Source organism: Pseudomonas entomophila (assembly GCF_029193575.1).
Taxonomy (GTDB): domain Bacteria; phylum Pseudomonadota; class Gammaproteobacteria; order Pseudomonadales; family Pseudomonadaceae; genus Aquipseudomonas; species Aquipseudomonas entomophila_G.
In genome coordinates this window covers 1-56383 of the sequence record NZ_JARGCS010000061.1, presented here as the reverse complement: position 1 = coordinate 56383, position 56383 = coordinate 1, and the positions used below count along the sequence as shown (strand labels likewise).

Genomic DNA, 56383 nt, shown 5'->3' with positions numbered 1-56383 from the left:
GGCGAATCAGGCGTCGTCACCGCGGATCGAGAAGTTGGCCATGTGCTCCAGGCCCTTGATCAGCGCCGAGTGGTCCCAGTTGCCGCCGCCCAGCGCCACGCAGGTGCTGAACACCTGCTGGGCGTTGGAGGTGTTCGGCAGGTTGATGCCCAGTTCCTTGGCCCCTTGCAGCGCCAGGTTCAAATCCTTCTGGTGCAGGTTGATGCGGAAGCCCGGGTCGAAGGTGCCCTTGATCATGCGCTCGGCATGCACTTCGAGGATCTTCGACGAGGCGAAGCCGCCCATCAGCGCCTCGCGCACCTTGGCCGGGTCGGCGCCGTTCTTGGCGGCGAACAGCAGCGCTTCGCCAACGGCCTGGATGTTCAGGGCGACGATGATCTGGTTGGCCACCTTGGCGGTCTGGCCGTCGCCGTTGCCGCCGACGCGGGTGATGTTCTTGCCCATGGACTGGAACAGCGGCAGGGCGCGCTCGAAGGCGTTCGGGCAGCCGCCGACCATGATGCTCAGGGTCGCGGCCTTGGCGCCGACTTCGCCGCCGGAGACCGGGGCGTCGAGGTAGGTGGCGCCGGTGGCCTTGATCTTCTCGGCAAAGGCCTTGGTGGCGGTGGGGGAGATCGAGCTCATGTCGATCACCACCTTGTTCGGGCCCACGCCTTCGGCGACGCCGTTGGCATCGAACAGGACGGCTTCGACCTGCGGGGTGTCGGGGACCATGACGATGATGAACTCGGCCTCCTGGGCAACCTCTTTAGGGGTGGCCAGGGCCACTGCGCCGGCGGCGATCAAGTCCGCCGGGGCGGCGTCGTGGTGGGTGGAAACGAAGATGCTGTGACCTGCCTTTTGCAGGTTCTGGGCCATGGGCTTGCCCATGATGCCGGTGCCGATGAAACCGATTTTAGCCATGAGAATGTGCCTCTCTTCTTATAGGGTGCGCGGACCCTGTGGGAGCGCCGCACCGCCGCTCCTACAGGGGCCGCGGTGTTCGTTAAATTGCGTTATGGGTCTTCAGCCAGCCGAGGCCCGCCTCGGTGGTGGTCTTGGGCTTGTACTCCGCGCCCACCCAGCCCTGGTAGCCGATGCGGTCCAGGTGCTCGAACAGGAAGCGGTAGTTGATCTCGCCCGTGCCCGGCTCGTGGCGGCCGGGGTTGTCGGCCAGCTGGATGTGGTTGATCCGCTCGAGGTTGGCTTCCAGGGTCCGCGCCAGGTCACCTTCCATGATTTGCATGTGGTAGATGTCGTACTGCAGGAACAGGTTGTCGCTGCCCACCTCGGCCTGGATCTCCAGCGCCTGTTTCGTGGTGTTCAGGTAGAAGCCTGGGATGTCGCGGGTATTGATCATTTCCATGACCAGGCGGATGCCCGCGCCCTTTAGCTTCTCTGCGGCGTAGCGCAGGTTGTCGACGAAGGTCTTGCGCACGGTGGCGCAATCCGGGCCCTGCGGGCGGATGCCGGCGAGGGCGTTGACCTGGGTGTTGCCCAGCACCTTGGCGTATTCGATGGCCTTGTCGACACCGGCGCGGAATTCCTCGACGCGGTCGGGGTGGCAGGTGATGCCGCGCTCACCCTTGGCCCAGTCGCCAGCGGGCAGGTTGAACAGCACCTGGGTCAGGCCGTGGGCGTCGAGCTGCTGCTTGATCTGGGCAGCGCTGTAGTCGTACGGGAAGAGGTATTCGACACCGCTGAAACCGGCGTCGGCGGCGGCCTTGAAGCGAGCGAGGAAGTCCTGCTCGGTGAACAGCATGGACAGGTTGGCGGCGAAGCGAGGCATGGGAGTCTCCTTGCATTGAATGCCCCCACGCACGCGGGGGCGTCAGGCGATCAGTCCAGCAGCGAGATGGCAGTCGGCGCGTCGTTGCCGACCAACGCCAGGTCTTCGAATTCGTTGACCGCGTTGATCTCGGTGCCCATGGAAATGTTGGTGACACGCTCGAGAATGACCTCGACCACCACCGGTACGCGGAACGCCTCGGCCATCTGCTGCGCCTTGAGCAGGGCAGGGGCGATGTCGCCGGGCTCGAACACCCGCAGCGCCTTGCAACCCAGGCCCTCGACCACGGCGACGTGGTCGACGCCGTAGTTGCCGGCTTCGGTGGCGTTGATGTTCTCGAACGCCAGTTGTACACAGTAATCCATGTCGAAGCCACGCTGCGCCTGGCGGATCAGGCCCAGGTAGGCGTTGTTCACCAGCACATGGACGTAGGGCAGGTTGAACTGCGCGCCCACCGCCAGCTCTTCGATCATGAACTGGAAGTCGTAGTCACCGGACAGCGCGACGACTTTGCGTTTCGGGTCGGCCTTGACCACGCCCAGCGCTGCCGGGATGGTCCAGCCCAGCGGGCCGGCCTGGCCGCAGTTGATCCAGTGGCGTGGCTTGTACACGTGCAGGAACTGCGCACCGGCGATCTGCGACAGGCCGATGGTGCTGACGTAGCAGGTGTCCTTGCCGAACACCTGGTTCATCTCTTCGTACACGCGCTGCGGCTTGACCGGCACGTTGTCGAAATGGGTCTTGCGCTGCAGGCTCGCCTTGCGCTGCTGGCAGTCTTCCAGCCAGGCCTTGCGGCACTTGAGCTTGCCGGCGGCCTGCCACTCGCGGGCGACTTCCAGGAACACCTCCAGGGCGGCGCCGGCGTCGGAGACGATGCCCAGGTCCGGGGTGAACACACGGCCGATCTGGGTCGGTTCGATGTCCACGTGCACGAACTTGCGGCCTTCGGTGTAGACCTCGACGGAGCCAGTGTGGCGGTTGGCCCAGCGGTTGCCGATGCCGAACACCAGGTCGGACTTGAGCAGGGTGGCGTTGCCATAGCGATGCGAGGTTTGCAGGCCGACCATGCCGACCATTTGCGGATGGTCGTCGGGGAGGGTGCCCCAGCCCATCAGGGTCGGGATCACCGGCACGCCGGTCAGTTCGGCGAATTCGACCAGCTTGTCGCTGGCGTCGGCGTTGATGATGCCGCCACCGGCCACCAGCAGCGGGCGCTCGGCGGCGTTGAGCAGGGCCAGGGCTTTTTCGGCCTGCACGCGGCTGGCCTGGGGCTTGTGCACCGGCAGCGGCGCGTAGGCGTCGATGTCGAACTCGATCTCGGCCATCTGCACGTCGAATGGCAGGTCGATCAGCACCGGGCCCGGGCGGCCGCTGCGCATTTCAAAGAAGGCCTTCTGGAAGGCGTAGGGCACCTGGCCCGGCTCCAGCACGGTGGTGGCCCACTTGGTCACTGGCTTGACGATGCTGGTGATGTCGACAGCCTGGAAGTCTTCCTTGTGCAGGCGGGCGCGCGGCGCTTGGCCGGTGATGCAGAGGATCGGGATGGAGTCGGCAGAGGCGCTGTACAGGCCGGTGACCATGTCGGTGCCGGCCGGGCCCGAGGTGCCGATGCACACGCCGATGTTGCCCGGGTTGGCGCGGGTATAGCCCTCGGCCATGTGCGAGGCGCCTTCGACGTGACGAGCGAGGACATGATCGATGCCACCGACTTTCTTCAGGGCCGAGTACAGCGGGTTGATGGCGGCCCCGGGAATGCCGAATGCAGTCTCTACACCTTCACGGCGCATGACCAGAACGGCTGCATCGATTGCTCTCATTTTGCTCATGATTTGTGCCTCATCGATTTTGTAATTGTATACAACTTGATTTTCGCCAGAGTGTATTCACGCTCTGCGGCTCAGGTCAATGCATTTCATCGGAGGAGATGGCTTTCGCTGTGAGCCCCTAGAAAAGGGCAGTCTGTCGGGTGGTGCGTAACTGAACAAAAATGTTGTATACAAAAAATAACTACGTTGTGTTCTATTGTTCTGTCGTTTTCAACCTGCCCTCAGGGCTTCTCACAACAAGAAGAGGACCTTTTCCATGAACGCATTGACCTTGAAAGTCGCTGTCAGCCTGGTGAACGCGGCGCTGGCGGCGGGGCGCAAGATCGACGCCGCGCCCTTGACCGTGGCGGTGCTCGATGCCGGCGGGCACCTGTTGGCCTTGCAGCGTGAGGATGGCGCCAGCCTGCTGCGGCCGCAGGTGGCCACGGGCAAGGCCTGGGGGGCTATCGCCCTGGGCAAGGGCTCGCGCCTGCTGGCGCTGGATGCGCAGCAGCGGCCGGCGTTCTTCGCGGCGTTGAACGGGTTGGGCGAGCGGCCGGTGGTGCCGGCGCCGGGTGGGGTGCTGGTGCGCGATCAGGATGGCAAGGTGCTGGGTGCGGTGGGGATCAGCGGGGATACGTCGGATATCGACGAGCAGTGCGCAATCAGCGCCATCGAGGCGCTTGGGTTGATGGCGGATGCTGGGGTGGCTGCCTGACGAGGGGTTTCAATACCGGCCTCGTCGCGGGCTTGCCCCGCGATGAGGCCCGCCCAAACTCAGGCCACTTCCGGCTCACACCCCTTGAGCACCAGGCGGATGATGGTCTCGGCCGCCGCGTCATAGTCACTTTCGGCCAGCTTGGCCTTGCCGGTGACCACCGCGATCTGCCAGTCGAAATCGGCGTAGGTCTGGGTCGCCGCCCAGATGCTGAACATCAGGTGGTGCGGGTCGACCGGGGCGATCAGCCCGCGGTCGATCCAGCGCTGGATGCACTCGATGTTGTGCCGCGCCTGCTCGTTCAACTGCTGCACCTGGTTGGACGAGAGGTGCGGGGCGCCGTGCATGATCTCGCTGGCGAACACCTTGGAGGCATGCGGCAGGTCGCGGGAAATGCGGATCTTCGAGCGGATGTAGCCGCTGAGCACGTCCTTGGGGTCGCCCTCGGCATTGAACGGCGTGGAGGCCTGCATGATCGGCGCGATGATGCTTTCCAGCACTTCGCGGTAGAGGTTTTCCTTCGACTTGAAGTAGTAGTAGACGTTGGGCTTGGGCAGGCCAGCCTTGGCGGCGATGTCGCTGGTCTTGGTGGCGGCGAAGCCCTTGTCGGCGAATTCCTCGCTGGCCGCGCGCAGGATCAGCTCCTTGTTGCGCTCGCGAATCGTGCTCATGGTCTGCGGATCTTCCTCGTGTCTGGTCGCTTGTGGAGCGATCGGGCATGGTAGCACCGGCCCGGACGGCGGCTCAAGGCGGCGACTTTGCGCTAGAATTCGACCCTCCAACCCACGGGAAACAGGCAAACATGGCAGGAAGCAGTCTACTGGTGCTGATCGACGATATCGCCACGGTGCTGGACGATGTCTCGGTGATGACCAAGGTCGCGGCGAAGAAGACCGCAGGGGTGCTGGGCGATGACCTGGCGCTGAACGCCCAGCAGGTCACCGGCGTGCGCGCCGAGCGGGAGATCCCGGTGGTGTGGGCGGTGGCCAAGGGCTCGTTCGTCAACAAACTGATCCTGGTGCCGGCGGCACTGTTGATCAGCGCGTTCATACCCTGGGCGGTGGTACCGCTGCTGATGCTGGGCGGCGCCTACCTGTGCTTCGAGGGCTTCGAGAAGCTGGCGCACAAGTTCCTGCACAGCCAGGAAGAGGACGCCGCCGAACACAGCGCGCGGGCCGAGGCGGTGGCCGACCCGGCCGTCGACCTGGTGGCTTATGAGAAGACCAAGATCAAGGGCGCGGTGCGCACCGACTTCATCCTGTCGGCGGAAATCATCGCCATCACCCTCGGCACCGTGGCCGATGCGCCACTGACCCAGCAGATCATCGTGCTGTCGGGCATCGCCATCGTCATGACCATCGGCGTGTATGGGCTGGTGGGGGGCATCGTCAAGCTCGATGACCTGGGCTTGTGGTTGACGAAGAAGGGCTCGGGGCTGGCGCGGGGGATCGGCAACGGCATCCTGCGGGCGGCGCCGTACATGATGAAGAGCCTGTCGGTGATCGGCACCGCGGCGATGTTCCTGGTCGGCGGCGGGATCCTGGTGCATGGCATCGAACCGTTGCATCACGCGATCGAAGCGTTCAGTGCCGGGCGCGGCGGTGCGCTGACCGGGGCGCTGCTCAATGGCCTGGCGGGTGTGGTGGCCGGGGCGGTGGTGCTGGCGGTGGTGGGCCTGGCCGGGAAGGTGTGGCGGGTGTTGCGGCCGGCGGCTTGATCGCTGGGGGGGGGCCGGGGCAGAACCCCGGATCGCGGGGCAAGCCCGCGCCTACAGGTATTGCGCTGAACCTGTAGGAGCGGGCCTGTCCCGCGATTGGGCTGCACAGCAGCCCCCGCCTCAACTCAGAAATGCACCTTGACCAGGAGGCTTGCGGTGTTCTGGTCGGTGGTGAACGCATCGCTGTCCTTGATGCCGTACTTGTTCTTCCAGTAGTCGTACTCGAAGCCCACGTACAACTGCTTCTCACCCAGGTGCAACGCCTTGCCCAGGTCGTACTTGACCTGTGGGTTGAAGTGCAGGTTGGCCTGGTAGGTGCCGCGACGGTTCTCGTCGTTGTCCACCACCCAGTCCATGAACCCATCGATCAGGATGTCGGACGAACCCACCGGGATGGTGTACGACCACACCGGGGTGATCTGCCAGACATTGTCACCTGGGCGGCTGCCGTCGGTGGTGCGCTGGTAGAAGTTCAACTGGAAGTAGTCGAAGCCAGGGATGTCCAGGTCGAAGCCTGGGCCGATCAGGTATGACTCGGTATCCCCCTCGCCGAACTCGTAGGTCATCGCCAGCAGCACGTCCTTGACCGGGCCGAAGGCCAGTTTCTGGTCGAAGATCTTGCCGAACGACAGGCGCGGGCTGATTTCGCCGTAGTAGGTGTTCGGACCGTTGTTGGCGTCCTTCTTGCCCTGGTAGAAGATCTTGTCGACGAAGATGAAGTTGTCGCCGTACTTCCACGCATCGGCGTGCTCGAAGGTCACGGTTTGCTGGATCTCGGGGTTGACCTTGAAGTTCTTGCCCCACAGGTAGGTCAGGCTGTTGTTCTGCCATTGCAGCAGGTCGCCGGCGAAGGTGGTGCCGCAGGCCAGCAGGCCGCCGGCGAGGATCAGGCTGTTGATGGTACGCATTGCTCAAGTCGCTCCCTTTGATTGGATCAGTCGTCAGCGCTCGTGGTGGCGCTTTTGTTGTCTTTAAAGTCAGCTTTTTTCGATTGGCCACAGCTGTTTGGCAAGAGCTGCGCCAACTTTTCCGGGTTGGTCACAACCATCCTGCTCGACGTCTTTCTGAACGGATGAAAAGGGTGTTTCAGGCTGCCAACACGTTGGCCAACCGCCCGTATTCATTGACTGAGCGGTCAGTAAACGCGGGCCGGATCCGTCCGGCCCTGATCGAGGGGGCGCGCAGATTACTCACTTGCGCGCCGGTCCTCAAGTGCTCCGTCCTGGAGCACCGTGCTGCAAAATTGGTCGTTCGGTCAGGTTTTCAGAAGTGCACTTTCACCAGGGCGCTGAACACGTTCTGGTTGCTCTGCACGTTGCCTCGGCTGTCGATGCCGTACTTGTCTTTCCAGTAGCTGTACTCGAAGCCCACGTACAGTTGCTTGGCCCCCAGGTTCAGGGCCTTGCCCAGGTCGTACTTGACCTGCGGGTTGAACTGCAGGTTGGCGTGGTAGGTGCCACGGCGGGTCTGGTCGTTGTCCACCACCCAGTCCATGTAGCCGTCGATGAGGACATCGGACTTGCCTGCCGGGAGGGTGTAGGAGAATGCCGGGGTGATCTGCCAGACGTTGTCACCGGGGCGGCTGCCTTCGGTGTTGCGCAGGTAGACGTTCAGGGTGAAGTAGTTGAAGCCGGGAACGTTCAGGTCGAAGCCAGGACCAATCAGGTAAGCCTCGTTGTCGCCCTCGCCGCGCTCGTAGGTCATCGCCAGCAGCACGTCCTTGATCGGGCCGAAGGCGAATGACTTGCCGGTGATCTTGCCCAGCGACAGGCGCGGGCTGAATTCGCCGTAGTAGGTGGTCACGCCTTTGCCCGGGTCGGCCTTGCCGTTGTAGAAGATCTTGTCGACGAACAGGAACGTGTCGCCGTACTTCCACTTGTTGGCGTGCTCGAAGGTGAGGGTCTGCTGGATGTCGGGGTTGACCTTGAAATCCTTGCCGTACAGGTAGGTCAGGCTTTCGCCGTGCCATTGCAGCCATTCGCCGGCAGTGGCGGGGAGGGTGGCCAGCAAGCTGCTGCCCAGCAGCAGGGTTGATGCGACGCGCTTCATGTTGTGATTCCCGGACTTATTGTTTTTGTTGGGTTTTTTCGGCGCGCAGGCGCCCCGAGCGGCCCATTCCGGCGGGCCGACGGCACAAGGGTGAAGGTGAGCAACAGGGCGGCAAGAGCGCCGCCCTTTGTGCCTCAGTGGCCGTGGCAGGCGGCGTTGTGCGCCGCGCGTTCCTTGCCGCCGAGGATGTTGAACAGCAGGTTCAGCACCAGGGCGCTGAGCGTGGCCATGGCGATGCCGCTATGGGTGATCGGCTCCATCCAGTGCGGCATCTGCGAGAAGAACTCCGGCTTGACCACCGGGATCAAGCCGAAACCGACGCTGACCGCCACCAGCAACTGGTTGCGACGGTCGGCGATGTCCGCTTCCTGGAGAATCTTGATCCCGGTGGCGGTGACCATGCCGAACATGGCGATGGACGCCCCGCCCAGCACTGCGGGCGGGATCGAGGCGATCAGGAAGGCCGCCTTGGGCAGCAGGCTGAGCAGGATCAGCAGCCCGCCGGCCACCACGGTGACGTAGCGGCAGCGTACCCCGGTCATCTGCACCAGGCCGATGTTCTGGGCGAACGAGGAGTGGGTGAAGGTGTTGAAGAAACCGGCGACGAACGAGGCGCCGGCATCGCACAGCAAGCCACGGCGCAGCATGCCCGGGGTGACCTCGCGGTCGGTGACCTTGCCCAGGGCCAGGAACATGCCGGTGGACTCGACGAAGATGATCACCACCACCAGGCACATGGAGAGGATCGGCGCCAGGCTGAAGGTCGGCATGCCGAAGTGCAGCGGGGTGACCACCTGCAACCATGGCGCCTCGCCCAGCCCCGAGAGGTCGACCATGCCGATGGCGCCGGCCAGGAGGTAGCCCAGGCCCATGCCCACCAGCACCGACACGTTGACCCAGAAGCCACGCATGAAACGGTTGATCAGCAGGATCACCGCCAGCACCAGGCCGGCGACCATCAGGTAGATCGGCGAGCCGAAGGTGCTGGCGTCCTGGCCGCCGCCGGCCCAGTTGACCGCGACTGGGAACAGCGACAGGCCGATGGAGGTGATCACCGTGCCGGTGACCAGCGGCGGGAAGAAGCGCACCACCTTGGACATGAACGGCGCGATCAGCATGCCGAAGAACCCGGCGGCGATGGTCGCGCCGAAGATCCCTTGCAGGCCCACGCCGGGCATGCCGGCCATGGCCACCATGCTGCCGACCGCGGCGAAGCTGGCGCCCATCATCACTGGCATGCGGATGCCCACCGGGCCGATGCCGAACGACTGGATGAGGGTGGCGACGCCGGCGACCAGCAGGTCGGCGTTGATCAGGAAGGCGACTTCTTCTCGGGACAACCCAGCGGCCTGGCCGATGATCAGCGGCACGGCGATAGCGCCGCCGTACATCAGCAGGACGTGTTGCAGGCCCACCAGGATCAGCTGGAACAAGGGCAGGGGCTGTCGTGGCGGCGCAACGGGGATGTACGCCTTGGGTGACTCGGACATGCAGCACCTCGAGTTTTGTTTTTATTCTCGGATCCAAGCGCGCGGCCTCGGGCGGCGGGCCCTTTGAATGAAGGGCCCGGGGTTCCCGCCTGGGGCGCACGCTCGATGCTTGCTTGTTGCGGTGTTTCCTTGGAGTCGAGGCCGGCCATGCCGGCCTCATCGCGGGGCAAGCCCGCTCCCACAGGGTGGGGTGCTGTCAGTTGACCGGGGCGCCCTTGGCGATCCAGTCACCGACCAGCTTGCGTTCCTCGACGGTCATCTGGGTGATGTTGCCCAACGGCATGATCTGGCTGGCGACGGCCTGCGCCTGGATGCGCGCGGCCTGGGCCTGGATCTGCTGCGGGGTGTCGAAGGTCACGCCGCCCGGGGCGGTGCTGAACAGCGGGCTGGTCGGCTTGGCCGAATGGCACACGGTGCAGCGTTCCTGGATGACGCTGTGGATCTTCTCGAAGTTGCCCGGGGCGGCCTGGGCCACTGCCTGTGCCTCGGCCGGGGCGGTTGGGGCTTCGACGGCCTTGGTGGCTTGCTCGGCACGTAGCTCGGCAGCGGTCTTGCCACCCACGGCGCTGGCCGGCAGCGGCTGGTACTCGACCTTCGCGGCGGCCTGCTCGGGGGCGGTTGGCAGCGGCTTCGGGCCGGTCACGTAGGCCAGGCAGATCATCGCCAGGGCGCCGACGGGCAGGGCCCAGGCGTACTTGTTGCTGTCGTGGCGGGTGTTGAAGTAGTGACGGATCAGCACCGCGGCCACCGCGATCCCGGCCAGGATCAGCCAGTTGTACTGGCTGCCGTAGGTGCTCGGGAAGTGGTTGCTGATCATGATGAACAGCACCGGCAGGGTGAAGTAGTTGTTGTGGCGCGAACGCAGCAGGCCCTTGGCCGGCAGCACCGGGTCGGGGGTTTCGTTCTTCTCGATCGCCGCCACCAGCTGGCGCTGGGCCGGCATGATGATGCGGAACACGTTGCCGACCATGATGGTGCCGATGATCGCGCCGGTGTGCAGGTAGGCGCCACGGCCGCTGAACACCAGGCTGAAGCCCCAGCAGGCGGCGATGATCAGCACGAACAGCACGCCGCCGAGCAGGGCGGGTTTCTTGCCCAGGGGCGAGTCGCAGAGGACGTCGTAGATGAACCAGCCGGCGACCAGCGAGCCGATGCCGATGGCCACGCCCTCGGCACCGCTCAGGTTGCTGCCGGGGGCCAGCAGGTACAGGGTCGGGTTCCAGTAGAACACCACGCACAGCAGGGCGATGCCCGACATCCAGGTGAAGTAGGCTTCCCATTTGAACCAGTGCAGGTTCTCGGGCATCTTCGGTGGCGCCAGCTTGTACTTCTCCAGGTGGTAGATACCACCGCCGTGGATGGCCCAGAGGTCACCCGACAGCCCCTCGCGCGGGTTGCTCCGGTTGAGGTTGTTTTCCAGCCAGACGAAGTAGAACGATGCACCGATCCAGGCGACACCGGTGATCATGTGAACCCAGCGAATGCTCAGGTTCAGCCATTCGTGAAGGTGTGCTTCCACAGTATGTACCTCTGCCGACCACCTGGTTCGGATGGTCGACCTTTTCTTATTGGTGGGGATTGAGGATCAGCATCTGTTCCTCGGTGAAGTAATGCTCATCGCAGTTGTTGCCGGAACCACTGCGATCAACCACCAGGAAGTCATCCCGCTTTTCGATCGTCAGCACCGGGTGGTGCCAAACGCCGCGATGGTAATTAACGCCCTGCCTGCCATTACTGCGGAAGGCTCGGACCAAGCCTGATACAGGTGCATCGCCAACAGGCGCGACCACGATCAGAAAGGGGTTGCCGAGCAGCGGGATGAAAGCCTGGCTGCCCAGCGGGTGGCGCTCCAGCATGCGTACGGTCAGTGGCATCTCCAGGGCGTCGGCGCGGAAGATGCTGATGATCGCCTTGTCTTCAGGCTCGGCGGTTTCGACCGTGGCGAGCTTGTGGAAGCGCATGGTCGAGCCGTTGTTGATCATGAAGTGGGCGCTGCCATCGGTTTCGATCACGTCACCGAACGGGGCGAAGGCTTCTTTGGTCAGGGGCTCGATCATCAGGGTACGCATGCGGTTATCTCTTCTAGGTTCGTTGTTCTTCAATAGGGTGGACCTGGTCACGGCAGGCCCTGGGTGCGGTCGCGTCACGCACTCGGGCCAGTTCCGGGTTCGGTCCTCAAAGCTGCAGCAGGCGGAACAGGGCGATCAAGTTGATCTGCGCCAGGGCTTCCTTGAATTCGGCATCGACGTCGTTGTGGATGCGTTTTTCGAAGGCGGCGAGGATCTGGTGCCGGTTGCTGCCCTTGACCGCCATGATGAACGGAAACTGGAACTTTGCCTTGTAGGCGTCGTTGAGCTCGGTGAAACGGGCGAACTCTTCGGCGGTGCACTGGTGGATACCGGCGCCGGCCTGTTCGTGGGTGCTCGATTCGGTCAGCTCGCCCTGGATCGCCGCCTTGCCGGCCAGGTCCGGGTGGGCGTTGATCAACGCCAGTTGCTCGGCGTGGCTGGCGCTGAGGAGCAGGTCGCTCATGCGCTGGTGCAGCGCCTCGATCTCGTCCAGCTCGGCCAGGTTGCCCAGGTCATAGGCTTTTTCGGCGACCCACGGTGAATGCTCGTAGATGTCGGCGAAGGCCGCGACGAAGGCGTCGCGGCTCAGGGTCGAGGGCTTGAGGGTGTTGAAGGCGGTCATCAGGCGTTCTCTTTCTGGTACGGATGGGTGGCGTGCCAGTGGCGGGCGATGTCCGCGCGACGGGCGAACCAGACCTGGTCGTGGCCCTTGGCGTAGTCGATGAAGCGCTTGAGCGCGGCCAGGCGCGCCGGGCGGCCGACCAGGCGGCAGTGCAGGCCGATGGAGAGCATCTTCGGTGCCTCGGCGCCTTCTTCGTAGAGCACGTCGAAGGCGTCCTTGAGGTACTGGAAGAACTGCTCGCCGCAGTTGAAGCCCTGCACCTGGGTGAAGCGCATGTCGTTGGTGTCCAGGGTGTAGGGGATCACCAGGTGCGGCTTGTCGGTGGGGTTGTTCGGTTCCCAGTAGGGCAGGTCGTCGTCGTAGGTGTCGCTGTCGTAGAGGAAGCCGCCTTCCTCCATCACCAGGCGCCGGGTATTCGGGCCGGTGCGGCCGGTGTACCAGCCGACCGGGCGCTCGCCGGTCAGTTCGGTGAGGATGCGGATGGCCTCGAGCATGTGCTCGCGCTCCTGGGCCTCGTCCATGTTCTGGTAGTCGATCCAGCGGTAGCCGTGGCTGCAGATCTCGTGGCCGGCCTCGACCATGGCGCGGATCACCTCGGGGTGGCGCTGGGCGGCCATGGCCACGGCGAACACGGTCAGTGGCACGCCGCTGTCCTTGAACAGCTTGAGCAGGCGCCAGACACCGGCGCGGCTGCCGTATTCGTAGAGCGACTCCATGCACATGTTGCGCTGACCCTGCAGGGGCTGGGCGGCGACCATTTCGGAGAGGAAGGCTTCGGACTCCTTGTCGCCGTGCAGGATGTTGCGTTCGCCGCCTTCTTCGTAGTTGAGGACGAAAGACAGGGCGATGCGGGCATTGCCCGGCCAGCGCGGGTGAGGAGGGTTGTTGCCGTAACCGATCAGGTCGCGTGGGTAGTCAGCGCTCACTGCAGTCTTCCTTCTTGTACGTTAGTGCGGGTGGTGGGCGAACCGCGTCGAGATGTCGCACGCACCGGATGGGCTGATTGTATACAACTTTTGAAACCGTTTGTAAGCCTGTTTTTCCGCATTTCTTCCCTTTTGTCGGCGCTGAAGGCACTGCAAGAAACCTGCCTGCTTGGTCAGCTAATGGAGTTGATGTTGGCTCAGGGCCTGCATTTCGACTGAGGGTGCATGTGCAGGGTGCGGCAAATGCGCGCCAGAGAAGGGTTTAGAAAATTGTGTACAATTTATTGTGAAAGTGTCTTAATGCTCCCATCCCCGGATGCGGCATGCACCGCCGTGGTGCCTGCCGTGTATTTTCTGCCCACGATTAGCACAAGAGGCGACACGCACATGGGACGTTTGACCACACACGTACTGGATGCCGCGCATGGCTGCCCGGGCAGCTCGATCAAGGTCGAGCTGTACCGTGTCGAAGGCCAGCAGCTGGAGCTGGTGAACACTGCCCTGACCAACAGCGATGGCCGCGTCGACGCGCCGCTGCTGCAGGGCGACGACTACCGTACCGGGGTCTACCAGTTGCAGTTCAGCGCAGGCGACTACTACCGTGCCCGGGGCGTGCAACTGCCGGACCAGGCGTTCCTGGACGTGGTGGTGCTGCGCTTTGGCATCGACGAGGGGCAGGAGCACTACCACGTACCGCTGCTGATCTCGCCTTACAGTTATTCGACCTATCGTGGAAGCTAGTTGGTCGCTAGAAGAATCTTCGTAGGTCCTTGCCCGCTATCACACTGGCGGGCTTTTTTTTGTCTGGCGTTTTTGTCGGGTTGTGCCGGCCCTATCGCGGGACAACCCCCGAAAAACCGAGGCACAAAAAAAGGCTGCGCACTTGCGCAGCCCCTGTAACCACCGGCGCCAGACGGCCGGATCAGAGAAACACGAACTTGGCGATGAAGATCACGCACAGCACCCACAGGCTCGCCGAGATTTCCTTGTATTTACCGGTCCCTGCCTTCAACGCCACGTAGCTGATGAAGCCCAAGGCAATACCGTCCGCCACCGAGAAGGTCAGCGGCATCATGATCACCGTGACGATCGCCGGAATGCTGTCGGTGGCCTCGTCCCAGTTGATGTGCGCCATGCTGCCCATCATCAGCATCGCCACGTAGATCAGCGCGCCGGCGGTGGCGTAGGCGGGGATCATTCCGGCCAGCGGGGCGAAGAACATCGCCGCGACGAACAGCAGCCCTACCACCACGGCGGTCAGGCCGGTGCGCCCGCCCGCTGCCACGCCTGCGGCACTCTCTACATAGCTGGTCACCGGCGGCACGCCCACCGCCGCACCGAACACGCTGGAGGCGCTGTCGGCCTTCAGCGCGCGCGACAGGTTCTCGATGCGCCCGTCCGGCGCCACCAGGTTGGCGCGCTGGGCCACGCCCATCAAGGTGCCGGCGGTGTCGAACATATGCACGAAGAGGAACGCCAGCACCACGCTGATCATACTGACGTTGAACACCCCGGCCACGTCCATGGCCATCCAGGTCGGCGCCAGGCTCGGTGGCATCGACAGCACGCCGCCGAACTGCACCAGCCCCAGGCCCCAGCCGGCGAGGGTGACGCCGATGATGCTGATCAGAATCGCGCCGAACACTCGGTGGTAGCTCAGCACCGCGATCAGCAGGAAGCACACCGCTGCCAGCAACGGGCCAGGTTCGTGCAGCGAGCCGAGCTTGATCAGCGTGGCCGGGCTGTCGACCACGATCCCCGCGGTTTTAAGGCCGATCAGTCCGAGAAACAGTCCGACGCCGGCCCCCATGGCATGCCGCAGGCTCACCGGGATGCTGTTGAGCAGCCACTCGCGCACCCGCGACAAGGTCAGGAACATGAACAGCACGCCCGAGACGAATACCGCGCCCAGTGCCGCTTCCCAGGTGTAGCCCATGGTGCCGACCACGGTATAGGTGAAGAAGGCATTGAGCCCCATGCCCGGCGCCAGGCCCACCGGCCAGTTGGCGTACAGGCCCATCAGCAGGCAGCCCAGGGCGGCGGCGATGCAGGTGGCGACGAACGCCGCGCCGTGATCGATGCCGGCGTCGGCCATGATGTTGGGGTTGACGAAGATGATGTAGGCCATGGTGATGAACGTCGTCACCCCGGCGATCAGCTCGGTCCTGACGGTGGTGCCATGTCGCTTGAGTTTGAAAATCCGCTCCAGCCAGCTCGTTTCGAGCGGTGGGGCGAGATCCAGCGTAGGGGCGTCGGATTTGCGGCTTTCCACAGCGAGTACTCCTCAAGTCTTTCTTGTTGTTCGAAGCCTGGTTCCTGCGCAATGCACTTGGGGGCTCCGCGAGGGGGTTGGCAGACGTCTGACCAGTTTGTTGACTTATGGGTCAAGAAGTTGCTCGCTGGATTATGCTTTTGTGTACAAAGAATGCAAATAATGTTTTATCTTTTGTGCGCACAATCCCCGGCTCGGTAGCTATATGGGAAAAGGCCACCTGCAGAAACGGCTCAGCCTGTGTACAATGCGCCGATACCTTGGTCCCTTTTTTCCACCAGGACTTGCCAGCGCCCCTCTGACAGGTATTACAGTCAAGGTCCGACTGGCCGATCCCTTGCGCTCGAGAGCCCATGAACGAACAGCTGCAACCTCTGAAGAAACCTGCGCGCAACGGCAAGGCCGGGCGCAGCGGTACCCAGGACGATATCGTCTACGCGCATATTTTCGAGGCGATTCTCGAACAGCGCCTCGCGCCGGGCACCAAGTTGAGCGAGGAAGCGCTGGGCGAGATCTTTGGCGTCAGCCGCACCATCATCCGCCGCGCCTTGTCGCGCCTGGCCCATGAAAGCGTGGTGCTGCTGCGGCCCAACCGTGGCGCCGTGGTGGCCAGCCCGACGGTCGAAGAAGCGCGCCAGGTGTTCTTCTCCCGGCGCATGGTCGAGCGCGCCATCACCGAGCTTGCGGTGCAGCACGCCACCGCCGAGCAACTCAACGAACTGCGCCAGATGGTCCGCGAGGAACGCGACAGTTTCTCCCGTGGCGACCGCGGCGCGGGCATCCGCCTCTCCGGCGAATTCCATCTCAAGCTCGCCGAAGCCGCAGGCAATGCGCCGCTGGTGAGCTTCCAGCGCAGCCTGGTGTCGCAGACTTCGCTGATCATCGCCCAATACGAAAGCGGCAACCGCTCGCACTGCTCCTACGACGAGCACATGCAGCTGATCGACGCCATCGAGGCGCGTGATGCCGGGCAGGCGGTGGAGCTGATGATGCATCACATGGACCACATCGACAGCAAGCTGAACCTGGACGAGGAGAGCGCTTCGGACGACCTGCATGCAGTGTTCTCCCACCTGTTGCAGAAAAAGCCCAAGGCTTCGGCGAAGGGTTGATCGTTTGCCAGGTCGACACGCGACATGTCCTCCCCGCAGGGTGTTAGATAACTAACGCCCGTCCGCTTTACGTCTCTCTATCTTCCACGGCTCTTCACCAAAGGAGCCGTCAGCATGAATTCACTCGATCGCCTGATCGAAGTACTCCCGACGAGCCAGCGCCCCGAGCAGTCGACAGTGTCGCCTGAGCTCGGGCAGGCCAACTATCAATTGCAGTGCGTGCTCGCAGCGTGCGCCGAGCCGATCGCTTGCCTCAACCAACTGGCCGTTGCCCTGGACGTAGCGGCGCAGTCGGACGACCAATGGCTTCAGGCCTTGCCCAGCGAATTTCGTAACCGTAGCCAGGCCATTGCCCAAGGGCTGGAGCACTGGCGCCAGGCCGTGGCCAGCGCCAGTGCACAGCAAGCTGACGACTACGCAGACCTGCTCGACCTGGGCAGCCAGCCATCGCGCTACCCACGGCAATTGCTCGAGCAACGCCGCAACGCCCTGCTGCAACGGCTGTTCGACCGTTTCGGCCAGGGCGTGCCGAGCGCCACGCTGTTAGCGCCTTGGCGGACGTTGCTCTCGGGCCGGCAGGGCGCGTGGAAACGCGTTCAGGAAATCCTGCTCGGCGAGCAGGCGGGTTGGCGCGCATCCGTGGCCAGGCTGCGTGAGGCCACACTCGACGCAATGCGGGCGGAAGCAGGCCTGCAAGCGGAAGAGGGCCTGCTGGCGGTGGGACATGCTCAGCGCCTGCTGGCGCCAGAGGCTGCGCCGTCCAGGCTTTGGTTGGCAGCCCAGGTGGGCGAGCAAACGCTGCCGGGGGTATGGGTATTGACCGAGCGGCAGGCCTGGTCGTCCGGCCGTCGTGATATCCCGCTGTTGTTGTGGGTGCAGGGCGAAGGGGGAGGGATGGCATGCCTTGACGACAGGCAACGGCTGAGCGATCGCCTGGCCTTCACCCTGCGCGAAGGGGGGCTGCCGGCCGCCCTGGCATTGCCGGACGAGGACCGCGAACTGCAGTGGCTGCCAGCCGAGGAAGGGCTGGAGGGGTTGTGGGATGCAATGCTTTCCTATTGGCAGGGCGATTCCGCCGACGAAACCGCCGAAGCCCGTGAGCGCCACCTGATGCTGGCGCGCGCTGCGCTGGCCATCCCCGGTGACACCTGCCGCCAGGCAGCGCTGGCGCTGGCCGAGCGGCAGTGGCAAGCCGATGCGCTGATTGAGCACATGCCGACGTGGATACTGTCGCGCAGCGACGCCGAACGCATTGCCTATGCGCACATGCTGCGCGATTACCATGCCGCCGCACTCGCCCTGGAGTGCCACCTGCGTGCTGAAGTGCCGCTGTTTCCGGTGTGGGCAGGCAGGCTGCTCAAGGCGCGTATTTTCGAGGACCTTGCGATCGAAGTGGGCATCGACGAGATTCTGCTATGGCGCCCCGATCATTCGCTGGACTTCTCGCTCCCGTACCTGCCCAGCACCGTCTCGGAGGTCGCCTGCGAAAGTTTCGACCCGCGCAACGACGATGAATACACCCGGCTGGATCGTGCGCGATGGCATGTGCAAGGTATCGACCATGACTACCTTGCCCAGGTATTGCCCGACCTCGACCCGCTCAGGCGTTACGAAGAGAAGCTGCGCAAGGAATTCGACCCGGGACAGGCAGGCGACCCTGAGCGGCTGCGCCAGCCGTTTCTGCTAGAACTGAAATTGCTGGCCACCACCGAACGCTGGCGCGCTCACCTGAGCGAGCAAGGTGCCCGGATGCTCGAACAGGCCGCCGAGGCACCGTCGAGGCAGGCGCTGGAGGAGGCTGGGCTGCGCTTGCACTGGGTGCTGGTGCATTCGACCCAGGAACTGGGGCAGACGGTCGAGGGCGCGGCGGCGTTGGTCAATGACGACGGTCACGCGCTGATCTACCTGCCTGGGGCCATGGCGTCGGTGCGCCTGATCGAGCGAGAAAGCCTCGAGGAAGCCGTGGCCTACCTGGCCTCTTGCATTCGCAGCATGCCGCAACTGGCCCTCTACATCGCCCAGCGTTGCAGTGACGAGCCGAGCGTCTTGCTCGGCTACCTGCACCAGGCGGCGTTGCGCAACTACACCGGCTACCTCAGGACGGTCCCCTGCCTCGACCAGACCCTGGTAGGCCTGCAACTGGCCGGGCGATGCAACTTGATGGTGGCCCAGGCCCGCGAAGAAGGGCGCAGCCAGGCGGGTATTCGCAAGAGCAACGTGCACGCCAGCCACCTGCGACATGTGGGCTACCTGTGGCTCGCGCTCGGGGTGATCCCTGGGCTGGGGACCTGGCAGAGCGTGATGGCGATCCATGATGGGGCCCTGGAGGTGGCCGAGTCCTGGCGCACGGGTGACAGCATCCAGATGATCCGTGGAACCTTGAGCGTGGCCATGGGCGTCATCGACATCTTCCTCACGGCCCTCCCGGTGGGGGCGTCGCTCTCGACCCTGCGCCGTGTAGTGCGCCAGGTGGTGCAGCAACGCGCGGCGCGCCAGCCGTGGCGGGGCTATGCCAGCGGACAACTGCTCGACGGTGCCGAGCCGTTGGGTGGCATGGACGCGAACACCTGGCGCCAGCACGGCAGGCAGTACATCTGGCAGGACGGGCTGGCCTACGAGGTCTATCGGCGCAGCGATGAGGCCACCCTGCGCCTGCGTGCCACGGCCGCGCGGTTGTATGAAGCGCCGGTACGCCAGGAGGGCGCGCGTTGGGTGATGCATGCCGAAGTCGGTCTGCGCGGTGGGGGTGGCAAGCTCACCGAAGCCGAACGGCTGTTCGCCGACTGGGGGCCGCGCAGCCAGCATCCGCCCCTGAGGAACACCACGCGGGTACAGGCGCTGGCCCGGGGACGACGGGAGCTGGCACGGTACGATTTGCGTGATAACCAGCAGCAAGTCGAGTTCGCCTACTCGTTCCTGCAGGATGGCGTAGCGCCAGGGTGGTCTACCCAATACCTGCGCGAGGGCGCGCACCTGCGGCCGGTGCCGGTGGGCGACAGTTGGCAGGCGGTGCGCTGGAATCTCAGCCAGGGCGATGGGATCTCGACACTAAGTGACGGTCGGGTCTACGTCACCTTCGCCGGCGCGAGGCAAGTGCGCTTGCCTGGCGTGCGCTTGGACGGGCACTACTACCCCATCCTGGAGGGCATGCAGCCTCGCAACGTCGCTTATGTGCGCCCGAATGCTGCGATGCCGGGCACGCTCGCCGAGCTCGATGCGTTGATCGAGCGCGGCGCAGGGCCTGTGCGCATCGCCCTTGGCGACACCCCCGTGGATACGCCCAGGGTCCTGGGAGGCTTCACCGAGACCTTCCAGCAACGCCTGGCCGCCCGTTTCCCATCGTTGAGCCAGAGCAGCCGCCGTGCGCTTGGCGAGACCCTTTACCGGCGTGCCGATACTGCCGGGCAGTCGCTCACCGACACACGCCTCATACGCTTGCAAGAGCGCTTGGCCGATCCCCATTTGGAGCCGCTGCAGGAAATGACCGCGATAGCCGTGCATGCGCACGTGCGGCACCTGGCCATAGAGGCCCAGGATGGGCCTTTGCGGCAATTGTGCTGGTATTTGCAGCCACACGAGCACCGAGCGTTGCGTGATGCCATGGGCAGCCTCGACCCCGAACCGTTGACCAGCGCACTGCGCAGCGTGGTGACAGCGCGTGGCTACCAAGTGCTGGAGGCCGCTGGCACGGGCCAGAGCCAGTTGATGGTGTTGCGCAGGCGCGGCTTGCCCGAGGTTTATGTGCTGGTGCAGGCGCATACCCTGGGGCAGGTATCGTTGCAGGATGCCAATGGCATGCTGTTGTTGAGCGACCCCTGGCTGGACACGCTGATCGCCACCGTCACGGACCTGCGCTTGGCCGCCCTGCTGCGCAATGCCCGACGCCAAGGGGTGTTGCACCCGATTCTGGGGGGTGTGCAGTTGGAGGGCCAGCGTCGCGGGCTGCTGCTGTGGGAGCGGGTGAACATTGCCGCGGGCGACCACGCACCCTTGCCGAACCTGAGGAACTGGCGCCACGAACTACGCCCCCTGGGCGCCAGTGACATCGAGCTGGGCGCGGGCACGGGCCTGTACGGTGTGCAGGGCCAGGCCAGCGTGCGGGGCGCGCTCGTCAGCAGGCAGTTCCTGCCGGTATTTCCCGCCGAGCCTGGCAGCCAGGTGCTGCTCAGTCGTTCTTCGAGCCTGAGCAGTGCCTTGAGCTTCGATGACCTGGAGCGCTGCCTGCGTGAGCGCTTCAATGAGCAGCCTTGGCTCGTGGCGAGGGACAGTGGCGGCTGGGCCGTGCGCCGTCCGTTGTTCACTGCGCCGCTGGACAGCCAGGTGAGTGGCGCACGCACCGGCCTGACCCGGCAAAGCGCCTTGAACGCGGCGCGACACGTCTTCGAGCGGGCCCAGGGCAGTGACCACGAGCGCCTGCTTTACCTCGAGAACGTGAGTGGCGGTTGGGCGTATGGCAGCCGTCCGGTCGATGAACTCGCCGACCCCCTGCTGTTGCTTCGCGAGCAAACCCCCGCCGGGTTGGACAGCGGTGCGGCGTGGCGCCTGCCACTGATGGTGGATGAGGCCACCGCGACACCGTCGCTGTATTACCTGAGGGCCGCCGGCAGCCACAGCCAGAACCTGCTGGCGGCGGTCAGCGGTGCGCGCATGCGTCATCTTGCGCTGAACCTGGTCGATGACATGCTGGTGCAGTATGGCCTGACCCAGCGCCACCGCGCCGGCAGCGTGGTGTTGTACCACCAGGCTGCGAGCGAACGCAGCTACCTGGTGGCGATGGCGACCAGCGAGCAAGCGGGGGTCGAGTTCGCGCTCCAGGAAGGCCGCGCGCTGCTGTCCGACGCCTGGCTGCAACACTGGCGCCAGCAGTTGCCGACGGAGGCCGAGCAACTGCTGCAGCAGTCGCAGGCGCGTGGCCGGCTGGTGCGCCTGGTAGCCGTTCTGCGTCTGGAGCAGGGGCCTCACGCGGGCGAGGTCGCGGTGTTGCGACTGGCCTACTTCTGACGCTCAGCGCTGGTGTACGCGTCGACCGGCCGCATAGGTTTCGCGCACGGTCCGGTCGTCGCCCAGGGTGGTGAGCACGAACAGGGTTTCCTCGATGCTGTTGGATTGCTGGAGACGGTAGTCCAGCAGCGGCGTGGCCTTGTAGTCGAGCACCACGAAATCGGCATCGTTGCCCGGGCGCAGGCTGCCGATGCGGTCGTCCAGGCGCAGTGCGCGGGCGCCGCCGAGGGTGGCCAGGTACAGCGATTTGTATGGGTGCAGGCGCGCGCCTTGCAGCTGCATCACCTTGTAGGCTTCGTTCAAGGTGTTGAGCAGCGAGAAGCTGGTGCCGGCCCCCACGTCGGTGCCCAGGCCCACATTGACCTTGAAGCGCTCGGCCTGGGGCAGGTTGAACAGGCCGCTGCCGAGGAACAGGTTGGAGGTCGGGCAGAACGCGATAGCAGAGCCTGTGTCCGACAGGCGCTGGCATTCCTCGTCGCACAGGTGTACGCCATGGGCGAACACCGAGCGCTCGCCGAGCAGTTCGAAGTGGTCGTAGACGTCCAGGTAGCCCTTGCGCTCGGGGAACAGGTCCTTGACCCAGTCGATCTCCTTGAGGTTCTCCGACAGGTGCGTGTGCAGGTACACGCCTGGGTGCTCCTTGAGCAGTTGCCCGGCCAGCGCCAGTTGCTCGGGGGTGCTGGTGGGGGCGAAGCGTGGGGTCACCGCGTAGTGCAGGCGGCCCTTGCCGTGCCAGCGCTCGATCAGTTGTTTGCTTTGGCTGTAGCTGGTCTCGGCGGTATCGGTCAGGTAGTCGGGGGCATTGCGGTCCATCATCACCTTGCCGGCGATCAGGCGCAGGTCCAGGCGCTCGGCCTCCTCGAACAGCGCGTTGACCGACTCGGGGTGCACGCTGCCGAATACCAGCGCGGTGGTGGTGCCGTTACGCAGCAGTTCCCCGAGGAAGATCTTTGCGACCTTGTCGGCATGGGCCTTGTCGGCGAACTGCTGTTCGCAGGGGAAGGTGTAGGTGTTCAGCCAATCCAGCAGTTGCTCGCCGTACGAGCCGATCATGCCGGTCTGTGGGAAGTGGATGTGGGTGTCGATGAAGCCGGGGGTGATCAGCGCGTCCTGGTAGTGGACCACCTCGATGTCGGCGGCCAGGGTCGGCAACAGCTCGCTGGCATGGCCGAGGGCGCTGATGCGGCCCTCGTCGATCACCAGCAGGCCGTCCTCGTAGTATTCATGGGAGGCTTGCAGGCCGACTTCGGCCGGGTCGGCGATGCTGTGCAGGAGGGCGGCGCGGTAGGCTTTGCGGGTTGTGCTCATGTAGGGCTCGTCAGATAGCTTGGCTGCGCCGGGAGGGCGGCAGCAACTGGGCAATGGGGCCGGCGTTGACGGCAGCGTCATGCTGGCCGAAGCAGGCGTTGTAGGTGGCGATGATTTCCGCGGCGATCGACACGGCGATCTCGATCGGCAGCTTGCCCTTGACCTCGGCCAGGCCCATCGGGCAGCGCATGCGCGCCAGCAGCGCATCGTCATAGCCACGCTCGCGCAGGCGGTGCTCGAACTTCACGCGCTTGGTCTTCGAGCCGATCAGGCCGAACCAGGTGAAGTCGTTGCGTTTCAGGATCGCGGCGCTGAGTTCAAGGTCCAGCTGATGGTTGTGGGTCATGACGATGCAGTAGCTGCCGGCGGGCAGTTCGGCGACTTCGTCGACCGGCTCTTCGTTGACCACCTGGGTCACCCCCTCGGGGATCACCTGCGGGAATTCCTGCTCGCGCGAATCGATCCAGCGCACCCGGCAGGGCAGCGCGGCGAGCAAGGGTACCAGAGCGCGGCCGACGTGGCCTGCGCCGAACACGGCGATTTGCGCCTGCACCGCGGCCATCGGTTCGAACAGCAGCACGGTGGCGCCGCCGCAGCACTGGCCGAGGCTGGCGCCGAGGCTGAAGCGCTCCAGGTGCGGCGTGCCGCGTTGTTCCGCGAGCATCTGCCGGGCGATGTGCAGCGCCTTGTATTCCAGGTGCCCTCCGCCGATGGTGTCGAACAGGCCGGTGGCGCTGACCACCATCTTCGAGCCGGCGTTGCGCGGGGTCGAGCCGCGCTCCTCGATGATGGTCACCAGCACGCAGGCTTCGCCACGGGCTTGGTGGTCGGCGAGGGCGTTGATCCATTGGTGCATGATTCAACCTCTCCAGGTCTTGCTGCTGACCTTGCAGGAGGGGCTTGTCCCGCGATTGCGATGGTGGCTTCACATCGCGGGGCGAGCCCCCTCCCACAGGGGGCGGCGTCAGTGGGTTACCGGTTCCGGGCGTGTTTCGGCGGGCTGTGCGGTGGCCACGGCCTGGCGCATCTGCTCGCAGCCCCACAGCACCCGTTCCGGTGTGGACGGCGCGTCGATGTTCGGCTGCACGCGGTAGTCGGCAAGGCTCGCCACCGCGTCCTTGATCGCGCACCACGCCGCGATGCCGAGCATGAACGGCGGCTCGCCCACGGCCTTGGAGTGGAACACCGTGTCTTCCGGGTTCTTGCGGTTCTCCACCAGCCTCACCCGCAGGTCGATCGGCATGTCGGCGACCGCCGGGATCTTGTAGCTGGCCGGGCCGTTGGTCATCAGCTTGCCCTTGGCGTTCCACACCAGTTCCTCGGTGGTCAGCCAGCCCATGCCCTGGATGAAGCCGCCTTCCACCTGGCCGATGTCGATGGCCGGGTTCAGCGAGTCACCCACGTCGTGCAGGATGTCGGCGCGCAGCATCTTGTACTCGCCGGTCAGGGTATCGACGATCACCTCCACGCAAGCGGCACCGAAGGCGAAGTAGTAGAACGGCCGGCCACGCGCCTGGCTGCGGTCGTAGAAGATCTTCGGCGTGCGGTAGAAACCGGTGCTCGACAGCGATACCTGGGCGAAGTAGGCCTGCTGCACCAGTTGCTCGAAGCTGACGATCTCATCGCGAACGCGCACGTGACCGTTGCGGAACTCCACGTCTTCTTCGGTGACCTTGTACTGGCGCGCGGCGAACTCGGTCAGGCGTTTCTTGAGGATCTCGGCGGCGTTCTGCGCGGCCTTGCCATTCAGGTCGGCGCCACTGGAGGCGGCGGTCGGCGAGGTGTTGGGCACTTTGTCGGTGTTGGTGGCGGTGATCTGGATGCGGCTGAAATCCACCTGGAAAATCTCGGCCACCACCTGCGCCACCTTGGTGTTCAGGCCCTGGCCCATCTCGGTGCCGCCATGGTTCAGGTGAATGCTGCCGTCGGTGTAGATGTGGATCAACGCACCGGCCTGGTTGAGGAAGGTGGCGGTGAACGAGATGCCGAACTTCACCGGCGTCAGCGCCAGGCCTTTCTTCAGCACCGGGCTGTGCTCGTTGAAGTGACGGATCGACTTGCGCCGCTCGGCGTAGTCGCTGCTGGCTTCGAGCTCGGCGGTCATCTCCTCGAGCATGTTGTGCTCGACGGTCTGGTAGTAGTGGGTGACGTTGCGTTCGGTCTTGCCGTAGTAGTTGGCCTTGCGCACCGCCAGCGGGTCGCGCCCCAGGTGGCGGGCGATGTGGTCCATCACCTGTTCGATGGCGACCATGCCCTGCGGGCCGCCGAAGCCGCGGTAGGCGGTGTTGGAGGCGGTGTTGGTCTTGCAGCGGTGGCCGTGCACCGTGGCGTCGCCCAGGTAGTAGGCGTTGTCGGAGTGGAACATGGCGCGGTCGACGATCGAGCCGGAAAGGTCTGGCGAATAGCCGCAGTTGCCGGCCAGATCGAACTCGATGCCGTGCAGCCGACCGTTGTCGTCGAAGCCGACGTCGTACTCGACGTAGAACGGGTGACGCTTGCCGGTCATGGTCATGTCTTCGACGCGCGGCAGGCGCATCTTGGTCGGCTGGCCGGTCAGGCGCGCGATCACCGCGCACAGGCAGGCGGGGCTCGCAGCCTGGGTTTCCTTGCCGCCGAAACCGCCGCCCATGCGGCGCATGTCCAGCACCACCTTGTTCATCGGCACGTCCAGCACCTCGGCCACCAGCTTCTGCACCTCGGTGGGGTTCTGGGTGGAGCAGTAGACGATCATGCCGCCGTCCTCGGTGGGCATCACCGAGGAGATTTGCGTCTCCAGGTAGAAGTGTTCCTGGCCGCCGATGTGCAGGGTGCCTTGCAGGCGGTGCGGGGCACTGGCCAGCGCGGCGGCCGAGTCGCCGCGCTGGTGGGTGTGGCTGTCGAGCACGAAGTGCTTTTTACGCAGCGCTTCGACCACGTCCAGCACGGGCTCCAGGTCTTCGTACTCGACGATCGCCGCCATCGCCGCACGGCGCGCGGTTTCCAGGTCGCGGGCGGCCACGGCGAGCACCGGCTGGCCGAAGAACTCGACCTTGTCGATGGCCAGCAACGGGTCGCCGGCGACCACTGGGCCGATGTCCTTCAGGCCGGGGATGTCTTCGTGGGTGATGGCGATGCGCACGCCCTCGAACGTGTAGCACGGGGCGGTGTCGATGCGCAGGATGCGCGCGTGCGCGCGGTCCGAGGTGCGGGCATAGACGTGCAACTGGTTGGGGAATTCCAGGCGGTCGTCGATGTACACCGCCTCGCCCGAGACGTGCTTGTCGGCGCTGTCGTGCTTGACGCTGCGGCCGACCCCGGTGGTCAGGTCCTGGCGGAACAGTTCGGCCATCTCGGCCTGGCTCTTGACGGCGTGATGGTTAGACATAGGCGGTCACCCGGGTTTCGATGTACGGCGATTGCAGTTCGATGAAGTACTTGCGCAGCAGGTTCTGCGCGGTCAGCAGACGGTATTCCTTGCTGGCGCGGAAGTCCGACAGCGGGGTGAAGTCCTCGGCCAGGGCCTGGCAAGCGCGCTCCACGGTCGCCTGGCTCCAAGGCTTGCCCAGCAGTGCCGCTTCACAGGCGCGGGCGCGCTTGGGGATCGCCGCCATGCCGCCGAAGGCGATGCGCACGCCGCTGACCACGCCGTCCTCGATGCTCAGGTTGAAGGCGCCGCACACCGCCGAGATGTCGTCGTCCAGGCGCTTGGAGACCTTGTAGGCCCGGAATGCCCAATCCTGGCGGGCGCGCGGCACGATGATCTTCTCGATGAACTCGCTGTCCTGGCGCGCGGTGATGCGGTAATCGATGAAGTAATCCTCCAGCGCCAAGGTGCGCTGGCGCTGGCCCTGGCGCAGGACGATCTGCGCGTCCAGGGCGATCAGCAAGGGCGGTGAGTCGCCGATCGGCGAGGCGTTGCCGATGTTGCCGCCCAAGGTGCCCTGGTTGCGGATCTGCAGCGAGGCGAAGCGGTGCAGCAGGTCGCCGAAGTCGGGGTATTCCTCGTTGAGCGCGCCGTAGCAGTCGGTGAGCGGGGTGGCGGCACCGATCTCCAGGTGGCTGGCGGTCTTGTCGATGCGCTTGAGTGCGGCCACGTGGCCGACGTAGATCATCACCGGCAGGGTCTTGTGGAACTGGGTGACCTCCAATGCAAGGTCGGTGCCGCCGGCCAGCAGGCGCGCCTCGGGGTGCGAGCTGTACAGGTCGGCCAGATCCGCCACGGTCAGTGGCACCAGGCAGCGCTTGTCGCCGCTGTTGAGCTCGCCGGTTTGCTGCGGGGCGATGGCCTTGAGGCGGGCGATGGTCTGTGCCTGCTGGGCGTCGAACTGGTCGCGGCAGGGGCGGGCGCAGCTTTGCTCGGCGGCATCGAGGATCGGCCGGTAGCCGGTGCAGCGGCACAGGTTGCCGGCCAGGGCCTCCTGGGCCTGGTGCAGGTCGTGGCCGGCGCTGTTCTTCTGCAGGGCGAACAGCGACATGACGAAGCCTGGGGTGCAGAAGCCGCACTGCGAGCCATGGCAGTCGGCCATCGCGCGCTGCACGCTGTGCAACTCGCCCTGGTGCTTGAGGCCTTCGACGCTGATCAACTGCTTGCCGTGCAGGGCGCAAACGAAGGTCAGGCAGGCGTTGAGGCTGCGGTAGCGCAGGGTGTCGGCGCCCTGGTCGTCTTGGGTCAGCTCGCCGACGACCACGGTGCACGCGCCGCAGTCGCCGCTGGCGCAGCCTTCCTTGGTGCCGGGTTTGCCCAGGTGCTCGCGCAGGTATTGCAGCACCGTCATGTTCGGGTCCAGGGCGTGCTCGCTGCGCAGCTCCTGGTTGACGAGAAACTGGATCACGGGGGTGGGCCTCGCAAGGGTTTTATTGTTGTTGGGCGGACTCTAAGCAAGGGCTGACCTTCAGGTCAATATTTTTCTGACTCAAAGGTCAAGATTTAGCCCGTGCCACGACTTCACCGCCCAAACGTGCCTTGTTACAAGCATAGATCGCGCCGGCCAGGGCGCCTGACCGGCGGGTCGCACAAAGCCGCTCGGCGCTATGCGCGGGCAGTGGGCAAGTGCGCTACAATCGCGCCTTTGTGCTTCGTTCTCGATTCTGAAGGAAAACCATGACGTTCAAGGCGCCGGACAGCCTCTCCGAGCAGATTGCCCACTACCTGGCCGAGCGGATCATTCGCGGCGAACTGGCGCCGGGCGAGCGCATCCAGGAGCAGAAGGTCACCCAGGCGCTGAATGTCAGCCGCGGCTCGGTGCGTGAGGCGCTGCTGATCCTCGAACGTCGCCACCTGGTGGCTATCTTGCCGCGCCGTGGCGCCCACGTGACCGAACTGGACGAGCACAGTGCACGCAGCCTCTGCAGCCTGATGGCCGAGTTGTACATCCTGCTGGGCAACGCGGTTGCCCAACGCTGGCGCGGCGATGCCGACCTGCGCCCGTTCCTGGACATCCAGCAGCGCCTGCAACAGGCCCGCAACGCCCAGGACATCAAGGCCTTCGTTGCCGAGAGCTTCGCGGTGATGCGTGCCGCGTATCCGTTCGCCGACAACCCCTACCTTCAGGAAACGGTCGAGAATCTTCAGCCGGCCATGAGTCGCGCCTACTACCTGGCCCTGGACCAGCGCCAGGCCAGCATGGACGACTACCTGGAACTGTTCGCCCGCCTGCTCGAGGGCGTGGTCGCCCGTGACCTGGCGCGCATCCGCGAAGTGCTGGTCGCCTATTGCCAGCGCAGTTGCGAGCTGGTGCTGGCCGCGTTGGCGCAGGCCTGACCGATGCGCCTCAAGTGCATTCGTCTGGCTGGGTTCAAGTCGTTCGTCGACCCCACCACGGTCAACTTCCCCAGCAACATGGCGGCAGTGGTCGGGCCCAACGGCTGCGGCAAGTCCAACATCATCGACGCGGTGCGCTGGGTGATGGGCGAGAGTTCGGCGAAGAACCTGCGCGGCGAGTCGATGACCGACGTCATCTTCAATGGCTCGTCGGGGCGCAAGCCGGTGAGCCAGGCGAGCATCGAGCTGGTGTTCGACAACAGCGACAACACCCTGGTCGGTGAGTACGCCGCCTACGCCGAAATCTCCATCCGCCGCAAGGTCACCCGCGACGCGCAGAACACCTATTACCTGAACGGCGCCAAGTGCCGTCGACGCGACATTACCGACATCTTCCTCGGCACGGGCCTGGGGCCACGCAGCTACTCGATCATCGAGCAGGGCATGATCTCCAAGCTGATCGAAGCCAAGCCCGAGGAGCTGCGCAATTTCATCGAGGAAGCGGCGGGCATCTCCAAGTACAAGGAGCGCCGCCGCGAGACCGAGAACCGCATCCGCCGCACCCACGAGAACCTGGCGCGCCTGACCGACCTGCGCGAGGAGCTGGAGCGCCAGCTCGAGCGCCTGCACCGCCAGGCCCAGGCCGCCGAGAAGTACAAGGAATACAAGGCCCAGGAGCGCCAGCTCAAGGCGCGCCTGTCGGCCCTGCGCTGGCGCGCCCTGGACGAGCGCGTGCGCCAGCGCGAGACGATCATCGGCGACCAGGAGGTGGCCTTCGAGGCGCTGGTGGCCGAGCAGCGCAACGCCGATGCCAGCATCGAGCGCCTGCGCGATGGCCATCACGAGCTGTCCGAACGATTCAACCAGGTGCAGGGGCGCTTCTACTCGGTGGCTGGCGACATCGCCCGGGTCGAGCAGAGCATCCAGCATGGCCAGCAGCGCCTGCGCCAGTTGCAGGACGACCTCAAGGAAGCCGAGCGCACGCGCCTGGAGACCGAATCGCACCTTGGCCACGACCGCACCTTGCTGGCGACCCTCGGTGAAGAATTGGCGATGCTCGAGCCCGAGCAGGAGATGACCCTGGCCGCCGCCGAGGAGGCCGCCGCTGCCCTTGAGGAGGCCGAGCTGGGCATGCACGGCTGGCAGGAGCAGTGGGACGGCTTCAATACCCGCTCCGCCGAGCCCCGCCGCCAGGCTGAGGTCCAGCAGGCGCGCTTGCAGCAGTTGGAAAGCAGCCTGGAGCGCCTGGCCGAGCGCCAGCGCAAGCTGGGCGAGGAGAGCGAGCAGTTGGGCGCAGACCCGCAGGATGCGGCGATGCTCGAACTGGCCGAGCAGGTCGCCAGCAGCGAGATGCTCCTTGAAGACCTGCACCTGCAGGAGCAGCAGGTGGTCGAGCGCCTGGAGGCTTTGCGCGAGCAATTGCAGCAGACGACCCACGCCCAGCAACAGGCGCAGGGCGAGTTACAGCGCCTCGGCGGCCGCTTGGCTTCGCTGGAAGCCTTGCAGCAAGCGGCCCTGGAGCCGGGCGCCGGGGCCGGCGAATGGCTGCGTGGCCAAGGGCTGGAGCAGCGCCCACGGCTGGCCGAAGGGCTGCGCGTCGAGCCGGGCTGGGAACTGGCGGTGGAAACCGTGCTTGGCGCCGATTTGCAAGCCGTGCTGGTGGATGACTTCGCCAGCCTGGATTTCACCGCGCTGGAGCAGGGCGAGTTGCGCCTGCTGCTGGCCGCTGGCGAAGACGCGCGGTTGCCCGGCAGCCTGCTCGACAAGGTCGAGGGACGCACCGACCTTGCGCCCTGGCTGGGCCAGGTGCGCCCCGTCGACAGCCTCGAGCAGGCGCTGGCGCAACGCGCGTCACTGGCCGAGGGGCAGAGCCTGGTCAGCCGTGACGGCTACTGGGTCGGCCGGCATTTCCTGCGGGTCAGCCGCGGTGGCGAGTCCCAGGGCGGCGTGTTGGCCCGCGGCCAGGAGATCGAGCGCCTGGGCCAGGAGCAGCGCGAAGGCGAGGCACGGTTGCAGCAGTTGCAGGCGCAACTCCAGGCCCAGCGCGAACAGCAGCAGGAGCAGGAGGAGCAGCGCGAGCAACTGCGTCGTCGCAGCCAGGACGAAAACCGTCAGCTCGGTGAGTACAAGGCCAGCCTCTCGGCCAGCCGTGCCCGCGCCGAGCAGCTGGAACTGCGTCGCCGCCGCTTGCACGAAGAGCTCGCCGAGCTTCAGGAGCAACGCGCCCTGGAGCACGAGCAACTGGGCGAATCGCGCCTGCTGTTGCAGGACGCCCTGGAATTGATGGCCCAGGACACCGAGCAACGCGAGCAGTTGATGGCCCGCCGCGACACCCTGCGCGAGGGCCTTGACCGCATCCGCCAGGAAGCCCGCCAGCACAAGGACCACGCCCACCAGTTGGCCGTGCGCCTGGGGTCGCTGCGCGCCCAGCACGACTCCACCCGCCAGGCTCTGGAGCGCCTCGAACAGCAGGCTGCGCGCCTGAGCGAGCGTCAGGAGCAGTTGAGCCTGAACCTGGAGGAGGGCGAGGCGCCGCTGGAGGAGTTGCGCCTGAAGCTGGAAGAATTGCTCGAGCGGCGCATGAGCGTCGACGAGGAGATGCGCCAGGCGCGCCTGCACATGGACGATGCCGACCGCCAGTTGCGCGACGCCGAGAAGCGCCGTACCCAGGCCGAGCAGCAGTCGCAATTGCTGCGTGGCCAGTTGGAGCAGTCGCGCCTGGAGTCCCAAGGGCTGGACGTGCGCCGCAAGACCCTGCAGGAGCAACTGCTGGCCGACGGCTACGACTTGCAAGGCGTGCTCGCCACCCTGGAGGCCGAGGCCAGTGAGCAGGGCACCGAACAGGAGCTGGAGCAGATCGAGGCACGCATCCAGCGCCTGGGCGCGATCAACCTGGCCGCCATCGAGGAGTACGAACAGCAGTCCGAGCGCAAGCGCTACCTCGACGCCCAGGACGCCGACCTGGTCGAGGCACTGGAGACGCTGGAGAATGTTATCCGCAAGATCGACAAGGAAACCCGCAACCGCTTCAAGGATACCTTTGATCAGATAAATGCCGGTTTGCAGGCGCTTTTTCCGAAAGTTTTCGGTGGCGGCAGCGCTTATCTGGAACTGACGGGCGAAGATCTACTCGATACAGGGGTGACGATCATGGCGCGCCCACCGGGCAAGAAGAACAGCACCATCCATCTGTTGTCCGGTGGCGAGAAAGCGTTGACCGCCCTCGCTCTGGTGTTCGCCATCTTCAAACTCAACCCCGCACCGTTCTGCATGCTCGACGAAGTCGATGCGCCGCTGGACGATGCCAACGTCGGGCGTTACGCCCGGCTGGTGAAGGAAATGAGCGAAACCGTGCAGTTCATCTATATCACGCATAACAAGATTGCCATGGAAATGGCCGATCAGTTGATGGGCGTTACCATGCATGAGCCGGGCTGTTCACGTCTTGTTGCAGTTGACGTCGAGGAGGCGATGGCCATGGTGGACGCCTGATGAAGGAAGATAAAGCAAGATCTGTGGGCAATTGCTCCCTTGCATGTGCGACAGACGGTGTAAAGTTGTCGAATGTCGTGCTAGCTTAATGTCACTTGTTTTTTTGCGTGGGTAAAACGCCTGTCAGAACATAGAGTTGGCGCCACGTGTTAAAGGGCTTTGAACCCTTTGTTTTCAAGCATATTTTTATAGAGGCACGGGATTACATGGAAATCGGTCTGCGCGAGTGGCTGATCGTCATCGGCATCATTGTCATCGCCGGTATTCTTTTCGACGGCTGGCGCCGCATGCGCGGCGGCAAGGGCAAGTTGAAATTCCGTCTGGACCGCAGCTATTCCAACCTGCCGGACGACGAAGGCAGCGCCGAGGTGCTTGGCCCGGCGCGCGTATTGGAAACCCAGAAAGAACCCGAGCTGGATGAAAGCGACCTGCCGTCGCTGAGCGCCCCGGCGCGTGAGCGCGAGCGCGAAGCCAAACCGGCCAAGGCCTCCAAGCGCGGCAAGCGCAACAGCGAACCGCAGCAGGGTGACCTGAACCTGGCTGCCGAGCCGCGCGAGCCCGACCTGTTCGCCGACGCCGATGACGACTACGCCGACGAGCAACGCAGCAGCGGTTTCGCGGCCACCAGCAACGCCGCCAAGGAGCTGCCGCCGGTGGAAGAGGTGCTGGTGATCAGCGTCATCTCCCGTGATGAGGGTGGCTTCAAGGGGCCTGCGTTGCTGCAGAACATCCTCGAGAGCGGCCTGCGCTTCGGCGAGATGGACATCTTCCATCGTCACGAGAGCATGGCCGGCCACGGCGAGGTGCTGTTCTCCATGGCCAACGCGGTCAAGCCTGGCGTGTTCGACCTGGACGACATCGACCACTTCAGCACGCGCGCGGTGAGCTTCTTCCTCGGTCTGCCTGGCCCGCGTCACCCGAAGCAGGCCTTCGACGTGATGGTCGCCGCTGCGCGCAAGTTGGCCCACGAGCTCAATGGCGAGCTCAAGGATGACCAGCGCAGCGTGCTCACCGCCCAGACCATCGAGCATTACCGTCAGCGCATCGTCGAGTTCGAGCGCCGTGCGCTGACCCAGAAACGCTGATTGACCGTGTGGGCGCGTTGCCCACCCTGATTCAAGTGAAAGAGCAGCCTTGAGGGCGATGCTGTCAGGCCGGGGATAGGGTGTTGCCTGTTCCGGCCCGCAGCCCCCCAAGGCTGCTCTTTTGCGTTGCAAGAGAAGACCGCCGATGAACGCCGAAAACCGCATCCACGCACTGCGTGCCGAACTCGACCAGCACAACTACCGCTACTACGTGCTCGACGAGCCCAGTGTGCCCGACGCCGAATATGACCGCCTGTTCAATGAACTCAAGGCGCTGGAGGCCGAGCACCCGCACCTGGTTACCCCGGACTCCCCCACCCAGCGCGTCGGCGGTGAGGCCCTGGCGGCGTTCAGCCAGGTGCGCCACGAAGTCCCCATGCTCAGCCTGGGCAACGCCTTCGAGGAAAACGACCTGCGCGAATTCGACCGCCGCGTGGTCGAGGGCCTGGACCAGCCGATGGCCGTCGACTACAGCTGCGAGCCCAAGCTCGATGGCCTGGCCGTCAGCCTGCTGTACCGCGACGGTCTGCTGGTGCAGGGCGCCACCCGCGGCGACGGCACCACCGGCGAAGACATCAGCACCAACGTGCGCACCGTGCGCAACATTCCGCTGAAGCTCCAGGGCAAGGGCTGGCCCGCCGTACTGGAAGTGCGCGGCGAGGTGTACATGAGCAAGGCCGGTTTCGAGAGGCTCAATGCCGCCCAGGCCGAAAGTGGCGGCAAGACCTTCGCCAACCCGCGCAACGCCGCCGCCGGCAGTCTGCGCCAGCTCGATTCGAAGATCACCGCCAGCCGCCCGCTGGAATTCTGCTGCTACGGCCTGGGCCAGGTGTCGGAGGCCGTCGACGACACCCACATCGGCATCCTCGAGAAACTCAAGGCCTGGGGCCTGCCCATCAGCCGCGAGCTCAAGCACGCCGCCGGGGTCGAGGAGTGCCTGGCCTACTACCGCGACATCGGCGCACGGCGCAACGGCCTGGCCTACGAGATCGACGGCGTGGTGTTCAAGGTCAACAGTCTGGCGGCGCAGCGCGAGCTGGGTTTCCGCGCCCGCGAACCGCGCTGGGCGATCGCCCATAAGTTTCCAGCCATGGAAGAGCTCACCGAAGTGCTCGACGTGGAGTTCCAGGTGGGCCGCACGGGCGCCGTGACCCCTGTGGCGCGCCTGAAGCCGGTCAAGGTGGCCGGGGTCACCGTGTCCAATGCCACCCTGCATAACATGGACGAGATCGCCCGCCTGGGCCTGATGATTGGCGACAGCGTGATCATCCGCCGCGCCGGCGACGTGATCCCGCAGGTCATGCAGGTGGTCGTCGAGCGCCGCCCCGACGATGCCCGTCCGGTCGCGGTGCCCAGCGCCTGCCCGGTGTGCGGTTCGCAGGTCGAGCGCACCCAGTTGGTCAAGCGCAGCAAGGGCAAGGAGACCACCAGCGAAGGCGCGGTGTACCGCTGCGTTGGCCGTTTGAGCTGCGCTGCGCAGCTCAAGCAGGCGATCATCCACTACGTGTCGCGCCGGGCCATGGACATCGACGGCTTGGGTGAAAAGAGCGTCGAGCAGTTGGTGGACGAGGGGTTGATCCGCTCCCCGGCCGATTTGTACAACCTCAAGTTCGAGCAGATCGTCGACCTTGAAGGCTTCGCCGAGGTGTCCAGCAACAAGCTGCTGGAGGCCATCCAGGCCAGCAAGCGCCCGAGCCTGGCGCGCTTCATCTTCGCCCTGGGCATCCCTGATGTCGGCGAGGAGACCGCCAAGGTGCTGGCCCGTTCGCTCGGTAGCCTGGCGCGGGTGCAGGTGGCCTTGCCGCAGGTGCTGACCTACCTGCCGGACATTGGCCTGGAAGTCGCCCACGAGATCCACAACTTCTTCGAGGACGCGCACAACCGCGAGGTCATCCAGCAACTGCTCGACAGTGGCATACAGCTACAGGACGAAGGCGGACTGGCCGCCGAGTTCGCCGCCAGCACCACCTTGGCCGGGATGATCGCCAAGCTCGACATCGCCTCGGTCGGCCCAACCGGCGCCGAGAAGCTGGTGGACAAGCTGGGCACCCTGGACAAGATCATCGCCGCCGACGGCATCGACTTGCGCCAGGCATTGAACACCAAGCAGGCCGAGGCGGTGCGCGAGTTCTTCCGCGACGAAGCCAACCAGCGCTTGGCCCGCGACATCGAGGCGCAGCTGCTGGCATTCGGCATGCACTGGCGCAGCGAGAAGAAGGCCGCCGAAGGGCTGCCACTGGCGGGGCAAACCTGGGTGCTGACCGGCACCCTGGAGCGCATGAGCCGGGATGTCGCCAAGGAGAAGCTGGAAAGCCTGGGGGCCAAGGTGGCCGGCTCGGTGTCGGGTAAGACCCACTGCGTGGTGGCCGGCCCTGGGGCAGGGTCGAAGCTGGCCAAGGCCAGTGAGCTGGGGGTCGAGGTGATGGATGAGGACGCGTTCGTCGGCTTCCTCGGTGGTCACGGGATCGTGGTCTGAGCGGATGGCGTCATCGCGGCAAGCCCGTTCCCACAGGCGCTCCGGCGCCCTTCAGGACGGCGCTGCCCCCTGTAGGAGCGGGCTCGCTCCGCGATGAGGCCCCCCAAGTCCTTGAGAAATGATGCTTTTTTCTCACCCAAAGGTTGTAACTTGGCCCCGGCACTGTACAATGGCGCGGCTCGTCACCTGACGAGTTCTGTCGTGGTGGCCCCATCGGTCCCCCCGCATTGATTACCCGTTTACCTGGTCAGGTCCGGAAGGAAGCAGCCAAGGCGGGGACATTGAGTGCCGGGGTGTGGCTGGTGGGGCCGCCTCCATTTCTGGCGTCCGCCAAGCGTTTTTCCTTCCGCTCACCCTCACCGATCTGCGCATTTTCCGCGCGGCGGCTTATCATGCAGTCCATCCCGTCCGTTCATGCAGGCCCGGAGGTAACGACCTTGGATCAGGTTGACGATCACACCCGACAACGCATTCGCGACTGGCAGGCCCGCCGCCTGGAAATCAAGGACCTCATGGCCGCCCACCCCGAGCGCGTGCTGGAGTTGTCCAAGGTGCTCGATGCGATGGAGGAAGAGCATGAGCGTATCCTCGGCGAGGCCGTCTCGGTAGAGGCCACCATCGAGGCGCCGGCCGACGGCCTGGACTTTCGCCTGAGCCTCTCGGCGCGCAACGCCCAGGACCTGCGCAAGCTGCTGGAAATGGCCTTGCATGAACTGGACGGCGCCTTGGCGGCCGACGCCCAGGCCGAAGAAGATGGCCCGCGCGTCTATCCAGGTGGCATGTCCGGGAGCCTGGGCGCTTACGCCTATGAACTTGAATCGAACGTGCCACGGCACTGACCGCCCATGCAGCCTGAACACTACGACTTTTCCAGCTCGGTGTTTCTCCCGGTCAGCCACGAGACCTGCCAGGCGTTGCTCGACGACGCGTCCCTTCTCGACAGCTTGAGCGATGCGCAACTGGCCGCGGTGCTGGTGGTCCAGAACCTGGCCCAGGCCCGCGAGCAGGTGCTCGACCCCGGCGCGGCCGAGAAGGTGCTGGCCAAGCTGCTGGCTTGGGCGGTCGGCAAGGGGCTGCAGGCCGAGGCGCGGCGCCTGTTCGATGCGCGCAAACTGTATTTCGGCCTGGAGGTCATCAAGGGTTCGCGCCTGCAACTGTTGAGTGCCGAAGAGGTGGCCGCCGCCGACTACCTGCTGGCGGACGGCACCTGGGACACCCAGTTCAGGGTGCGCCGCCATCATGCCCACAACCCCTTCAGCCAGCAGACGCAAACCGGCTTCGACAAGGAGCGCTGGCTGACCCGCGAGCAGGACAAGCTGTTGCGGGTGCTGCGCGCCAACCCCGACGAAGACCTGCACGTGCAGGGCTATGCCGGTATCGGCAAGAGCTACCTGCTGGGTGCGCTGATGGACAGCTTGCCGCGTGGCCGTGTGCTGCCACTGGCGCGCACGCCGGCCAAGCTGGAAACCTTGCGTCGACGCATCGGCAGCGACGCTGGCAAGGCCGGCCGCACCTTCGGCGCCTTCGCCCGCGAGCTGCTCGAGGGCCCGCACCGCCAACCGAACCGCGCCGCGCCAAGGTTGCCGGGCAAGGGGGCGGTGGCCGAGACCCTGGGCATCGTCGGGTTCCGCCAGTACGGCGCGGAAAAGACCCTGGACATCTGCCTGGAACTGCTCGCCAGCTACTGCGAGTCGCGTGACCATAGCCTGTCGGCCTGGCATCTGCCGCACTTCGAGCAGCCGCTGTCGCGTGTCGACGGGCAGGTGCTGGTCGAATACGCCAGCCGCCTCTGGACCTGGCTGCAGGCCAACCCCGCCTGGGACCGTCACACCGGCTTCCCGGCGTTGCTGCTGCTCAAGCGGGCCTGCCTGGCCGGGTGCAGCGTGCCGGCGCGCTACAGCCATGTGATCGTCGACGAAAGCCAGGACATGCCTGGCCCGTTGCTGCAGATCATCGAGCGTGGCCGTCAGGTGCTGATCACCCTGGGTGACGAATACCAGCGCGCCAAGGGGCCCGGCCCGCGCCGTCAGCGCCAGGTGCGTCAGCGCGACATCGCCCTGTCGGTGCGCTGCGGGCCGAAGGTCGAGCGGCTGATCAATCCGCTGATCGGCGTGCACTCGCAGAAGTCCAAGATCGCCTTCGAAGGCGCCGGCAGCGTGGATGTCGGCATCGAGCACTACCCGCTCGACTTCGTCCCGCCGGAAGGTTGCGTGGTGCTCACGGCAACGCCTTGGGACTCGATGAAATGGGCCCTGCAGCTGGCTGGCAACGCTTGTGCCTTTGGCTTTCCTGACAACCCGGACATGCTGCGCTTCATGCTCACCGCGGTGCAGTTGTTCCGCGCCGACTTCTACGGCGCGGGCGACAGCGGGCCTGATGCCCACCCGTACTTCGCGCACACCGTCGACTGGCGGCAGGTGCGCGAGGCCAACCGCTTCGACGAGGCCTTCCTGTGGGTCGAGGCGCGCTTGCAGGAGGGCCTCAAGGTCGCCGATCTCAACGGCCTCGGTGCGCGCCTCGGCAATGCGCCGGGCAGTCTGCTGCTGATGGTCGCCGAGGATGCCGGCGGGCTGGAGTTCGACCAGGTGCTGCTCACCGCCGAGTTGATGAGCCTGGGCAAGTTCAAGGACGCCTATGCGTTCGACAGCCGGGTCTGTGCGGTGTACATCGCGCTGTCACGGGCGCGTCGACAGCTTTACCTGCCGTACGCGGTGGATGAATGGGTGGCGTACCACAAGGGCCAGCAGTTCCGCGAAAGCCACGGTTATTGAGGTGAGCTAGGGCAGGGCGCTGGTGTTGCGGGGGTTGGTGTAGCGCTCGACGATACGCTCGATCTCGCCGGACTGCTTGAGTCGCAGCAGCGCGCGCAGCACGCCCTGGGCGGGTATTGACGGGTCGTTGCGCACCATGCAGCCAAGGTCCTGCTCCTCCAGCACGGTCAGCGGGCGCAGGCGTTGCTCGCTCGGCAGTTGGCGGTTGAACCACTGCAGCGACAATTGGTTGCTCACGGCCAGGCGATAGCGTCCGGCCAGCAGCTTCTGCAGGGCCAATTGCTGGTTGCGGCTGTCTTCGCGGCGCAGGTGGCCGTCGGCGAGCAGCGGTTGCAGGGTCGGGTAGGCATAGCCGAGCACGGTGCCGACGGCTTGCGGCGGCAGTTGTTGCAGACCGCCAGGCACGCTTTCACCGGGGCGGCCGACCAGCAGGTCGCGCTGGCGGATCAACGGCACGCTCCAGATGAACTCGCCAGGCCGGTCATTGAGCCAGTTGGTGGCGACATAACAGCGCACGTCGATATCGCCGTCGGCCATGGCCTGCTCCAGGCGCAGGCGAGCCATCACGTGGTATTGCGGGGTGATGCCGGCCTCGCGGGCCAGGGTCTCGATCAGCTCGAAGAGGATGCCTTCGACCGGCGCCTCGCCTTCGGTGCGCATCAGCGGCATGCTCCAGCTTTCGGCGACGGAAAAGCGCAACACCGGCTGCGCTGCCAGGCTGTGGCTGGTCCACAACAACAGGATGGCGAGAAGTCGCCGCACGTCTGTCCTCCTTGGATGTTACTGCGCGTGCCTGACCCTTAGCTTAGCCAAGTTGCGCAGGGTGCAATTTTGCCCCCGCTCCGCTAGCATTAGCGATCTTCCGCTCGATCAGGCTACGATGGTTTTTTGATGAGTTATCAGGTTCTTGCACGAAAATGGCGCCCGCGCTCGTTCCGCGAAATGGTCGGCCAGACCCATGTGCTCAAGGCTTTGATCAACGCCCTGGACAACCAGCGCCTGCATCACGCCTACCTGTTCACCGGCACCCGCGGGGTCGGCAAGACTACCATCGCGCGGATCATCGCCAAATGCCTGAACTGTGAAACAGGTATCACCTCCACGCCATGTGGTACCTGTTCGGTGTGTCGGGAGATCGACGAGGGCCGATTCGTCGACCTGATCGAGATCGACGCCGCCAGCCGGACCAAGGTCGAGGACACCCGCGAACTGCTCGACAACGTGCAGTACGCCCCCAGCCGCGGGCGCTTCAAGGTCTACCTGATCGACGAAGTGCACATGCTCTCCACGCACTCGTTCAACGCCTTGCTCAAGACGCTGGAAGAGCCACCGCCCTACGTCAAGTTCATCCTCGCCACCACCGACCCGCAGAAGCTGCCAGCGACCATCCTGTCGCGCTGCTTGCAATTCTCGCTGAAGAACATGAGCCCGGAGCGGGTCGTCGAGCACCTGAGCCACGTGCTGGGCGCCGAGAACGTGCCGTTCGAGGAAGACGCCCTGTGGCTGCTCGGCCGCGCCGCCGACGGTTCCATGCGCGATGCCATGAGCCTGACCGACCAGGCCATCGCCTTTGGCGAGGGCAAGGTGCTGGCGGCCGATGTGCGCGCGATGCTTGGCACCCTCGATCACGGCCAGGTCTACGGCGTGTTGCAGGCCCTGCTCGAAGGCGATGCCCGGGCGCTGCTGGAAGCGGTGCGCGACTTGGCCGAACAAGGGCCGGACTGGAACGGCGTGCTGTCGGAAATGCTCAACGTGCTGCACCGCGTGGCCATCGCCCAGGCGCTGCCCGAAGCGGTCGACAACGGCCACGGTGATCGCGATCGGGTGCTGGCGCTGGCTGGCGCGCTGCCGGCCGAGGATGTGCAGTTCTATTACCAGATGGGCTTGATCGGCCGACGCGACCTGCCCCTGGCGCCGGACCCGCGCGGTGGCTTCGAGATGGTCCTGCTGCGCATGCTGGCGTTCCGTCCGGCCGATGCCGACGATGCGCCGAAGCCGGTACTAAAGCCGGTGGGGATCAGCCAGGCCACAGCTGATCCTGCCAGGCCGGTGGCAGCGACGGCGCCGGCTGTCGTGCCAGCCGTCGCCGCGACGCCGGTGGTCGAGGCGCCGGCCGAAGTTGAAACGCCGGTGCAAGCGCCCGAGCCGGAGCCCGAGGTGGCCGCACCTGCGCCTATGCCCGAACCTGAGCCTGAAGTGCTCGCAGCCGCGCCTGAGCCGACGGTGGAAGAGGCGGTCATCGACCTGCCCTGGGAGGCACCCGCCGCGCCGGTCGCCGTTGCGCCCGCACCTGTCGCCGCCGCGCCGCAAAACACCCCGCAGCCCGAGCCCCAGGGTGGCATGCCGGACTACGACGAGCCGCCGTTCGACCCCTCGGCGTACGGTGCGGTGGCCATGGACCGCGACGACGACATTCCGCCGGACGAGGACTACTACGCACCAGAGGCCGACCCTGCGGGCTTCAGCTACCTGGACGAGTTGGCTGAGCACGTGCACGAGGCAGAGCCCGCGCCGGCACCCGAGCCGCTGCCCGCAGCCCAGCCGGCCACCGGCCTGGCACTGCAATGGCTGGAATTATTCCCACAGTTGCCTGTCTCCGGTATGACAGGCAACATCGCCGCGAACTGTACGTTGATCGCCGTCGATGGCGACCAATGGCTGCTGCACCTGGACCCAGGGCAAGGCGCGTTGTTCAACTCGACCCAGCAGCGCCGCCTGAACGAGGCGCTCAACCAGCACCTGGGGCGTACCCTGCAGCTGAAGATCGAGCTGGTCCGCCCGGAGCAGGAAACCCCGGCCCAGGCCGCCGCGCGCAAGCGCGCCGAGCGCCAGCGCGAGGCCGAGGTGTCGATCGAGCAGGACCCGCTGATCCAGCAGATGGTCCGCCAGTTCGGCGCGACCGTGCGGCACGATACTATTGAACCTGTAGAGAGCGCCCTGGCCAGCCAGGGCCAATGACGGATAACCATGCGCCCGGCATCGCGCCGGCCGCATCACATGACCCAATCGAGGTGTACCCCCATGATGAAAGGTGGCATGGCCGGCCTGATGAAGCAGGCCCAGCAGATGCAGGAAAAGATGGCCAAGATGCAGGAAGAACTGGCCAACGCCGAAGTCACCGGCCAGGCCGGTGGTGGCCTGGTCAGCGTGGTGATGACCGGTCGCCACGACGTCAAGCGCGTGAGCATCGATGACAGCCTGATGTCGACCGACAAGGACGACAAGGAAGTCCTCGAGGACCTGATCGCCGCTGCGCTGAACGACGCCGTGCGCAAGGTCGAGCAGAACAGCCAGGAGAAGATGGGCAGCATGACGGCTGGCATGCAACTGCCGCCAGGCTTCAAGATGCCGTTCTAAGCGGTACCCTGTTGCAAATTGGGGAGCAACGACCCTGCGGTCGTTGCTCCCTTGTTCATTCTGTTTCCTGAATTGGCAGGCCTGCACCCATGAGCTTCAGCCCCTTGATCCGCCAACTGATCGACGCCCTGCGCATCCTGCCCGGGGTCGGCCAGAAAACCGCCCAGCGCATGGCCCTGCAATTGCTCGAGCGTGACCGCAGTGGCGGGCAGCGTCTGGCCCAGGCCCTGAGCCAGGCCATGGACGGCGTTGGCCATTGCCGCCAGTGCCGCACCTTGACCGAGCAGGAGCTGTGCCCGCAATGCGCCGACCCGCGCCGTGACGACACGCAACTGTGCGTGGTCGAAGGGCCGATGGATGTGTACGCGGTGGAGCAGACCGGCTATCGCGGTCGTTACTTCGTGCTCAAGGGCCACCTGTCGCCGTTGGACGGGCTGGGGCCGGAGGCGATCGGCATTCCGCAACTGATGGCGCGGATCGAGGAGCAAGGCACCTTCACCGAGGTGATCCTGGCCACCAACCCGACCGTGGAAGGCGAGGCGACGGCGCATTACATCGCGCAGTTGCTGGCGGAGAAGGGGCTGACGGCGTCACGCATCGCCCATGGCGTGCCGTTGGGGGGAGAGCTGGAACTGGTGGATGGCGGCACGTTGGCCCATGCGTTCGCGGGACGCCGGCCGATCTCGTTGTAGCTGCCCACAAAGGCCAGCACCGTCCCTGTAGGGGCGGGCTGCCCCGCGATTGGGCCGCACAGCGGCCCTGGAGCCCCACTCAATACTCGTTGAGGGAAAACTCGGTCAGGCAGAATGTCGGCACCCCGGCTGCCTGCAGCCGCCGCGACCCTTCAAGCTCCGGCAGGTCGATGATCGCCGCCGCCTCGAATACCTGGGCCCCGGTACGACGTACCAGGTTGGCCGCCGCCAGCAGGGTGCCGCCTGTGGCGATCAGGTCATCGAAGATCAGTACCGAATCGCCATCGCACAGGCTGTCGGCATGCACTTCCAGGAAGGCCTCGCCGTACTCGGTCTGGTAACCCTCCGACAGCACGTCGGCCGGCAGCTTGCCTTGTTTGCGGAACAGGATCAGCGGCTTGTTCAACTGGTGGGCGATGATCGAGCCGATCAGGAAGCCCCGCGCGTCCATCGCGCCGATGTGGCTGAACTCGGCCTCGACGTAGCGCTCGATGAACTGGTCGGCGACATAGCGCAGCCCGCGCGGTGATTGGAACAGCGGGGTGATATCGCGGAAGATCACACCCGGCTTGGGGAAGTCCACCACCGGGCGGATCAGGGCTTTGAGGTCGAAAGTGTCGCTGTGCATGAGACGGGTATCCTGAAAAACCAAGCCGTCAGTATACCCGCTTGCGCCGGGCTCAGGCTTCCATCGCCCCACCCGCCAGGGCACACAGTTGGATCGGGTCGAGGATGTGCACCTCCTTGCCCTCGGCCTTGAGCAGGCCGTTCTGCTGGAAGCGCGTGAACACCCGCGACACGGTTTCCACCGCCAGGCCGAGATAATTGCCGATCTCGTTGCGCGACATGCTCAGGCGGAACTGGTTGGCCGAATAGCCACGGGCGCGGAAGCGTGCGGAGAGGTTGACCAGGAAGGTGGCGATGCGCTCGTCGGCGGTCTTCTTCGACAACAGCAGCATCATCTGCTGGTCGTCGCGAATCTCGCGGCTCATCACGCGCATCAGCTGGCGGCGCAGTTGTGGCAGTTGCACCGACAGCTCGTCGAGGCGCTCGAAGGGGATCTCGCACACCGACGTGGTCTCTTGAGCCTGGGCAGACACCGGGTAGGCTTCGGTGTCCATGCCCGACAGGCCGACCAGCTCGCTGGGCAGGTGGAAACCGGTGATCTGCTCCTCGCCGGCGTCGCTCAGGCTGAAGGTCTTCAGGGCGCCGGAACGTACCGCATAGACCGAGCCGAAATCGTCACCCTGTCGGAACAGGAACTCGCCCTTTTTCAGCGGGCGGCCGCGCTTGACGATTTCATCCAGTGCATCCATGTCCTCCAGGTTCAGGGACAGGGGCAGGCACAGGGGGGCCAGGCTGCAATCCTTGCAATGGGCCTGGCTGTGGGGGCGCAGTTTAACTGGCTCGGACATTTCATCAATCCTTGTGGAAAACACACATAAGCCGTAAGGGTAACCCACGGCAAGGGCGGTAGGCCAGCGCGCGCTATTTTGGTGCGCCGTGGCGTCGACCCACGCAGGTGGGCGTCGGTCGTGTCGACTGTCCATAGTGTGCCTGGCAAGGCAGGCTGTCCATTGGGCGTTCGTAGGTTCAGATCACCCGGGAAAAGCGTTGACGATTGTGCAGTGCCAGGTAGGCATCGAACACCATGCACACCGAGCGCACCAACAGGCGCCCGGCGGGCAGCACCTCGATGCCTTGGTCGTCCAGGCGGATCAGCCCGTCGCGTTGCATGGCTTGCAGTTGTGGCCATTGCTCCTTGAAGTAGGCGAGGAAGTCGATGTTGAAGGCTTGCTCGATGGCGGCGAAGTCCAGCTCGAAATGGCAGATCAACTGCTGGATCACTGCCCGGCGCAGGCGGTCGTCGGCATTGCACACGAGGCCCCGATGGGTGGCCAACTGGGCGTTGGAGAGCGTGTCCTGGTAGGTGTTCAGGTCGCTGCTGTTCTGGCAGTAGAGGTCGCCGATCTGGCTGATCGCCGAGACCCCGAGGCCAATCAGGTCGCAGTGGCCATGGGTGGTGTAGCCCTGGAAGTTGCGTTGCAGGGTGCCTTCTTCCTGGGCGATGGCCAGTTCGTCGTCGGGCAGGGCGAAGTGATCCATGCCAATGTAGCGGTAGCCGGCACCGGTCAGTTGCTCGATGGTGTTGCGCAGCATCTCCAGCTTGGCCCCCGCAGCCGGCAGTTCGCTGGCGTCTATGCGCCGTTGGGGCATGAAGCGCTCGGGCAGGTGTGCGTAGTTGAATACCGACAGGCGGTCGGGTTGCAGGCGGATCACCTCGTCGACGGTGCGTGCGAAACGGTCTGGGGTCTGACGCGGCAGGCCGTAGATCAGGTCGAGGTTCACCGAGCGGAATTGCAGGGTGCGTGCGGCCTCGATCAGTGTTCGGGTCTGCTCCAGGCTTTGCAGGCGGTTGACCGCACGTTGCACGGCCGGGTCCAGGTCCTGCACGCCGAGGCTGACGCGGTTGAAGCCCAGTTCGCGCAGCAGGCCCATGGTCGACCAGTCGGCCTCGCGCGGGTCGAGTTCGATGCCGTAGTCGCCGGAGTCGTCGTCGAGCAAGGTGAAATGTTGGCGCAGGCTGGCCATCAGACCGCGCAGTTCCGCATGGCTGAGGAAGGTCGGGGTGCCGCCCCCGAAGTGCAATTGCTCGACGCGCTGCTTCGGTTCCAAGTGGCAGGCGATCAGCTGGATTTCCTGCGCCAGGCGTTGCAGGTAGGGCTGGGCCCGGGCGCGGTCCTTGGTGATAACCTTGTTGCAGGCGCAGTAGTAGCAGATGTTGGCGCAGAACGGCACGTGCACGTACAACGATAGCGGGCGCGCAGCGCGGCGGCTCTCGCGCAGGGCGTGGAGCAGGTCGAAGGAACCCACTTCGCCGTGCAGTTGCACGGCAGTCGGGTAGGAGGTGTAGCGTGGGCCGGCCAGATCGTAGCGACGGATCAGGTCAGGGTCCCAGTGTAGGTCGGCGAGCATGTGGGCAGTCCCCGGATAGAGCGGCAGTGTCCGGAGTCTAGATAGGTCTGTAGGAAACGGTGTTGACTTGTATCAAGCCAAGTCAGCGGTCACCTTTCCTTACACATGCGCCAATCAATGGCCCATCAGCCAATGCTGGTGCGGGCCGGGCAGGGTCCACAGGCCGAACAGCATCACCATCACGCCGCCCGCCACGCGCACGCTGCGCCGGCGCAGCAGGGCATTGGCCCGCTCTGCCGCCAGCCCGGTGGCGAGCAGCACCGGCCAGGTGCCGACACCGAACGCCAGCATCAGCGCTGCGCTGTGGCTGGCGTCTCCTTGGCTGGCGGCCCACAGCAGGGTGCTGTAGACCAGCCCGCACGGCAGCCAGCCCCATAGCGCGCCGAGCAGTAGGGCGCGCGGCAGGCTCGACACCGGCAGCAGCCGTGTCGCGACCGGCTGGATATGCCGCCATAGCCCGCGCCCGAGCGCTTCGATACGGGTCAGCCCGCTCCACCAGCCCGCCAGGTACAGGCCCATGGCGATCAGCAGCAGCGCCGCCAGCACCCGCAGCGCCTGCGCTGCGGGGCTGCTGGCCAGCGCCCAGCCGGCCAGGCCCAGCAGCAGGCCGGCGGCGGCGTAGCTGAGGATGCGCCCGAGGTTGTAGGCCAGCAGCAATTGCAGGCGGCGGCCGCGTTGTTCGGGGGGGATGGCCAGGGTCAGCGCGCCCATCAGGCCGCCGCACATGCCCAGGCAGTGGCCGCCGCCGAGCAGGCCGAGCACCAGCGCCGAGCCGAGCAGGGGAAGCAGTTCAGGCACGCGGGGCAGGGTCCTTGTCGTCGGTGGGTTCGTCGTCCTTCACCGCCGCCTCGTGGCGTGGATCCTGGTCGTCGAACAGGATGCTGTGGGCGGGGCCGTCGAGGTCGTCGTACTGGCCGCTGTCCACGGCCCAGAAGAAGATGTACACCGCCGCACCGACCAACAGCAGGGCGGCGGGGATCATCACGTAGAGGGCGGGCATACAGGCCTCCTTCCAAGCGGCGCCGGGCCTTTGGCGGGCGAGCCCGGGTCGCTGGGCAGCCGCGTCAGGCGCAGGGCGTTGAGCACTACGATCAGTGAACTGACCGACATGCCGACCGCCGCCCATACCGGGGTGATCCAGCCGAGGGCGGCGAACGGCAGCATGAGGCCATTGTACAGCGTCGCCCACAACAGGTTCTCGACGATGTTGCGCCGGGTGCGGCGCGCCAGGTCGAAGGCTTGCGCCAGCGCCAGCAGGCGATTGGACAGCAGCACGGCGTCGGCGCAGGTCTTGGCCAGGTCGGTGGCCGAGCCCATGGCGATACTGATGTCGGCGGCGGCCAGTACCGGCACGTCGTTGACCCCATCACCCAGCATCAATACCTTGCGCCCCTCGGCTTGCAACGCCTTGAGCCGGGCCAGCTTGTCATCCGGGCGCAGGCCGCCCACGGCCTGGTCGATCTCCAGCTGCGCAGCCACCTCGCCGACCATCGGCGAACTGTCGCCCGACAACAGCAGCGTGTGCCAGCCACGGGCCTTGCACGCCGCCAGCAGGTCGGCGGCGTCGTCGCGCAGGCGGTCGTCCAGGCCGAACCAGGCCAACGGCCCACGTCGGTCGCCGAGCAGCAGCCACTGGCCACGGGGTTCGGGCACGGTGGGCACCTCGGCGCCGCTCAGGGCGCAGACGAACGTGGCCTGGCCGATACGCAGGCGTTGCCCGTCGACCTGGCCTTCCAGGCCCAGGCCCGGCACGGCCTGTACCTCTTCGGCTGGGTGGGCGCTGCTGCCAAAGGCGCGGGCGATGGGGTGTTCGGAGCGGTTCTCCAGCGCGGCGGCCAGGGCCAGGCAGTCCTCGGCGGCGAGGGTGCCCAGCGGGCGAATGCTGCGCAGCGCCAGGCGGCCTTCGGTGAGCGTGCCGGTTTTGTCGAAGATCACCGTGTCTATCTGTTCCAGCCCTTCGAGCACGTGCCCACGGGTGACCAGCAGGCCGAGCCTGTGCAGGGTGCCGGTCGCGGCGGTGAGCGCGGTGGGGGTGGCCAGCGACAGGGCGCAGGGGCAAGTGGCCACGAGCATGGCCAAGACGATCCAGAACGCCCGTGAGGCGTCCAGGTGCCACCACCACAGGCCGATAGCCAGCGCCGCTAGCAGGGAGAACAGCAGGAAGCACTGCGAGGCGCGGTCGGCGAGCTCGGCCAGGCGCGGCTTCTCCGACTGCGCGCGTTCCAGCAGGCGGACGATGGCCGACAGTCGCGAGTCCTGGCCGAGGGCTTCGACCACAACGGTCAGCGGGCTCTCGACGTTCAGCGTGCCGCCGGTGACGCGCTCGCCCGTGCGGCGTGCCTGGGGCAGGTATTCGCCGGTCAGCAACGATTCGTCGACGCTGGAGCGGCCCTCGACGATGCGTCCGTCGGCGGGAATCACCGCGCCGGGCGGCACCTGCACGTGATCGCCGCACTGCAGCTCTGCGAGCAGGATGCGTTCGGCACGGCCATCGCCATCCAGACGCAGGCACGAGGCCGGCAGCACGTTGACCAACTGCGCGGTGGCTGCGGCGGTGCGCTCGCGGGCGCGGCGTTCGAGGTAGCGGCCGGTGAGCAGGAACAGCGCGAACATGCCCACGGTGTCGAAGTACAGCTCGCCACTGCCGGTGATCGCGGTCCAGATGCCGGCGCCATAGGCCAGCGCGATGGCCAGCGACACCGAGAGGTCCATGGTCAGGTGGCGGGTGCGCAGGTCGCGGGCGGCGCCCTTGAAGAATGGCGCGCAGCTGTAGAACACGATCGGCGTGGTGAGAAACAGCGCCACCCAGCGCAGGATGGTGTGCAGTTCGGGCGACAGGTCGATGTTGAATTCCGGCCAGGTGGCCATGGTCGCCATCATCGCCTGGAACCACAGCAAGCCCGCTACGCCAAGGCGGCGCAGGGCGCTGCGGTTGTCCTGGGCCAGTTGCTCGGCGGCCTGGTCGGGTTGGTAGGGGTGGGCGGCGTAGCCGATATGGCGCAGCTCGGCCATCAGGCGTGAGAGCGGCAGTTGGCGGTCGTCCCAGCTGAGCAGCAGGCGGTGATTGGACAGGTTCAGTCGCGCCTCGGCGACACCCGTCAGTTTGCGCAGGTGCTTCTCGATCAGCCAGCCGCAGGCGGCGCAGCTGATGCCCTCGACCAGCAGGGTGGTTTCGGCCAGCTCGCCCTGGTGGCGGACGAAGCCCTGCTGCACGTCGCTGCGGTCGAACAGGGCCAGTTCATCCTGCAATTGGCGGGGCAAGGCTTCGGGGTTGGCGCTGGTTTCGCTGCGGTGCTGGTAGTAGTGGGCCAGGCCACCTGCGACGATGGATTCGGCCACCGCCTGGCAACCGGGGCAGCAGAACGCGCGCGGCTCGCCGAGGACCACGGCGGTGAAGCGACTGCCGGCGGGGACTGGGAGGGCGCAGTGGTAGCAGGGGGTGGGTTGGCTCATCAGCGTCCGCCGTCCCTGCAGGCGCGGGCTCGCTCCGCGATGAGGCCGTCAGCGACAACCTTGTTGTCCGCGCGGACGCCATCGCGGGGCAAGCCCGCTCCCACAGGGTTCGTGGCGGTACGGCCGTTCATTGGTGATGCTCGGCGCCCTGCAGGGCTTCGTCGCCCAGTTCGAGGGTCACGCCGTGCTCGACCTTCTCTTCCTCGAACAACCGCCACACCTGGCCACCTTCGCTGCCCAGCAGCTCGACGAAGCGCCGACCCTCGACCTTGTCGTCGAGTTGACCGACATAATGCCCAGCCTCGCTGCGGCTGAGTCGCACCTTGCGGTCCTTGTCCGGCTGGGTGGGGGAGATCAGGTTCAGTTCCAGGGTCTGCGGCTCGCTGTCGCCGCTCAGGCGCAGCGCCACTTCGCCGGTGAGCTCGTCCAGGTGCACGCTGGCCTTGAGCTTCAGCGTCTGGGCCAGCAGTTCGCGGTCCAGCGAGCGGTTGATGCCCTTGCCGGCCTCGTAGTAGTTGTCGTTGACCAGGTTGTCCGGGTTGCGCACGGCGATGCTGACCATGGTCAGGCTCAGGCACACCGAGGTGGTGAGGATGCCGATGATGATCCAGGGCCAGAGGTGCTTGTACCAAGGGCTGGTGGCGGTGGCAGCGGGCATTGTCGAAAGTCTCTCTCAGCGGATCTGTGGGCCGATGAAGCGGCTCTTGGCTTCGACCTCGGAGGCGCTGTCGTCGGCGTCCTTGAGGATGAAGGTGATTTCGTTGGTGGTCGAGGGCAACTGTTCGGGGGCCACCGACAGTTGCACCGGCAGGCTGACGATGTCGCCGGCGGCCACGCGGATCTCGCGCCGGCCTTCGAGCTGCAAGCCCGGCAGGCCAGTGGCGTCGAGCACGTAGACGTGGTCGCGCTGATCCTTGTTCATGACCTTCAGGCTGTACACGTTCTCGATCCGTCCTTGCGCGTTCTCGCGGTACAGCACGCGGTCCTTGCTGACGTCGAAGCCCACCAGCGAGCGGGTGGCGAAGGCGGTGGCCAGCGCCCCGATCATCACCAGCAGCACCAGGGCGTAGCCAATCAGACGTGGGCGCAGCAGGTGGGTCTTCTGTCCCGAGAGGTTGTGCTCGGTGGTGTAGCTGATCAGGCCCTTGGGGTAGTCCATCTTGTCCATGATGCCGTCGCAGGCGTCGATGCACGCGGCGCAGCCGATGCATTCGATCTGCAGGCCGTCGCGGATATCGATGCCGGTGGGGCAGACCTGCACGCACATCGTGCAGTCGATGCAGTCACCCAGGCCCTGGGCCTTGTAGTCGATGCCTTTCTTGCGCGGGCCACGGGCTTCGCCACGGCGCGGGTCGTAGGAGACGATCAGGGTATCCTTGTCGAACATCACGCTCTGGAAGCGCGCGTAGGGGCACATGTACACGCACACCTGTTCGCGCAGCCAGCCGGCGTTGCCGTAGGTGGCCAGGGTGAAGAAGCCGACCCAGAAGTAGGCCCAGCCATCCGCTTGCCCGGTGAAGAACTCGATGGCCAGTTCGCGAATCGGCGAGAAGTAGCCGACGAAGGTCATGCCGGTGACGAAGCCGATCAGCAGCCACAGGCTGTGCTTGGCGAACTTGCGCAGGAACTTGTTGGCGCCCATCGGCGCCTTGTCCAGCTTCATGCGTTGGTTGCGGTCGCCCTCGGTGACTTTCTCGCACCACATGAAGATCCATGTCCATACGCTTTGCGGGCAGGTGTAGCCACACCACACGCGGCCAGCGAACACGGTGATGAAGAACAGGCCGAAGGCGGCGACGATGAGGATGCCCGAGAGCAGGATGAAGTCCTGCGGCCAGATGGTGGCGCCGAAGATGTAGAACTTGCGCTCGGGCAGGTTCCACCACACCGCTTGGTGCCCGCCCCAGTTCAGCCACACGGTGCCGAAGTACAGCAGGAACAACACCGCGCCGCCGACCATGCGCAGCCTGCGGAACAGGCCGGTGAAAGCGCGGGTGTAGATTTTCTCGCGGGAGGCGTAGAGGTCGACGGAATCCTTTCCCTTGTTGGCAGGCGGGGTGACGTCATGTACCGGTATCTGCTTGCTCATCATCATGTCCCACGGCAGTGGAGAAGTGCCGCGACCCGTGCGTGCCGGTCGTGGTCGTGCGCGCTCTGCTGGCGCTCTGCGGCCCATGATACGCCTGTGATGGCGGGGTGGGGCTGGGTTGCGACATTTAGTCGCGTTGGGTTGGTGGTGTGAAACGTGTTATGGCGGGTGTCAATTGATCCAGGTCATGCGCCGAGCTTTTAACTGGGCCTCGAACCTGTAGGCGCGGGCTTGCCCCGCGATTGCGGTGCTGGCCACACCGACGCAATCGCGGGGCAAGCCCGCTCCTACAGGGGGGTGTCACTCAGTCTTTTCCGGCTGCTCCTGGTGCGACAGGCTGTACACATACGCCGCCAGCAGGTGCACCTTGTCATTGCCCTGCAACTGCGCCTGCGCCGGCATCTGGCCCTGGCGGCCATAGCGGATGGTCTGCTGCAACTGGGCGAAGCTCGAACCGTAGATGAACGCTTGCGGGTGTGTCAGGTTCGGCGCGCCCATGGCCGGGGTGCCCTTGCCTTCGGGGCCATGGCAGGCCACGCAGTTGGTGGCGAACAGCTTCTGGCCATTGGCGACGTCGGCCTTCACCCCTTCCGGCAGGCTGCGGCCATCAAGGTTGGTCAGCACGAACGCGGCCACGTCGGCCACGCCCTGCTCGCCGATCACCTCGGCCCAGGCCGGCATTACGCCGTGACGGCCGTTCATGATGGTGGTCTTGATGGTCTCGGGCTCCCCGCCCCAGCGCCAGTCGTTGTCGGTCAGGTTGGGGAAACCGTAAGCGCCGCGGGCGTCGGAGCCGTGGCACACCGAGCAGTTGGAGGCGAACAGCCGAGCGCCCATCTTCAGCGCCTGCGGGTCCTTGGCCACGTCCTCGATGGGCATGGCGGCGAACTTGGCGAAGATCGGCCCGAAGCGGGCGTCGGCCTTGGCCATTTCCTTTTCCCACTCGTGCACGCCGGTCCAGCCCGGTTGGCCATTGGCGAACTCGGTCTGCTTGTCGTTATCCAGGTACGAGTAGCCCGGCAGGATGCCTTTCCAGTTGCCCAGGCCCGGGTACAGCACCAGGTAGCCGAGGGCGAAGATGATGGTGCCTACGAACAGCCAGAACCACCATTTCGGCAGGGGGTTGTCGTATTCCTCGATGCCATCGAAGGCATGCCCGACGGTCTCGTCGGTGACCTCCTCACGCTGGCCCTTGCGGGTCGACAGCAGCAGCCAGGTCAGTGCGAAGATGGTGCCCAGGGTCAGGACGGTGACGTACAGACTCCAGAAGGTTGTCATTCTTTTTTGCTCCCAGAAGCTTTTGCTTGCTCGACGTGCCGGGTGGCTTCGGGGTCATCCGCGAAGGGCAACCGGGTGGCCTCGTCGAAATCCTTCTTGCGACGGGGGCTGAACACCCACAGGGCCAGGCCCACGAAGGCCACCAGCACCACCACGGTGCCCAGGCCGCGAATCATCCCGATGTCCATCGACGTCACCGTTTGCTCTTGATGATGGTGCCAAGGCCTTGCAGGTACGCGACGATCGCGTCCATCTCGGTCTTGCCCTTGACCGCGTCGCGGGCGCCGGCGATGTCTTCGTCGGTGTAGGGCACGCCGAGGGTGCGCAGCACTTCCATCTTCTTCGCGGTGTCCTTGCCATCGAGCTTGTTCTCGACCAGCCAGGGGTAGGACGGCATCTTCGATTCCGGCACCACGTTGCGCGGGTTGTACAGGTGCGCGCGGTGCCAGTCGTCCGAGTAGCGGCCGCCGACGCGGGCGAGGTCGGGGCCTGTGCGCTTGGAGCCCCACAGGAACGGGTGGTCCCACACGCTCTCGCCGGCCACCGAGTAGTGGCCGTAGCGCTCGGTCTCGGCGCGGAACGGGCGGATCATCTGCGAGTGGCAGCCCACGCAGCCTTCGCGGATGTAGATGTCGCGGCCTTCGAGTTCCAGCGCGGTGCGCGGCTTCATGCCTTCGACCGGCTTGTTGGTGACGTCCTGGAAGAACAGCGGGACGATCTGGGTCAGGCCACCGACGCTCACGGCGATGACCATGAAGAAGGCCAGCAGGCCAATGTTCTTCTCGACTGCTTCGTGCTTCATCAGTGCGCTCCCACGACGACGATCTTGGCTGCGTCCTCAGCCTGCGCCGGGTTGGCGGCGCGAACGGTGCGCAACACGTTGTAGGCCATCAGCAGCATGCCCGAGGCGAAGAACGCACCGCCCAGGGCGCGGACGATGTAGCCCGGGTGGCTGGCCTGCAGGGCCTCGACGAAGGAGTAGGTGAGGGTGCCGTCGTCGTTGATCGCGCGCCACATCAGGCCTTGGGTGATGCCGTTGACCCACATCGAGGCGATGTACAGCACGGTGCCGATGGTCGCCAGCCAGAAGTGCGCGTTGATCAGGCCGACGCTGTGCATCTGCTGGCGGCCATAGAGTTTCGGGATCATGTGGTACACCGCGCCGATCGAGATCATCGCCACCCAGCCGAGGGCGCCGGCGTGCACGTGGCCGATGGTCCAGTCGGTGTAGTGCGACAGCGAGTTCACGGTCTTGATGGCCATCATCGGGCCTTCGAAGGTGGACATGCCGTAGAACGCCAGCGACACCACCAAGAAGCGCAGGATCGGGTCGGTGCGCAGCTTATGCCAGGCCCCGGAGAGGGTCATCATGCCGTTGATCATGCCGCCCCAGCTCGGGGCCAGGAGGATGATCGACATCACCATGCCCAGTGACTGCGCCCAGTCGGGCAGGGCGGTGTAGTGCAGGTGGTGGGGCCCGGCCCAGATGTACAGGGTGATCAGCGCCCAGAAGTGGACGATGGACAGGCGGTAGGAATAGATCGGGCGCTCGGCCTGCTTGGGCACGAAGTAGTACATCATCCCCAGGAAGCCCGTGGTCAGGAAGAAGCCTACGGCGTTGTGCCCGTACCACCACTGGATCATCGCGTCGGTGGCGCCGGCATAGGCCGAATACGACTTGAACAGGCTGACCGGCAGGGAGATGTGGTTGACGATGTGCAGCATCGCGGTGACCACGATGAAGGCGCCGTAGAACCAGTTGCCGACGTAGATGTGCTTGGTCTTGCGCTTGACGATGGTGCCGAAGAACACCAGCCCGTAGGTGACCCAGACGATGGCCAGGAGAATCGCGATCGGCCATTCCAGCTCGGCGTACTCCTTGGTGGTGGTGTAGCCCATCGGCAGGGTGATCAGCGCGCCGACGATCACCGCCTGCCAGCCCCAGAAGGTGAAGGCGGCCATGCTGTCGGAGATCAGACGGGTCTGGCAGGTGCGCTGCACCACGTAGTAGCTGGTGGCGAACAGTGCGCAACCGCCGAAGGCGAAGATCACCAGGTTGGTGTGCAATGGGCGCAGGCGTCCGAAGCTCGTCCATGGCAGGTCCAGGTTCAGCTGGGGCCATACCAGTTGCGAGGCGATGAAGACGCCGAGCCCCATGCCAAGGATCCCCCAGACCACCGTCATGATGGCGAACTGGCGGACGACCTTATAGTTATAAGCAGTCGGACTGATTGCTGTGCTCATTCTAAGGTTCCACGGTTTGGGTGTTCTTGTTAGTCGTAAAAATCGGCGCCAGTATCGATAACCACCAGGGTTATGGCAACGCAGCGATCTTGCGCCGACCCGTGTCCGGACCCTGTGCACCACCGTCCCGTGGCGTGTTGGGTCGAACGATTGTACACAAATAAATATTTGTAATGTGTACCGTTTTTCACCTTTTTCTGATCGATCGGTCAAGCTTTATTTCAGGGGCCGGGTCTTCGCGCGGCGTCAGGCTGTGCGCCGCGTCGGTGACCCTGCGCAGAGCGGGGCCACTGAGGCAACAAGCTTAGTTGTGTTCGGAGGGGGTGCAAGCAGGTGATAACGACGCGGCCCCCTGTAGGGGCGGGCTTGCCCCGCGATGGCGTCAGCTGCGACAACGGTGTTGTCCGGTCTGGCGTCATCGCGGGGCAAGCCCGCTCCACAGGGGGCCGCGTCGTTACTGGGGGGTTACTGGGCGGTCAGGTTCTCGGCGGTTTCATCCTGCGACAGGCTATACACATAGGCTGCCAGCAGGTGCACCTTGTCGTTGCCCTGGATCTCGGCCTGCGCCGGCATCTGGCCCTGGCGGCCATAGCGGATGGTCTGCTGCAACTGCGCGAAGCTCGAGCCATAGATGAACGCCTGCGGGTGGTTCAGGTTCGGCGCGCCCATGGCCGGGGTGCCGTTGCCTTCCGGCCCATGGCAGGCCACGCAGTTGCTGGCGAACAGCTCGCGGCCCTTGGCGACGTCGGCATTGACGCCGTCAGGCAGGCTGCGCCCATCGAGGTTGCTCAGCACGTAGGCGGCCACATCGGCCACGCCTTGCTCGCCGATCACCTCGGCCCAGGCCGGCATCACGCCGTGGCGGCCGTTCATGATCGAGGCCTTGATGGTCTGCGGCTCGCCGCCCCAACGCCAGTCCTTGTCGGTGAGGTTAGGGAAGCCGTACGCGCCCTTGGCGTCCGAGCCGTGGCACACCGAGCAGTTGGAGGCGAACAGCCGAGCGCCCATCTTCAGCGCCTGCGGGTCCTTGGCCACGTCCTCCACCGGCATGGCGGCGAACTTGGCGAAGATCGGGCCGAAGCGGGCGTCGGCGCGGTCCATTTCCTTCTGCCATTCGTTGACCTGGGTCCAGCCGTCCTCGTAGCCGGGCAGGATGCCTTTCCAGTTGCCCAGGCCCGGGTACAGCACCAGGTAGCCAGCACCGAATGCCAGGGTGCCGACGAACAGCCAGAACCACCACTTGGGCAGCGGGTTGTCGTACTCCTCGATGCCATCGAAGCTGTGGCCCATGGTCTGGTCGGTGGTGTCGCTGCTCTGGCCCTTGCGCGTGGCGAGCAGCAGCCAGGTCAGGCCGACCAGGCTGCCGAGGGTCAGTACGCTGATGTAGGTACTCCAGAAGGTGGTCATTGCCGGGGGTTCCTCATGGCAGGCTCCTGCCCGGCGGGGGGCAGGCGGTCGTCGACGAAGGGCAGCAGGCGCGCTTCGGCGAAATCACGGTCGCGGCGACGGTTGAACACCCACAGCGAGAGGCCGATGAAGGCGATCATCACCACCAGGGTGCCCAGGCCGCGGATCAGGCCGATGTCCAGTTCCATCGTGCTTACCTCTTGTTCTTGATCGCGGTGCCCAGCACCTGCAGGTAGGCGACCAGGGCGTCCATCTCGGTCTTGCCCTTGACCGCGTCGCGGGCGCCGGCGATGTCCTCGTCGGTGTAGGGCACGCCGAGCGTGCGCAGGGTGCGCATCTTGGTATCGGTGTGGCTGTTGTCGACCTGGTCGGCGACCAGCCAGGGGTAGGACGGCATCTTCGATTCCGGCACCACGTTGCGCGGGTTGTACAGGTGCGCGCGGTGCCAGTCGTCCGAGTAGCGGCC

General features: G+C 65.4%; 46 protein-coding genes and 1 other RNA gene. 15 read left to right on the top strand and 32 right to left on the bottom strand.

The window, feature by feature from the left end:
• Window positions 1–6: 6 nt before the first annotated feature.
• The 3 genes from P0Y43_RS26935 to gcl form a co-directional block, all read right to left on the bottom strand.
• Window positions 7–903 (bottom strand): 2-hydroxy-3-oxopropionate reductase, encoded by an 897-nt coding sequence (locus P0Y43_RS26935; protein ID WP_275640306.1) that lies wholly within the window; start codon window positions 901–903, stop codon window positions 7–9.
• A gap of 82 nt (window positions 904–985) precedes the next feature.
• Window positions 986–1768, bottom strand: coding sequence for a hydroxypyruvate isomerase (gene hyi / locus P0Y43_RS26930; protein ID WP_275640305.1), 783 nt, complete (start codon window positions 1766–1768; stop codon window positions 986–988).
• A gap of 50 nt (window positions 1769–1818) precedes the next feature.
• Window positions 1819–3594, bottom strand: a complete 1776-nt coding sequence (gene gcl / locus P0Y43_RS26925) for a glyoxylate carboligase (RefSeq protein WP_275640304.1) — start codon at window positions 3592–3594, stop codon at window positions 1819–1821.
• 256 nt (window positions 3595–3850) lie between these two features.
• On the opposite strand from gcl, the gene P0Y43_RS26920 reads away from it, so the two are divergent.
• Window positions 3851–4291, top strand: a complete 441-nt coding sequence (locus tag P0Y43_RS26920) for a GlcG/HbpS family heme-binding protein (RefSeq protein WP_275640303.1) — start codon at window positions 3851–3853, stop codon at window positions 4289–4291.
• 59 nt (window positions 4292–4350) lie between these two features.
• On the opposite strand, the gene P0Y43_RS26915 is transcribed toward P0Y43_RS26920, so the two are convergent.
• Window positions 4351–4962 carry a TetR/AcrR family transcriptional regulator gene (locus P0Y43_RS26915; protein ID WP_275640302.1) on the bottom strand — a complete coding sequence of 204 codons (612 nt, stop codon included), beginning with the start codon at window positions 4960–4962 and terminating at the stop codon, window positions 4351–4353.
• A gap of 131 nt (window positions 4963–5093) precedes the next feature.
• Between P0Y43_RS26915 and P0Y43_RS26910 the strand changes: the two genes are divergently transcribed.
• Entirely contained in the window at window positions 5094–6008 is a 915-nt protein-coding gene (locus tag P0Y43_RS26910) for a DUF808 domain-containing protein (protein ID WP_275640301.1), read from the top strand.
• A 125-nt stretch (window positions 6009–6133) separates the two neighbouring features.
• Here P0Y43_RS26910 and P0Y43_RS26905 read toward each other — a convergent pair whose 3' ends face one another.
• From P0Y43_RS26905 to puuE, 7 genes are all read right to left on the bottom strand, one after another.
• The gene (locus tag P0Y43_RS26905) at window positions 6134–6916 is read right to left on the bottom strand and encodes an outer membrane protein OmpK (RefSeq protein ID WP_275640300.1); all 783 of its coding nucleotides are present in this window, start codon (window positions 6914–6916) and stop codon (window positions 6134–6136) included.
• Between the two features lie 355 nt (window positions 6917–7271).
• The gene (locus tag P0Y43_RS26900; protein WP_275640299.1) at window positions 7272–8057 is read right to left on the bottom strand and encodes an outer membrane protein OmpK; all 786 of its coding nucleotides are present in this window, start codon (window positions 8055–8057) and stop codon (window positions 7272–7274) included.
• Window positions 8058–8191: 134 nt separating this feature from the next.
• Window positions 8192–9547: a nucleobase:cation symporter-2 family protein gene (locus tag P0Y43_RS26895; RefSeq protein WP_275640298.1), complete on the bottom strand. Its 1356-nt coding sequence runs from the start codon at window positions 9545–9547 to the stop codon at window positions 8192–8194.
• A 196-nt stretch (window positions 9548–9743) separates the two neighbouring features.
• Window positions 9744–11066, bottom strand: coding sequence for a urate hydroxylase PuuD (locus P0Y43_RS26890; RefSeq protein ID WP_275640297.1), 1323 nt, complete (start codon window positions 11064–11066; stop codon window positions 9744–9746).
• 46 nt (window positions 11067–11112) lie between these two features.
• Window positions 11113–11616 (bottom strand): ureidoglycolate lyase, encoded by a 504-nt coding sequence (locus P0Y43_RS26885; RefSeq protein ID WP_275640296.1) that lies wholly within the window; start codon window positions 11614–11616, stop codon window positions 11113–11115.
• 106 nt (window positions 11617–11722) lie between these two features.
• A complete protein-coding gene (gene uraD / locus P0Y43_RS26880) occupies window positions 11723–12238 on the bottom strand; it encodes a 2-oxo-4-hydroxy-4-carboxy-5-ureidoimidazoline decarboxylase (RefSeq protein WP_275640295.1) in 516 nt (171 codons plus the stop codon).
• Window positions 12238–13164, bottom strand: coding sequence for an allantoinase PuuE (gene puuE / locus P0Y43_RS26875; RefSeq protein ID WP_275640294.1), 927 nt, complete (start codon window positions 13162–13164; stop codon window positions 12238–12240). The genes uraD and puuE overlap by 1 nt, the downstream gene beginning before the upstream one ends.
• Before the next feature lie 387 nt (window positions 13165–13551).
• Between puuE and uraH the strand changes: the two genes are divergently transcribed.
• The gene (gene uraH, locus P0Y43_RS26870) at window positions 13552–13905 is read left to right on the top strand and encodes a hydroxyisourate hydrolase (RefSeq protein WP_275640293.1); all 354 of its coding nucleotides are present in this window, start codon (window positions 13552–13554) and stop codon (window positions 13903–13905) included.
• 181 nt (window positions 13906–14086) lie between these two features.
• On the opposite strand, the gene P0Y43_RS26865 is transcribed toward uraH, so the two are convergent.
• Complete coding sequence (locus P0Y43_RS26865) at window positions 14087–15436, bottom strand: NCS2 family permease (protein ID WP_430540291.1); 1350 nt, start codon at window positions 15434–15436, stop codon at window positions 14087–14089.
• A 353-nt stretch (window positions 15437–15789) separates the two neighbouring features.
• On the opposite strand from P0Y43_RS26865, the gene P0Y43_RS26860 reads away from it, so the two are divergent.
• Both P0Y43_RS26860 and P0Y43_RS26855 read left to right on the top strand, forming a co-directional pair.
• A complete protein-coding gene (locus P0Y43_RS26860; protein ID WP_275640292.1) occupies window positions 15790–16548 on the top strand; it encodes a GntR family transcriptional regulator in 759 nt (252 codons plus the stop codon).
• Between the two features lie 114 nt (window positions 16549–16662).
• The gene (locus P0Y43_RS26855) at window positions 16663–21549 is read left to right on the top strand and encodes a hypothetical protein (RefSeq protein ID WP_275640291.1); all 4887 of its coding nucleotides are present in this window, start codon (window positions 16663–16665) and stop codon (window positions 21547–21549) included.
• Between the two features lie 3 nt (window positions 21550–21552).
• On the opposite strand, the gene guaD is transcribed toward P0Y43_RS26855, so the two are convergent.
• The 4 genes from guaD to xdhA form a co-directional block, all read right to left on the bottom strand.
• Window positions 21553–22857 carry a guanine deaminase gene (gene guaD, locus P0Y43_RS26850; RefSeq protein WP_275640290.1) on the bottom strand — a complete coding sequence of 435 codons (1305 nt, stop codon included), beginning with the start codon at window positions 22855–22857 and terminating at the stop codon, window positions 21553–21555.
• Between the two features lie 10 nt (window positions 22858–22867).
• On the bottom strand, window positions 22868–23713 hold the full coding sequence (gene xdhC, locus P0Y43_RS26845; protein ID WP_275640289.1) for a xanthine dehydrogenase accessory protein XdhC: 846 nt from the start codon (window positions 23711–23713) through the stop codon (window positions 22868–22870).
• A gap of 108 nt (window positions 23714–23821) precedes the next feature.
• The gene (gene xdhB / locus P0Y43_RS26840) at window positions 23822–26221 is read right to left on the bottom strand and encodes a xanthine dehydrogenase molybdopterin binding subunit (RefSeq protein WP_275640288.1); all 2400 of its coding nucleotides are present in this window, start codon (window positions 26219–26221) and stop codon (window positions 23822–23824) included.
• Complete coding sequence (xdhA, locus tag P0Y43_RS26835) at window positions 26214–27668, bottom strand: xanthine dehydrogenase small subunit (protein ID WP_275640287.1); 1455 nt, start codon at window positions 27666–27668, stop codon at window positions 26214–26216. Before xdhA ends, xdhB begins: the two co-directional genes overlap by 8 nt.
• 269 nt (window positions 27669–27937) lie before the next feature.
• On the opposite strand from xdhA, the gene P0Y43_RS26830 reads away from it, so the two are divergent.
• The 7 genes from P0Y43_RS26830 to P0Y43_RS26800 all read left to right on the top strand — a co-directional run bounded on the left by P0Y43_RS26830 (window position 27938) and on the right by P0Y43_RS26800 (window position 38421).
• Complete coding sequence (locus tag P0Y43_RS26830; protein ID WP_275640286.1) at window positions 27938–28597, top strand: GntR family transcriptional regulator; 660 nt, start codon at window positions 27938–27940, stop codon at window positions 28595–28597.
• A 3-nt stretch (window positions 28598–28600) separates the two neighbouring features.
• Window positions 28601–32089 carry a chromosome segregation protein SMC gene (gene smc, locus P0Y43_RS26825; protein WP_275640285.1) on the top strand — a complete coding sequence of 1163 codons (3489 nt, stop codon included), beginning with the start codon at window positions 28601–28603 and terminating at the stop codon, window positions 32087–32089.
• Window positions 32090–32295: 206 nt separating this feature from the next.
• The gene (gene zipA / locus P0Y43_RS26820) at window positions 32296–33174 is read left to right on the top strand and encodes a cell division protein ZipA (protein WP_275640284.1); all 879 of its coding nucleotides are present in this window, start codon (window positions 32296–32298) and stop codon (window positions 33172–33174) included.
• Window positions 33175–33319: 145 nt separating this feature from the next.
• Window positions 33320–35650 carry an NAD-dependent DNA ligase LigA gene (ligA, locus tag P0Y43_RS26815; RefSeq protein WP_275640283.1) on the top strand — a complete coding sequence of 777 codons (2331 nt, stop codon included), beginning with the start codon at window positions 33320–33322 and terminating at the stop codon, window positions 35648–35650.
• A 211-nt stretch (window positions 35651–35861) separates the two neighbouring features.
• An RNA gene (gene ffs, locus P0Y43_RS26810) (signal recognition particle sRNA small type) lies at window positions 35862–35958 on the top strand.
• A 129-nt stretch (window positions 35959–36087) separates the two neighbouring features.
• Window positions 36088–36489, top strand: a complete 402-nt coding sequence (locus P0Y43_RS26805) for a hypothetical protein (protein ID WP_275640282.1) — start codon at window positions 36088–36090, stop codon at window positions 36487–36489.
• Between the two features lie 6 nt (window positions 36490–36495).
• Window positions 36496–38421: a hypothetical protein gene (locus P0Y43_RS26800; protein WP_275640281.1), complete on the top strand. Its 1926-nt coding sequence runs from the start codon at window positions 36496–36498 to the stop codon at window positions 38419–38421.
• Between the two features lie 6 nt (window positions 38422–38427).
• Here P0Y43_RS26800 and P0Y43_RS26795 read toward each other — a convergent pair whose 3' ends face one another.
• Window positions 38428–39183, bottom strand: a complete 756-nt coding sequence (locus P0Y43_RS26795; protein WP_275640280.1) for a substrate-binding periplasmic protein — start codon at window positions 39181–39183, stop codon at window positions 38428–38430.
• 129 nt (window positions 39184–39312) lie between these two features.
• Between P0Y43_RS26795 and dnaX the strand changes: the two genes are divergently transcribed.
• The 3 genes from dnaX (at window position 39313) to recR (ending at window position 42470) form a co-directional block, all read left to right on the top strand.
• Window positions 39313–41379: a DNA polymerase III subunit gamma/tau gene (gene dnaX / locus P0Y43_RS26790; protein ID WP_275640279.1), complete on the top strand. Its 2067-nt coding sequence runs from the start codon at window positions 39313–39315 to the stop codon at window positions 41377–41379.
• A gap of 63 nt (window positions 41380–41442) precedes the next feature.
• Entirely contained in the window at window positions 41443–41778 is a 336-nt protein-coding gene (locus P0Y43_RS26785; protein WP_275640278.1) for a YbaB/EbfC family nucleoid-associated protein, read from the top strand.
• An 89-nt stretch (window positions 41779–41867) separates the two neighbouring features.
• Entirely contained in the window at window positions 41868–42470 is a 603-nt protein-coding gene (gene recR / locus P0Y43_RS26780; RefSeq protein WP_275640277.1) for a recombination mediator RecR, read from the top strand.
• Between the two features lie 79 nt (window positions 42471–42549).
• Here the strand turns inward: recR and P0Y43_RS26775 are convergent, their stop codons facing one another.
• The 15 genes from P0Y43_RS26775 to P0Y43_RS26705 all read right to left on the bottom strand — a co-directional run.
• Window positions 42550–43098, bottom strand: coding sequence for an adenine phosphoribosyltransferase (locus P0Y43_RS26775; protein ID WP_275640276.1), 549 nt, complete (start codon window positions 43096–43098; stop codon window positions 42550–42552).
• Between the two features lie 52 nt (window positions 43099–43150).
• Window positions 43151–43885 (bottom strand): Crp/Fnr family transcriptional regulator FnrA, encoded by a 735-nt coding sequence (gene fnrA, locus P0Y43_RS26770; RefSeq protein WP_275640275.1) that lies wholly within the window; start codon window positions 43883–43885, stop codon window positions 43151–43153.
• A 178-nt stretch (window positions 43886–44063) separates the two neighbouring features.
• Entirely contained in the window at window positions 44064–45446 is a 1383-nt protein-coding gene (hemN, locus tag P0Y43_RS26765) for an oxygen-independent coproporphyrinogen III oxidase (RefSeq protein WP_275640274.1), read from the bottom strand.
• A 114-nt stretch (window positions 45447–45560) separates the two neighbouring features.
• Complete coding sequence (locus P0Y43_RS26760) at window positions 45561–46244, bottom strand: sulfite exporter TauE/SafE family protein (protein WP_275640273.1); 684 nt, start codon at window positions 46242–46244, stop codon at window positions 45561–45563.
• The gene (gene ccoS / locus P0Y43_RS26755) at window positions 46237–46446 is read right to left on the bottom strand and encodes a cbb3-type cytochrome oxidase assembly protein CcoS (RefSeq protein WP_275640272.1); all 210 of its coding nucleotides are present in this window, start codon (window positions 46444–46446) and stop codon (window positions 46237–46239) included. Before ccoS ends, P0Y43_RS26760 begins: the two co-directional genes overlap by 8 nt.
• Window positions 46428–48899, bottom strand: coding sequence for a heavy metal translocating P-type ATPase (locus P0Y43_RS26750; protein WP_275640271.1), 2472 nt, complete (start codon window positions 48897–48899; stop codon window positions 46428–46430). Before P0Y43_RS26750 ends, ccoS begins: the two co-directional genes overlap by 19 nt.
• A 127-nt stretch (window positions 48900–49026) precedes the next feature.
• Entirely contained in the window at window positions 49027–49557 is a 531-nt protein-coding gene (locus tag P0Y43_RS26745) for a FixH family protein (protein ID WP_275640270.1), read from the bottom strand.
• A 15-nt stretch (window positions 49558–49572) separates the two neighbouring features.
• Window positions 49573–50988, bottom strand: a complete 1416-nt coding sequence (gene ccoG / locus P0Y43_RS26740) for a cytochrome c oxidase accessory protein CcoG (protein WP_275640269.1) — start codon at window positions 50986–50988, stop codon at window positions 49573–49575.
• A gap of 300 nt (window positions 50989–51288) precedes the next feature.
• Entirely contained in the window at window positions 51289–52266 is a 978-nt protein-coding gene (ccoP, locus tag P0Y43_RS26735; RefSeq protein WP_275640268.1) for a cytochrome-c oxidase, cbb3-type subunit III, read from the bottom strand.
• A complete protein-coding gene (locus P0Y43_RS26730) occupies window positions 52263–52454 on the bottom strand; it encodes a cbb3-type cytochrome oxidase subunit 3 (protein ID WP_275640307.1) in 192 nt (63 codons plus the stop codon). Before P0Y43_RS26730 ends, ccoP (P0Y43_RS26735) begins: the two co-directional genes overlap by 4 nt.
• 5 nt (window positions 52455–52459) lie before the next feature.
• Window positions 52460–53068 carry a cytochrome-c oxidase, cbb3-type subunit II gene (ccoO, locus tag P0Y43_RS26725; RefSeq protein WP_275640267.1) on the bottom strand — a complete coding sequence of 203 codons (609 nt, stop codon included), beginning with the start codon at window positions 53066–53068 and terminating at the stop codon, window positions 52460–52462.
• Window positions 53068–54510, bottom strand: coding sequence for a cytochrome-c oxidase, cbb3-type subunit I (ccoN, locus tag P0Y43_RS26720; protein WP_275640266.1), 1443 nt, complete (start codon window positions 54508–54510; stop codon window positions 53068–53070). The genes ccoO and ccoN overlap by 1 nt, the downstream gene beginning before the upstream one ends.
• A 465-nt stretch (window positions 54511–54975) precedes the next feature.
• Complete coding sequence (gene ccoP / locus P0Y43_RS26715) at window positions 54976–55917, bottom strand: cytochrome-c oxidase, cbb3-type subunit III (protein ID WP_275640265.1); 942 nt, start codon at window positions 55915–55917, stop codon at window positions 54976–54978.
• Window positions 55914–56105 (bottom strand): cbb3-type cytochrome oxidase subunit 3, encoded by a 192-nt coding sequence (locus P0Y43_RS26710; RefSeq protein WP_275640264.1) that lies wholly within the window; start codon window positions 56103–56105, stop codon window positions 55914–55916. The genes ccoP (P0Y43_RS26715) and P0Y43_RS26710 overlap by 4 nt, the downstream gene beginning before the upstream one ends.
• 5 nt (window positions 56106–56110) lie before the next feature.
• Window positions 56111–56383: cbb3-type cytochrome c oxidase subunit II (locus P0Y43_RS26705; RefSeq protein WP_275640263.1), on the bottom strand; the 273-nt coding region annotated here is incomplete at its 5' end.

Excerpts from the sequence above, each read along its gene's own strand:
- P0Y43_RS26935 (WP_275640306.1), bottom strand. The coding sequence starts at position 903 with ATGGCTAAAATCGGTTTCATCGGCACCGGCATCATGGGCAAGCCCATG.
- hyi (WP_275640305.1), bottom strand. The coding sequence starts at position 1,768 with ATGCCTCGCTTCGCCGCCAACCTGTCCATGCTGTTCACCGAGCAGGAC.
- gcl (WP_275640304.1), bottom strand. The coding sequence starts at position 3,594 with ATGAGCAAAATGAGAGCAATCGATGCAGCCGTTCTGGTCATGCGCCGT.
- P0Y43_RS26920 (WP_275640303.1), top strand. The coding sequence starts at position 3,851 with ATGAACGCATTGACCTTGAAAGTCGCTGTCAGCCTGGTGAACGCGGCG.
- P0Y43_RS26915 (WP_275640302.1), bottom strand. The coding sequence starts at position 4,962 with ATGAGCACGATTCGCGAGCGCAACAAGGAGCTGATCCTGCGCGCGGCC.
- P0Y43_RS26910 (WP_275640301.1), top strand. The coding sequence starts at position 5,094 with ATGGCAGGAAGCAGTCTACTGGTGCTGATCGACGATATCGCCACGGTG.
- P0Y43_RS26905 (WP_275640300.1), bottom strand. The coding sequence starts at position 6,916 with ATGCGTACCATCAACAGCCTGATCCTCGCCGGCGGCCTGCTGGCCTGC.
- P0Y43_RS26900 (WP_275640299.1), bottom strand. The coding sequence starts at position 8,057 with ATGAAGCGCGTCGCATCAACCCTGCTGCTGGGCAGCAGCTTGCTGGCC.
- P0Y43_RS26895 (WP_275640298.1), bottom strand. The coding sequence starts at position 9,547 with ATGTCCGAGTCACCCAAGGCGTACATCCCCGTTGCGCCGCCACGACAG.
- P0Y43_RS26885 (WP_275640296.1), bottom strand. The coding sequence starts at position 11,616 with ATGCGTACCCTGATGATCGAGCCCCTGACCAAAGAAGCCTTCGCCCCG.
- uraD (WP_275640295.1), bottom strand. The coding sequence starts at position 12,238 with ATGACCGCCTTCAACACCCTCAAGCCCTCGACCCTGAGCCGCGACGCC.
- uraH (WP_275640293.1), top strand. The coding sequence starts at position 13,552 with ATGGGACGTTTGACCACACACGTACTGGATGCCGCGCATGGCTGCCCG.
- P0Y43_RS26860 (WP_275640292.1), top strand. The coding sequence starts at position 15,790 with ATGAACGAACAGCTGCAACCTCTGAAGAAACCTGCGCGCAACGGCAAG.
- P0Y43_RS26855 (WP_275640291.1), top strand. The coding sequence starts at position 16,663 with ATGAATTCACTCGATCGCCTGATCGAAGTACTCCCGACGAGCCAGCGC.
- guaD (WP_275640290.1), bottom strand. The coding sequence starts at position 22,857 with ATGAGCACAACCCGCAAAGCCTACCGCGCCGCCCTCCTGCACAGCATC.
- xdhC (WP_275640289.1), bottom strand. The coding sequence starts at position 23,713 with ATGCACCAATGGATCAACGCCCTCGCCGACCACCAAGCCCGTGGCGAA.
- xdhB (WP_275640288.1), bottom strand. The coding sequence starts at position 26,221 with ATGTCTAACCATCACGCCGTCAAGAGCCAGGCCGAGATGGCCGAACTG.
- P0Y43_RS26830 (WP_275640286.1), top strand. The coding sequence starts at position 27,938 with ATGACGTTCAAGGCGCCGGACAGCCTCTCCGAGCAGATTGCCCACTAC.
- smc (WP_275640285.1), top strand. The coding sequence starts at position 28,601 with ATGCGCCTCAAGTGCATTCGTCTGGCTGGGTTCAAGTCGTTCGTCGAC.
- zipA (WP_275640284.1), top strand. The coding sequence starts at position 32,296 with ATGGAAATCGGTCTGCGCGAGTGGCTGATCGTCATCGGCATCATTGTC.
- ligA (WP_275640283.1), top strand. The coding sequence starts at position 33,320 with ATGAACGCCGAAAACCGCATCCACGCACTGCGTGCCGAACTCGACCAG.
- P0Y43_RS26800 (WP_275640281.1), top strand. The coding sequence starts at position 36,496 with ATGCAGCCTGAACACTACGACTTTTCCAGCTCGGTGTTTCTCCCGGTC.
- dnaX (WP_275640279.1), top strand. The coding sequence starts at position 39,313 with ATGAGTTATCAGGTTCTTGCACGAAAATGGCGCCCGCGCTCGTTCCGC.
- P0Y43_RS26785 (WP_275640278.1), top strand. The coding sequence starts at position 41,443 with ATGATGAAAGGTGGCATGGCCGGCCTGATGAAGCAGGCCCAGCAGATG.
- recR (WP_275640277.1), top strand. The coding sequence starts at position 41,868 with ATGAGCTTCAGCCCCTTGATCCGCCAACTGATCGACGCCCTGCGCATC.
- P0Y43_RS26775 (WP_275640276.1), bottom strand. The coding sequence starts at position 43,098 with ATGCACAGCGACACTTTCGACCTCAAAGCCCTGATCCGCCCGGTGGTG.
- fnrA (WP_275640275.1), bottom strand. The coding sequence starts at position 43,885 with ATGTCCGAGCCAGTTAAACTGCGCCCCCACAGCCAGGCCCATTGCAAG.
- hemN (WP_275640274.1), bottom strand. The coding sequence starts at position 45,446 with ATGCTCGCCGACCTACACTGGGACCCTGACCTGATCCGTCGCTACGAT.
- ccoS (WP_275640272.1), bottom strand. The coding sequence starts at position 46,446 with ATGCCCGCCCTCTACGTGATGATCCCCGCCGCCCTGCTGTTGGTCGGT.
- P0Y43_RS26750 (WP_275640271.1), bottom strand. The coding sequence starts at position 48,899 with ATGAGCCAACCCACCCCCTGCTACCACTGCGCCCTCCCAGTCCCCGCC.
- P0Y43_RS26745 (WP_275640270.1), bottom strand. The coding sequence starts at position 49,557 with ATGCCCGCTGCCACCGCCACCAGCCCTTGGTACAAGCACCTCTGGCCC.
- ccoG (WP_275640269.1), bottom strand. The coding sequence starts at position 50,988 with ATGAGCAAGCAGATACCGGTACATGACGTCACCCCGCCTGCCAACAAG.
- ccoP (WP_275640268.1), bottom strand. The coding sequence starts at position 52,266 with ATGACAACCTTCTGGAGTCTGTACGTCACCGTCCTGACCCTGGGCACC.
- P0Y43_RS26730 (WP_275640307.1), bottom strand. The coding sequence starts at position 52,454 with ATGGACATCGGGATGATTCGCGGCCTGGGCACCGTGGTGGTGCTGGTG.
- ccoO (WP_275640267.1), bottom strand. The coding sequence starts at position 53,068 with ATGAAGCACGAAGCAGTCGAGAAGAACATTGGCCTGCTGGCCTTCTTC.
- ccoN (WP_275640266.1), bottom strand. The coding sequence starts at position 54,510 with ATGAGCACAGCAATCAGTCCGACTGCTTATAACTATAAGGTCGTCCGC.
- ccoP (WP_275640265.1), bottom strand. The coding sequence starts at position 55,917 with ATGACCACCTTCTGGAGTACCTACATCAGCGTACTGACCCTCGGCAGC.
- P0Y43_RS26710 (WP_275640264.1), bottom strand. The coding sequence starts at position 56,105 with ATGGAACTGGACATCGGCCTGATCCGCGGCCTGGGCACCCTGGTGGTG.